Raw genomic sequence first — 57,671 nt, forward strand, 5'->3', positions numbered from 1 at the left:
TCGGCGAGCGCCAACCCCTGGTCGACCTGCAGGGGAACGCCGTCGCCGCCAAGATCTACAACATCGGGGGCACGGGCCTTATTTCCGCGCCCAACGCCGGCGCGAGCGCCGACGACGCCAACCTCCTCAACGACGCCCTCACCAGCCAGAACAACCCGCTCGACGCGTGCATCTTCTTCCAGGACATGCTCAACGGCGACTACGAGGTCACCCTCTACGCCATCACCCCGGCGCAGCCCTCGTCCATCAACCGCGTCAGCGTCGACTTCGCCACCCCCGGCCCTACCTTCATCGGCGGCGCCTGGCCCGGCGCGCACGAAGAGGGCGTCACCTTCGCCCGCTTCCTCGTCACCGTCACCGACGGACGCATGGGCATGCACTCGGGCGTCCCCGGCTCGTCGGTCCTCTCCTCGCTCAACGGCATCCAGATCCGGCGAATCGTCGACTGCCCCGGCGACACGAACGGCGACGCCGTGGTCAACTTCGCCGACCTCAACGCGGTGCTCAGCGCGTTCGGCCAGAGCGGCCCGGGCCTCCCCGGCGACGTGAACGACGACGGCGTCGTGAACTTCGCCGACCTGAACATGGTGCTGGCGAACTTCGGGGCGTCGTGCGACTGAGCGAAGGTCACTGAGCACGGCTCGCCCGATCCCGTCCCATAGACTCTTTCCCCCCGAGGAATCCCGCATGCAGCGCTTATTCCTGTCAGCATTGCTCGGCGGCACAATCTTGTTCACCTCGGGGTTCGCCATCGCGTCGTGGCTTGAGCCACCGTCCGAGCGCCGGTCGTTCGCGCCCCCGCTCGGCGACCAGACGCCGCGGGTGATCACCGCGGACCCCGCGCTCGGCGAAGAAGGCATCGGGATCGGCATGGTCATCAGCGACGGCCTGCTTCTCGCGAGGGCGACGCGGCCCAGCGCATCGCCGTCGAGCTGGATAGCGCTCTTTCGCAGAGTCGAGAATGACTGGGTCCGCATCGGCGAGGTGCACCCTCCGGCGCAGACAACAACCTTCGCGAGTTCCTTCGTGGTGTCGCCGGGGGGACTGCTGGCGCGGAGCCAGTTCGGACAGTCGAACCGCCTGCAGATCTTCGAGCGCGATGGCGACTCATTGACTTTCCTCTCGGTGCTCCCGCTGCCGCCGGTTGCCACCCTGGACTTCGGGCGCGCCGCGGCGGTGTCGGACGATCTCTCGCTCATCGCGATCGGGGATCCTGCGTTCTTCGGCTCGCGGGGGCGCTTGTGCATTTACGAACGAGACGGGAACTCCTTTACCCTCAAGGAAACCATCTCGCATCCTCTGGCGACGCAGCCCGACTCGCGGTTCGGGTGGCCCGTGGCGATCGATGGGGACCGCGTCCTCGTCGGCAGCCGCATCGCGCAGAATGTTCCGCACCCGATCGCTGGAGCGATCCATGTCTACGAGCGGGTCGACGGCGTCTGGACCGAAGTGGGCCAGATCACCTCCCCCGCGGGCCAGGTGACCGCGCTGGATGCGCCGGCGCTCCTGGCGATCGCCGGAGATGACATGGTGGTGTCGTCGCCGGACCAGAACTTCACGACGGTCGGCGCCCCGGAGTTGCGCGGATTCGGGTCGGTGCTCGCGCTCCGCCGGATCAACGGCGAATGGTCGCAGCCACAATTCATCAGGCCCCTCGACCCTCTGCCCAACCCTCAGCAGTTCGGAAACCAGTTCGGGCACGCGATCGCGATCCACGACGATTCGATGTTCATCAAGCATGAATCGATGCAGCCCGGGGTGTCCGCCAGCGTGCTGCGCTACAGACGCGGCGCCGATCGATGGATGCAGGCCGAGCGGCTCGACATCACGGCGCAGAACCCGAGCACCCTTCTCGCGCATCTCGCCGCCGGCGAGAGCGGTCTCGCTGTCAGCGGCTTGCCCGGTTTCGGCCCCGCGATCGTCTGGATGTTCGAAACGCCGGTGGCCCCCGCCTTGCCCTCCGGCTTCGCGCTCGTCTCGCCGCCCGACGGGGCCCTCGCCCCCAGGGGCGCCCAGACCTTCACATGGACGCAGCCCTTCGAGGCCGAAACCGCCGTGCTGAGGATCGCGCGCGACGCCGGATTCACCGATATCGTCGTGTCGCTGCCACTCCACGCGACCGAACTTCACGCCTCGGTGATGACCGCGGGGCTGCCCCCGGGAGAGCGGCTGTTCTGGAGCGTCTTCGCGGGGAACGACCTCGGAGAGACGAGCGCGGGCAACGGTCCCAGATCGTTCGTCACCCTCCCGGCCGGCGACGCCAACGGGGATTGCGCCGTGAACTTCGCCGACCTGAACACCGTGCTCAGCGCCTTCGGCCAGAGCGGCCCGGGCCTCCCCGGCGACGTGAACGACGACGGCGTCGTGAACTTCGCGGACCTGAACATGGTGCTGGCGAACTTCGGGGCGTCGTGCGACTGACTCGTCGCCTCACACCGCCTGCGAAATCGCCCTCGCCAGCGCCGCCGCGTCGTCCTTGTGGAGCGTCCCGGCCTGCCAGTGCAGCGCCAGCCCCTCCCCCTTGGCGGCGCGCTTGCTCCCGTCGTACTTGGGGATGATGTGGAAGTGCACATGGAACACCGCCTGGTGCGCCATCTCGCCGTTGTTCTGCAAGAGGTTGTATTCCTTCGCCCCCGTCGCCCTCATCACGGCGCGGCAGAGGCGGGGCAGCGCCCGACCCAGGGCCGCGGCCGAGTCGTCGCTCAGCGCGTCCATCGTGGCGGCGGGCTCTTTGGGGATCACCAGCGTGTGCCCCTCGCTCAGCGGGCCGATGTCGAGGAACGCGAAGACATGGTCGTCCTCGTAGACCTTGTGACAGGGGACCTCGCCGCGCAGGATCTTGCCGAAAATCGTGTCCGCCATGGCGTGAGAGTGTAGGGAATCGGCGCTCTTTCGGGTCGCCCGCCGGGCGCCGTAGACTCTGGCCGATGCCCCCGCCGCCCCCGGTTCATGCCGAGCCCCCGACCAGAGAGATCCGCGCGCTCCCGGCGCTGGTGGTCAACCAGATCGCCGCGGGCGAGGTCGTCGAGCGCCCCTCGTCGGTGGTGAAGGAACTCCTCGAAAACGCCCTCGACGCCGGCGCGACGCGCATCGTCGTCGAACTCGAGCAGGGAGGCGTCGAACTCGTCCGCGTCGTCGACGACGGCTGCGGCGTGCCCGCCGAGCAGGCCCGGCTCATGCTCGCGCCCCACGCCACCAGCAAGGTCCGCGACATCCACGACCTCGACGCCATCGCCACCATGGGCTTCCGGGGAGAGGCCATCGCCTCTATCTGCTCGGTCTCGCGCATGACGATCAGGAGCCGGCCCGCCGGCAGCGTCGGTGGCTGGTCGATCGACGCGTCGGGCGATCAGATCGGCGAACCCACGCCCTGCTCGGCGCCCTTCGGCACGAGCGTGAGCGTGCGCACGCTGTTCTTCAACACCCCGGCGCGGCGCAAGTTCCTGCGCACCGTCGCGACCGAGCAGACACGCTGCGCCGAGGTCGTGCGCGACGCGGCACTCGCGCACGCGCAGGTCGGCTTCACCCTGCGCATCCTGAGCGAGACCGCCGAGCCCAGGACGGTGTTCGAGTACCCGCCCAACCAGTCGCCGCGCGAGCGCGTGCTCGAGGTGCTGGGACGCGAGCATGATTCGCAACTCCTCGAGATCAGCGCCGACACCTTCGACGACGCGCGCGGCGTCGCGCTGTGGGGCCTCATCGGGCTGCCCTCGATCGCGCGCTCGACCGCGCGCGCCCAGCATGTGTTCGTCAACGGGCGCCCGATCCGCGACCGAACCATCCAGCACGCGCTCGCCGAGGCGTACCGGGGGCTCGTCGAGCCCGGCAAGTACCCGACCGCGGTGCTGCTGCTGGAGATGAGCCCGGCGGGCGTCGATGTGAATGTCCACCCCACCAAGAGCGAAGTGCGCTTCCGCGATTCGTCGCTGGTGCACCAGACGGTGTACCGCGCGTGCCGCGACGCGCTGCGCGCGAAGGATTTGACGCCGGTGTGGGAGTGGAAGAAGCGGGTTGGAGAGGAAAGCGAAGAGCCCTCCCCCTCCCCCCTCCCGGCCCCCGGAGCGGGAGGGGAGCAGTCGCTGGACTCCTCGATCGCTGACGATGCTGCGCCGGTTGCTGCCGGCGCAGAGACGAAGCCGTTCGCGCAGCGTGAACAGATGCCGGCGCCGCGCCCGGTCGACCGCATCCTGCAGGTGCACAACTCGTACCTCGTGACGCAGGACGAGGACGGGCTGATCATCATCGATCAGCACGCGCTGCACGAGCGCGCGATGTTCGAGAAACTCCTCGCGCGCGTGACCGAGAAGGGCTCGCTCGAATCGCAGCGCCTGCTGACGCCGGTGGTCGTCGAGGTCGGCGCGCACCAGATGGGCAAACTCGACGACCTGCAGGGCGTGCTCACGAAACTCGGCGTCGAAGCCAACGCCATCGGGCACGCGTCGGTCGCGATCCAGGCGTTCCCCTCCTTCCTCTTCGAGCGCGGCGTCGAGGCGGGGGAGTTCCTGCTCGACCTCTTCGACAAGGCCGACGCGCGAGGGCTGGCGGCGGGCAAGGAAGAGGCCCTGCACGAGGTGCTCGACATGATGGCGTGCAAGGCCGCGATCAAGGCGGGCGACAAACTCAGCGAGACCGAACTGACCGAGATGCTCTCCCTGCGCGAGCGCGTGGAGCGCTCGAGCAACTGCCCCCACGGGCGCCCGACGACGATCCGCGTGCCGATCCGGGAACTGGAGAAGCGGTTCGGGAGGGGGTGAAATCTCTGGGCACGGCGGCCTGCCCGCTGTATATTGGGCTTCGCCCCGTTCTAGCAGCCGTCGACTTCGAACCGCGGTATGGACCACGCACACGCACGAGACATCGCGACCCGCGCCGAAAAGGTGCGACCGAGCCTCGACGGTTCCGGGGCACTGCGATTGACGACTCTTGTCGGTATCCTGATCGCTCTCACAGTGTTCACGATCTCTGCGGCTCTCCGCCCGTGGTTTCTCGACCGCGGCGTTTCAACACAGAGCCTGGAGATGTATCCCGGGATGTTCGTGGTGCTCGCGGCGGTCGTTGTGTTCACGGTGTTCAACCGCCGCAACCGCAGGCGCCTCCACGAGGCGCGTGAGACGATGCTCTGTCCTCACTGCCGCGCCGTGCTTCGCGAGGACGGGCCCGCGCACTGGCAGGCATGCGATGACACGGCGCGCGTCTGTCAGTCGTGCAAAGAGACGATCACGGACGAGCTATACGCGGCCGCCGCGCTGCCAACGCTCCCAGGCGAACTTTGGCGAAGGGCGGGCCGGAGGCCGGGGTGGATCATCGTGTCCATGATACTGCCGGCGCTCTATTTCGGCTTCTGGATCGCATTTCGGCCGGCGTCGGACTGGCTTGAACGCCGTGGGCACGAAAGCCCGGACGCTCTCCTCTTCCTACTCGTGCTTCCCATCACGGCGGTCGTGATGTCGATCGCCCTGCTGACAACGCTGCGTTTCAAACGAAGCGTCAACCTCGCCGCCGCGCGATGGCTGGATGCTCCCTTCTGCCCGGCGTGTGACACGCCTTTCCCGGAGGGATCGCTCGACTCGCCGATCCTCCGCTGCGAATCGTGCGACACGCGGATGTCGACCGCCGTCGGGACATTTGAATCACTGGCGGCGCGGGCCGTAGTGGGTCCGTCAACGCCTGTCCCTTGGCCGCGGGGCCACTCAACCCAGCCGCGCCCGCCATCGCAGTCTGGTGACAGCCATTCGCGGTAAGACCAGATCCGATCACCGGGAGGGATCCGACCTTGGACCTACAGCACGCACGCAGCATCGCGACTCGCGCGGATTCGATCCGCTCCGCGCTCGACTCGACGGTGATGACGCCCCGTCGCTACGCCATCTTCCTGGTGTACATCGTGGTGTTCTGCGTTGCCTATCAAGCGCTCGCCGGCGTCCTGCGTCACTGGGGCCTTTCCGTCTCGGCCTCGATGTGGGCGGCGATGGTCCCGGCGATCATCTGGGCGTTGTTCACCCGTCGCTGGCTGCGTGCCCGGCGTGCGGCGCAGACGCGCGGCGTCACGGACAAGATGCTCTGCCCGCGCTGCCGCTACATCCTGCGCGAGGACGGGCCGGCGCACTGGCAGACCCGTGACTCGGCGATCCGCGTCTGCCCGGAGTGCGCGAACGCGGTTTCGGAGGATGTCTACGCCGCGGCGACGCTCCCCGCGCTGCGTGCGCGGCTGCGCGTGAAGCACCAGCGATCGCTCCGGGGGATCGTCACGGGCCTGTGGCCGCTTGCGGTGTTCTTCGGAGGCATGCTCGCGCTCGCGCCGCTGGGGCGTTTCCTGGAACGCCTCGGGCTCGCCGGCTCGAACCAGATCTTTGTGTGGGGCATGCTCGTGGTCTTCCTGACCTTCGGCGCCGGGCTGATCTATACCCTGCCGCGCGCCCATCGCTTCCCCGATGCCAGGACGGCGCGGTGGCTCGACGCCCCGTTCTGCGTCGAGTGCGACGCCCCCTTCCCGCCGGACGCCCTCGATTCGCCGATCCTCCGGTGCGCGTCGTGCGACGCAATGCTGTCGACCGCCGTGGCGATCCGGGACTCGAACCTGGCCCGGGCGGACGCCCGCCTCTTCCCGGCGCGCTGATTCTCCTTGGCGCACCGCTCCGTGTTGGTATGCTGACGCTGAGCCGAGGGGGCTGTCGTGGTCAGCCCGGGAGGGATCGACGATGGATATCAGAGAAGCGAGACTCATCGTGGAGCGAGCGGACGCGATGAGCGCGCTCTTCGCGCCGCGCTCCGCTGTTGTGGCCTGGACCTGGCGCTCCGTGGGCGCATCCTTCGGGCTGGCGCTCGTGATGCTCGCGACGGTCATTCTTCTGCTCACGCTTCTGTTCATGCTTCAACCGGGCCCGGTGATGACCGTCGTGATGCTCGCGCTGGTGCTGAGCGTGCCGGTCGCGGCGGCGCTGGGGAATGTGCACTGGGTCCGACGCGTCCGCGAGCGGGAGCGCGTGCTCTACGCGGCGCGCGTGGAGTGCCCCCGCTGCGGGCGCACCCTGCGCAACGACGGGCCTTCGTCCTGGTCGACCTGCGACGCGACGGAGCGCGTCTGCCCCGCGTGCGGCACCTCGGTCACCGACGACGCCTACGCCGCCGCGGTCCTGTTGAAGCCACGCGACACGATCTACCGACGCGCGACGATCAGTCCCCTCGCACTCTCGGTGTACCTGATCCCGCTCGCGATACTGCAAGGCCCGCTGTTCATTTTTTACGGCGCTTTGTCGCCCTCGCTCGCCGATCCGTCGAAAGAGAATGTCGCCGCCATGGAGCGAACGCTCGATTGGCTGCCGATCGTCATCCTGCCAGCGGGGGCGGTGAGCATCGCGATGTTTCTCACGATCCCGCTCCTGCTGAGACATCATGCCCGGCGCACGGCCCGCGCCTGGTTCGACGCGCCGCGCTGCCTGCGATGTCGGTACGCGCTCGGCGCCATCGATCGCGGGGCGTCCCTGCTTCGCTGCCGCTGCTGCGGGGAGCGATACTCCGTGGCGCAGGTCGTCCTCGACGAGGCGGACGAGCGGGCGGGGGTGCGCTGGTCAATGTTCCAGTTGCAGGCGAGGGCGCGGCCGAACTGATCGGCGCGTTTACGCCCGCGCCTTCTCCGTCTCATGCCTCAACTGCCCGCACGCCGCCGCGATGTCGCGTCCGCGTGACTTGCGGATGTGCACATTCACGCCGCGCTGGCGCAGGATCTCCTGGAACTCGTGCACATCGGCGGTGTTGGGGCGTTCGAAGGGCATGCCCTTGACCTCGTTGTAGCGGATGAGGTTCACATTGGCCTGGCCCCCGGCCTCGTTCTTCATGCGCTTGACGAGGGTGACGAGTTGCATCGCGTGCTCGGGCTGGTCGTTCACGCCGCGGAGCAAGGTGTACTCGAGGGTGATCTCGCGCCCGGTCTTTTTGAACCACACCGAGCAGGCGTTGAGCAACTGCTCGATGCTTGTGAAGTTCGCCCAGGGGATAAGTTGGCGGCGGAGCGCGTCGTCGGGCGCGTGGAGCGAGAGCGCGAGGGTGACGGGCAGGTCGAACTCTCGCGCGAGTTTCTCGATCGCCTGGTGGAGCCCGACGGTCGAGATGGTGATCTTGCGCGCCGAGATGCCCAGCCCCCAGGGCGCCGCCATCGTGCGCACGGCGTGCGTGACGGCGGCGAAGTTCGCCAGCGGCTCGCCCATGCCCATGAACACGACATTGGTGATGCGCCCGACATCGGGCAGGCGCGAGAGTCGCCAGACCTGCTCGACGATGCGCCCGGCGGTCAGCGAGCCGTCGAGCCCGGACAGGCCCGACGCGCAGAACTTGCAGCCGACGGGGCAGCCGACCTGACTCGACACGCACGCCGTCTTGCGCGAGGGCGTGGGAATCATCACCGTTTCGGTCTGGCGCTTGGAGTCGGGCACCAGCCCCGGTCGGTACAGCGGCAGCGAGATCCCGGCGCCTGTCTTTTCCCCCTCCCCCCCCGCTCCCTGCTCCCCACTCCCTGCTCCCTCATCCCCATCCTCCCACTGGATCAGCAGCTTCTGCGTCCCATCGGTCGCCAACTGGTGACCGAGCACGGCGCCCGACAGGAAGGTCATCTCCGCCTTGAGGATGTCGCGATCCTTCTTCGAGAGGTTCGTCATCTCATCGGGATCGACGACGCCTTTCTGATAGACCCACTCGAGGATCTGGGCGGCGCGGAACGCGGGCATGCCGTGATCAACGCACCACTGCTTGAGGGTGTCGGGGGTGTGCTGGAAGATGTGGTCGTCGGGGTGGCGCACTGGGGAAGGATATGGAGGAACTGCCCGGTGTTCGCGGGCGTAGCGGACTGCCCCCGGCTCGGGCCGGCTTTGCGCGGTTTTCGTGCGTCGGGGCCCCACGCCCCTTGGCGCGTTCGCTACGCTGTTGTCAGTGCGCCGGGCGGAGTTTCGGCGTGGGAACAGGCGATCGATCTCTCCCAGAAGTTCTGGAGCGTTTCCGTATGGTCCGAGGTGCTTTCCGACTCGCCGCCGGCGCATGCCTGCTGAGCGTCCTGTTCGTCACGATGGCCCTGAGCCCGCTCGCGCGCGCGCAGGGCGCGATTCCCCCGTCGATGCGGGGCGATTCGCCCGTCGCCGCCGGCGGCGGGAACTCCCGCCCGGGCGATCTCGGCGGCGAGCCGGGCGTGGTCCCCATCGACGACGGGGGCGACCCGATCATCGCGCCCCCGCTCGTGCTCGGGTCTTCCACGACGCCCGCCCAGATCGCCGGCGTGGTGCACCATCGCCTGTCGGGCGCGCGCGTGCCCTTCCCGTATGTGCTGCCCGCCGGCACGACCCGTGACACGGCCCGCGAGCTGGGCCTGCTCCAGGGGCCCGGGCAGCCCATCGTGATGATCGGTCTCAACCGGCTCGTCGTCGGGTTCACCGACGACGCCACCACGGCGCAGGCCAGCGACATGCTGCGCCAGCGAGGCGTCTTCGGCACGGTCCGCGCGGTCCCCGGCCTGCGCAGCGTCTTCACGGTCGACACGCCCAGCGCCTACGGCGCGTTCCAGCGCGCCGACGCCCTCGCGAGCGACCCGGCATTCCGATACGTCCACGTCGACACCGTCGCGCAGCGCGCCCTCGCCGGCGTTGCGCCCGAGCTCACCGTTTCTCGCAACGGCATGCCCTTCGCGCCCGGCGCGACCATCAACTTCGGCGCCACCGACATCGGCACGCCCATCGATGTGCAGTTCACCGCGACCAACACCGGCGGGTCCGATCTCATCGTCGGAGGGCCCCTCCTCCCCAACGGATTCACGCTCGTCAGCCCCCTGCCGGTCACCATCGCGCCCGCCGCGAGCGCGAACTTCACCATCCGCCTCGAAGCCACGAGCGCCGGCTTCTTCACAGGCGACGCCGACATTCTCACCAACACGCCGGTGAACCCCTTCAGCTTCACCGTCGAGGGCACGGTGAACGCCCCCGTCGGCCCCGCCGCCCTGCGCGTCACGCTCGACGGCAGCGTCGTGAACAACTCCGGCACCGTCAACTTCGGCGTCACCACCCAGGGAAGCCCGATCACGAAGACCTTCACGCTCTTCAACACCGGCGGCGACCCCCTCACCGTCGGCACGGTCAGCGTCCCGGCCGGCTTCAACGTCACCCAGCAGCCCACCTCCCCGGTCGCCGGCGGCACGGGCACCACCTTCACCGTGGTTCTCCCGGCAACCACCGACGGCGCGTTCACCGGCGCCCTCACCTTCCTCACCAACGACAACACCAACAACCCCTTCGCCATCACGATCTCCGGCGTCGTCAACACCAGCAGCGGCGACGGCATCGACGACCCGCTCTTCCCCAACCAGTGGCACCTCGCCAACACCGGACAGGGCAACGGCACCGAGCTCGTCGACGTCGGCGTCGAACCCGCGTGGGAGATCACTCTGGGCAACGGGGTCATCGTCGCGCTCATGGACGACGGCACCCAGCCCGGACACCCCGACTACGCCCAGAACTTCCGCTCCTGCGACAACTGCATCAACTTCTTCGACTTTGATCTCTCCCTCAACCGAGGTCGCGGCAGCCACGGCACCGCCGTCGCGGGGCTCATCGCCGCCGTCGCCAACTCCCTGGGCGGACGCGGCGTCGCCCCCGAAGCGCTGATCATCCCGACCTCCTTCTATCAGCTCAACGGCAACGCCATGGCCGCCTCCGAGGTCGCCGCCAACTGGGCCGCCACCGCCACCGCGGACGCCGCCATCCACTCCAACTCCTGGGGCTATGTGCCCTCCACCTATCTCACCGACGTCGAACGCGACGCGATCGTCGACCTCACCGCCAACTCGCGCGGCGGGCGCGGCATGCTCTTCCTCTTCGCCACCGCCAACGGGGGCGTGCCCACGCTCTACGGCAGCGCGCTCGCCAGCATGGCCGAGACCGTCGGCGTCGGCGGCATGAACAACCGCGGCCAGCGCGCCCGCTTCGGCCCCGTCGCCGGCGCGAACTACGGCTTCGCCACCGACGTCGTCGGCCCCACCAACGGCGGCAGCCTGGGCATCACCACCACCGACGTCACCGCCGAGGGCGGCTACAACCCCGCCCCCTCCGACAACGGTGGCGACTTCACCGCCAGCTTCGGCGGAACCTCCGCCGCGACACCCATCGTCGCCGGCGTCGCGGCCCTCGCCGTCGCCGAGAACTCGGCCCTGCACGCCGATCAGGTCCGGCGCATCCTCCAGCACACCGCGAACCAGAACATCACGCGCACCGCGCTCTTCACCTTCGAGAACACCGGCTTCGGCGGTGCCTCGGGCTTCAGCGAGTCCTTCGGCTACGGGCTCGTCAACGCCGAGACCGCCGTCCTCGCCGCCCAGCGCGCGCTCGCCCAGAGCAACCTCACCTGGCCGGCGCCCGTCCCCACGATGACCGTCGCCCAGGGCGCCAACTCGACCACCGTCTCGTGGACCAACCCCCCCAGCGGCCCCAAGGGCGAGTTCTCCGGCACGCTCCTCGTGCGCTCCACGACCTCGTCCCTCTGGCGACCGGTCGACGGCGTGCAGTACGCCGCCGGCCAGATCCCGGCGTTCGGCGTCGAGATCCTCGCCGTCGGCTCGGGGACCTCGTTCGTCGACGACGAGGTCTCTCGCGCGAACAACGCCGTCTACTCCCTCTTCACCTTCAACGCGCAGCGCCGATACTCCTTCGGCGTGACGCGCCGCGTCGTGCGCATCGAACCCGTCTCGGTCTTCTTCGATGACTTCGAGAGCGTCCGTGGCTGGCAGTTCACCGGCGACTGGGAGCGCGGCGTCCCCGAGGAAGACTTCCTCTTCCTCGAGTTCCTCGACGGCGACTCCTTCCCGGTCGAGGTCATCCTCGCCACCCCGCCTCGCGTCCGCGGGTTCAACCGCGCACGCAGCGGCGAGAATGTCTTCGCGACCAACCTCATCGGCAACTACGCCAACGACACCGCCCACCACCTCTACTCGCCGGTCTTCGACCTGCGCAACACCAATTCCCAGTCTGTCTCCATGACCTTCTGGGAACTCCTCGAGATCGAGTCGGTCTTCAACGACCGCATCATCATCGAGATCGTCACGCCCAACATCAACGACCCCGTCGTCATCCGCACCCTGCGCAACGAGGTCCCGCCCAACAGCTACGAGTGGACGCCACGCTTCTACGACCTCACCCCCCAGCTCGGCACGCAGTTCCGGGTGCGGTTCACACTCCAGTCCGACATCGCCCCCGTCGGCAGACCCGGCTCGTTCCAGGGCTGGTTCCTCGAAGACTTCCGCATCGGCGCCACCGGCGGCACCATCCCCCCCATCGGCGGCGATTCGCGCATCCCCGGCCTCGTCCGGCTCCCGCCCCCCGGCGGCTTCGTCTTCGGCATGACCACCGTCCCTGTCTCGGCCTCCCCCGACATCAACGCCGACGGGAAGTACGACATGCAGGACGTGTCTGAGGTCCTCAAGCGTTACGGCGCCACCAAGTCAGACCGCCACTTCCTCGAGGCCGCCGACCTCAACGACGACGGCGTCATCGATCTTCAGGACCTTGTCCTCGTCTTCGCCGTCGCCAACGACCCGAGCTCCTACACGCCCATCGAGCGCCCGCTCGACGCGCCCGCCGACTACGACCCCACGCGACCGGGCCCCCGCCGCGGCGCATGGCTCCACGAGCTCCTGAACCGCTAAGCGCCAAGGTCGGCGCGCACGCCCGGCCCCGCGACAACCCGCACAACCGTTCCAGACGGCGGAGCCACCCGGCTCCGCCGCTTTCATGTCCGCGCGTCGTCCCGGGATGAGGCCGATAGCACCCCCGGCTCGAGGAGACACGCGATGAGCACTTCAGACAAGACATTCACCCAGGTCAAAGACATCCTGCGCAAGCTCGACCGCTCGATCGACGAGGCGCGAGAGAAGCGACTCTCCCACGACGAGCCGGTGAGCGCGAGCGCCGCGATCGGCGCCGCCCGACCGGGTCGCGACAGCGAAACACTGTCCCCGCCGCCGAACCGCGCCGAACCCACCAGAAGCTCCAACCCTGCCGGGGGCGGCGGCTCCGGAGGATCAGCAGGAGCGTCCGGAGGGGCCGGGGGCTGGATGTCACGCTGACAGGCGAGCCGGGGCGCCGGGGGCATCGGGGGCGCCGGGGGCGCCGGGGGCGTCGATCGCGCCCTTGACCCGTTGCCGCGCCGGAGAATCGGGCTACTATCCGGCAATCCTTGGGGATTGGTGTAACGGTAGCACGACTGACTCTGGCTCAGTTAGTCTAGGTTCAAATCCTAGATCCCCAGTTTCTGACACACCCGGAAGGGTCCCGAATCCGCTTTGCCGCCCGCCATCGTCGCGGGCGGTTTTTTGTTGGTTTCAACCATTTTCCGGCCGTCGCGGCAAATTCGGTAAAAATCCCTAATCGCGTTGCCGGATCGCCCACGAGTCTGCGCTCCTCACAGTAGGGAATGGCGGTCCGACCCCCGATGCTCGGCCCGATCGTGCCCGGGTTCACGCCCGGGCGGACTGACGCCTTTACCGCACCGCGTCCATGACGCGGGCGGGAGCGGCGGCGGCGTCTTTCGCGATTCACGCGCGGGGCGCTCCAGCAGATGGGTCAACGCCGGGGGAGAGGGATCGACCGTGTTCATGCAACGCCCAGGGCTCGCGAGCAGCCCGGACACGACGAAAGACGAAATGACGCCGGCCGAGTGGTCGGTCTGCTGGCAGGCCTTCACCAACGACGCGTCGTGCGCCGTGACCGTGATCGACGCTCAGGGCGTCGTTCACTACATGAATCAGTTCGGGCGCGACCTGATCGGCCTCAAGGCGCTTGACACGATCGAGGGCCGCAATCTCTCCGAGTTCATCCCGGGCCCCATCCACGACGCGCGCATGGCGCTGGTCTCGCGCGTGCTGCAGAACGGCAGCAGCATCGCCGTCCTGGGCGCGATCGCCGGGCTCTTCCGCCGAACGGTCTACCGCGCGCTCGACAACACGAAGGGGCACGAGCGCGTCCTCACCGTGTGCGTCCCGCTCTGCCAGCCCGTCGGGCTCGCCGACCTCGTCGGCCCGGAGCAGGTCTACTGCGAGATGTGTCTCGACCTCGGCGCGCTCTCCACCCTCACCGAACGCGAACTCCAGGTCCTCCGACTCATCGGGCTGGGCCTCTCCACCCACGAGATCGCCGAGCGCCTCCACCGCTCGAAGAAGACCATCGAGTGGCACCGCGTCTCGCTCGGCTCCAAGCTCAGCGCGACCAACCGCGTCGAACTCGCTCGCATGGCCATGCGCGCCGGCCTCACTTGGTTCGACGAGGAAGCCATCACGCACATCTGGCGCCGAGCGACCAAGTCCAACGGCAACCACCGGGCGGACCCCCACGACGACCGCTAAACCCCGGCGCCCCCCGGCCCCCCCCCGGCCCCGCCCGACGCACGGCACGCACGGGCGAACTCACCTGATCCGATTCGGCGCCCGCTCCCCGGCGAGCGCCGCTTTCACATTCCCGCTCACCATCTCCGTCATCAACTCCCGGTGCTTCCGCGACGCGCTCCCGATGTGCGGCGTCATCACCACATTCTTCAGCGCCTTCAACGCCTCCCCCGGGCGCGGCTCGAACTCATACACATCCAGGCCCGCGCCGAAGATCCAACCCTCTTGTAACGCACGCGCCAGCGCCGCCTCCTCGATCACCGGCCCTCGCGCGGTGTTCACGATCACCGCGTTCTTCTTCATCAGCCGCAGCCGGCGCTCATCGATCAGATGCCGCGTCTCCTTCGTCAGCGGCGTGTGCACGCTCACGAAATCCGCACGCCTGAGCCCCTCATCAAGGTCCACCCGCTCCGCGCCCAGGGGCGCGAGTTCGAACTCCACGTGGCGCGAGCGCGACACATACAGCGTGCGCATGCCCCAGCCGATGCCGCGCAGCGCCGTCGCGTAGCCGATCCGCCCCGCCCCCACGATCAGCAGCGTCTGCCCCGTCAGGTGCACGCCCAGGAAGTCGCTCATGCCGAGATACCCGTTCTTCGGGTACTCCTCGCTCCTCGCGTAGTCGTCCGCTTCCTTCAGGCGCCTCGCCGCCGCGAGCATCAGCAGGAACGCGATGTCCGCCGTGCCCTCGGTCACCGCGTCGGGCGTGTTGCACACGACTATCCCGCGGCGCTCGCATTCGTCCAGATCGATGTTGTCGAAGCCAACCGCGAAGTTGCAGACAACCTTCAGCTGATCGCCGGCCGCGTCGAGCGCCGCCGCGTCGATCGGGTCGTGGAACATGCTCACGAGCGCGTCGGGCGCGTGCTCGCGCAGGAACGCGTGCAGCGCGCCGGGCTCGCGCAGGCCCTCGTCGGGGCCGACCACGATCCGCGCGCCGGGGATCACCATCTCGCCCGGGTAGGGCCTCGTCACGACCACGGTCTTCATGTGTGATTCATCTCCAACGCGCCGGCCGCCGTGGGTCGGTGCAGCGACAGCGCGAGACGCTCGTCGATCGCGTGGCGCACCGACAGGGCCTCTCGCGCATCCATCCCCGGACGCCGACGCAGCGTCGACGCCGTCACATTGTCATCCACGCTCGGGGGCACGATCGGCGCGTCGCTCCCCAGCCAGATCAGCTCAGACGGGTCGCGTCCGCGCCGGCGCGCCGAATCGGCGATCTCTCCCAGCGGCAGCAGCCGATCGATCCGGTGCGGCAGATACCGGCGCAGCGCCTCGATATCCGGCAACAGGTGGCAGGGCTGGGGCGAGCACACCACATTCATCGCCGCGAAACGCTCGACATCCGCCTCATCCACGAACTCGCAATGCTCGACGCGCGCCATACGCCACGGCTCGTCTCGCCCGACGCGGAGCATCGACGGGTCCGCCTCCGCCAGCGCGTCCAGCCCCTCACGCACCGCGGCGTCGCCGATCGCGTGCATCGCGATGCCCAGCCCTCGCGCGTCGCAGAAGCGGATCGCGCCGACGATCTGCGCGCGGGACATCATCGCCACGCCGCGCGGGTGCTCGGGGATCGGCTCGCGGAACTCGTGCAGCATCCACGCCGTGCGGCTGTTGATCGTGCCATCCAGAAACAACTTCCCGCCCGCGACGCGCACGCGCCGCGCGTCCCACCGTGCGCTCGCCTCGATCATCGCGGCGAGTCGTTCGGGCAGCGCGTAGAGCCACACCGTCATCGCGCGCGCGTTCTCGTCGCCCCGCTCGACCAGCGCCGAGACCGCGTCGCCCAGCCACGGCTCGGCGAGCATGTCGTGCACCTCGACGAACCCGCGCGCGCGAAAGTCCGCCAGCGCGAGCGCCACCTGCCCCACGCGCGCCTCGAACGACGGTTTCGGGACCGCCTCCCACACCGGCCTGCACGCGTTCTCGAGCAGCACGCCGGTCGGCTCGCCCTCCGTGTCGCGCTCGATCACGCCCCCCGGGGGCGCCGGCGTCTCGCGCGTGATCCCCGCCAACGCCAGGGCGCGCTCGCTCGCGCTCAGCGAGTGATGGTCGAAACTCCGCACCACGCAGGGCCTGCCCCCGGACGCGTCATGCAGCTCATGCTTCGTGGGCCAGCGCCGCTCGCGCCAGCCCTCGAGCCTCGCGCACACGCACTCGACCCACTCGCCCTGCCGCTTCGTCGACGACGCCGCCGCGACGCGCCGAAGGCACTCCTCCAGCGACTCGCAGTCCGACAGATTCACGCACGACAGTTCGTACCCGTGCGCGTGGATGTGCACATGCGCGTCGCGGTACATCACGCGTCACCCCTCGCCAGCAGCGCGTCGATCTCGCGCTCGGCGCTCTCGCGATCGTGCGCCTCGTTCCCGAACGCCGCCAGCGTCACGCCCAGTTTGTGCCGGATCAGCAGCCCCGACGGGTTCGCCTCCACCGCGATCGCCCCGGTCAGGTCCGAACCCGTCGCGATCAGGCACGCCCGCGCCAGTCTCGCACGATCCGAGTTCGCGCGCTTCACCAGCTTCGGCTCCGACTCGTGCAACGCGCTGAACGATCGAAGCGCGTCGTCGTCCAGCACCTCTCGGCCCAGGCGAGCGCTCTCGGCGTCGAACGCCACCCAGGTCGCGTCGCCGCGCGGCGGCTCAAGATGCAGCATCAGCCAACGGTCGCGCAACTCTTCTTTCGGCGTCTCGAACCGTTCACGCAGGTCTGTCTCTTCCGGATCAACGACGCGCGGCGAGAGCAGCACCTGCAACGCCGTCTCGCTCTCGTCGGGCAGGAACAGCACGAAGTGCGTCGCGCCGTCGGCGCTGAACTCGGCCCCGGCGCTCAGCAGCGTCGTGGGCAGCGGGACCGCCACCACGCCCGTGCGAGGGCACACCGCGAACCCCGTCTTGTGCGGGATCTCGCCGCACATCAGCACGCCGCGACGGTTCGACCGCCACGCGAGCAGCGCCGGGCTGGTGGCTTCGCGCGCGTCCATCTCACTCGCCCTCGTGCGCAATCGGCGCGGGGATATCCGCCTTCGGATCCGCGCGCGGGAACAGCGCCTCGCCCTTGACGATCGGCGTCCCGGGCGACAGCACGCCCCAGCGCGCCAACTCGTCGAACGGCTTCGCGCCCGGCTCGAACCCCATGCGCGACCACATCTCGCCGATCTTGTCGGGCATCGCCGCGAACAGCCCCAGCGACGCGACGCGCAGCGCCTCGACGCAGTGATAGAGGATCGCGCCGAGTTCATCGCGGCGCGCCTCGTCCTTCGCGACCTTGAACGGCTCGGTCGCGTTGATGTACCCGTCGACCTTCCTCGCCAGCCCCATCGACGAGTTCAGCGCATCCCCCAGCCGGTGCTGCGCGAAGAAGTGTTTCGTCTGCTCGACATGCTCGCGCGCCAGCGCCGGCCAGTCGTGCCCGGCGTGGCTCGTCACGCCCTTCGCGTCGGGGACCTTCCCGTCGAAGTACTTCGCGATCATGTTGCTCACGCGCGAGAACGCGTTGCCGATGCCGTTGGCCAGGTCCGCGTTGTAGACCTCGACGAACCGCGCGTGCGCGAAGTCCGAATCCGTCGCGCCCAGCGGGCCCTGCGTCGCCAGGAACCAGCGCAGCGCGTCGCGCGAGTACGCGGCGCAGTACCCCCGGATCGTCGGCAGGTCGAGGAAGTTCCCCAGCGACTTGCTCATCTTCCGACCCTCGCGGATCCAGTACGAGTGCGCCAGCACCGTCTCGGGCAGCGGCTCGCGCAGCGCCATCAGCATCGAGGGCCAGATCACCGCGTGGAACCACACGATGTCCTTGGCCATCAGGTGCGTCGCCGGGGCGTTGCCGCCCTCCATCTCGCTCCAGAACTCGCGCCGGTCCTCCGTATCAACCGCGCTCAGATAGTTGAACAGCGCGTCGATCCACACATAGACCCGGTGCCCCGCGTCGCCGGGCATGCGGATGCCCCACACCTCGCCCGTCGGGTCCTCGACGGCCCGCGTGATCGGCACGTCCTGCAGACCCTCGCGGATGCGCCCCAGGATCTCGTTCCGGCGCGCGTCGGGCTGGATGAACCCCGGGTTCCGCTCGATGTGCTCGCGCAGCCGATCCCCGTACGCGCTCAACTTAAAGAAGTAGTTCTGCTCGCGCCGCTTCACCAGTTCGCGACCCGTCACCGGGCTCTTGTACCCGTGCTCGCGCGCCGTCGACTCGGTGACGTACTCCTCCTGCGACGCGTCCCACCACCCCTCGTAGTGCCCGAGGAACACGTCCCCCGTCGCCTGGAGCCGACCGATGTACTCCACCACCTTCTCGGTGTGGCGCTTCTCCGTCGTGCGGATGAAGTCGTCGTTCGAGAACCCCATCTCGTGGAACGCCGCCTTGAACGCCGCGGCGTTGCGGTCCGCCCACTGCAGGGGCGTCACGCCGTGCGCCTTCGCCGAGTCCACCACCTTGTCGGCGTGCTCGTCGGTCCCGGTCAGGAAGAAGACATCATCCCCGCACAGGCGCCGGTACCGGGCCAATACATCGCCCAGCAGCGTGGTGTAGACATGCCCGATGTGGGGCCGGTCGTTCACGTAGTAAATCGGGGTGGTGATGTAGCACGGCGGGCGTCGGTTGGGCATCGCCGGCGATTGTAGGGACCGCCATCCCCCTCCACGCCCTCTCCCGACGCCCCAACCCCGCCAAAACACAACCAGCGGCGCATCACTGGGACGCGCCGCCGGCTCTCGTGGGGGGCTTTGGACGAGGCCGGTCTCCCGACCTCGCGATGCGCAACGCGCCCGCCACCCCCGTCTATTCCCAGGGCGGGAAGTTTTCGGAACTTTCCTTTGCACTCCCCCCGCTTCCGAGGTACACCTTGAGGGATCAGTCGCGGCCTTTCCCCCCGCGACGCCACTCAAGGGGCTGCTCATGCGCCATCCCGCACTGCTTGTCGCTCTCGCCGGCATCGTTGCCTCGCCGTCGTTCGCCCAGCCCCTCGCGCCCGCCGGGTCGATCGCCGACGCCGCGGTCCCCCTCGCCGAACGCGCGCAGACTCAGGGCGCCGCCTCGCTCCGGGGCGCCGTGTTTCCCCCCGGGTCGATCATCACGATGCGAGACGAACTGGAGAACTTCCCTGTGGGCGTGTCGCTCGGGGGCCTTGGGGTCGACGCCGCCCCGACCTCCTTCACCGGGCCCGACGGGTTCGACTGGGGGCTCAACACCCTGCGAGGGCAGACCAGTATCAATTTCGTCCAGGTCGTCGATCTCTCCGGCTCACCGACCGGCGGCAACGCGACTCGGGCAATCCGTCTGCGCACCGCCGCGGCGCAGGCGCCCTACAGCTTCTTCCTCGGCGCGAATATCCGATGGGCCTCTTCGCTGATCCCCACCGCCGGTGCGAACGCGCGCGTATCGGCCGATCACTTCGTCAGCACGATCGCCGAACGCTACACCTACGAGCCGCGCTCGGTGCTGACCGGGTTCATCATCCATCGCGTCATGTGGGGCGGGGAATGCATCGAGATCTTTCCGGGCGACTGCGCGGCTGTCGGGCTGCCGATCGGGCCTCTCACCGTGCTGAGTGTGCTTGCGTGGAACCCGCTGATCGGTCAGCAGGAACTCGTCCCTACGCGGTACTGCGTCACGCGCGACGGCGTCCCCATCCCGGGATGCACGCCGCCATCGGGCGCCCAGGTCGGCGACGCCGTCAGCACGCCCGTCGGCTCGTGGTTCCGCCTCATCACCGAGACGACGGCGGACCACCGCTTCACGATCGCGATCGACGCGCTCGACGGCGGAGGCGAAGTCCTGATCTATGAAGACGCCCTCGTCCAGTCGAATCTTCTCGACTCGATCGCGTGGAACTCCTCGTTCGGCGCGAGCAACGCGATCATGCTCCTCGACACCATCGAGGCGTCGGGCCCGCCGCTGCAACCCCCGGTCCCCCCGGCGCTCGAATGCCCGTACCTCGACGATCTCGAGTGGCTCGACAACTTCCCGGTCATCCAGCAGCAGCAGGACAGGTGGACGGCCGCCCCGACTTCGGGCCTGCTCGTCGTGCCGGACGACGCCCAGGGCGGGGTGCTCCTCCAGACGAATACCGTCTTCCCCAACAACCAGCACCGGCGCGAGTTCGCCACGGAATTGCCCCGCGAGCACGCCACCCTCGCCAACGACCTCGTCGTCTCCTTCGACGCGCGCTTCGACGGGAACGCCGTCCGCGCCTTCGCGCTCCTCGACGGCGACCAGACCATCGCCCGCCTCTTCCGCGGCCACGAAGACCGAACCACCCCCGGCGCCCCCGTGTACACGCCCTCGCTCTTCGTGCAGACCAACCGCTGGTTCAACCCCGTCGACGACTCGCCAGCAGACCCCGACGCCGTCAACCCCGTGGTCGGCGTCGATATCGAAGACACCGGCGTGATCGTGCCGCAGAACGGGCAGTACCACACGATCACGCTGCGCCTCGCCGCCAGCGGCGCGCTGCGCGTGTATGTGAACGACGCGCTCGCCTACGCCGGCCCCGCCGCCTTCGGCCCGTCGTTCGACGCCCTCGCCTTCGAATCCGAGAACAACGCGTCGTCCCCCGGCTCCGAGCTGCGTATCGACGATGTCCGCATGGCCTGCGACGCGCCCTCCTGCGCGACCGACTTCGACTTCGACGGCATGACCGGCTTCGCCGACCTGAACGCCGCCCTCGGGAACTTCGGCGTCGTGCAGTTCGTGCCCGGCTTCCTCCCCGGAGACGCCAACGGCGACAGCACGGTCGACTTCGCCGACCTCAACGCGATCCTGGCCGCGTTCGGGACATCCTGCGACTGAATCACGACCGTATACCAAGGGGCTCCCATGCGGACATTCATTCTTGCGCTGACCGCGCTTCCGCTCTGCACACTGTGCGCGTCTGCGCAGCCGCTCGTGCGCCAGTCGCTGACGGATCTGCGAGTGCCGATCGAATCTCCCGGCGCGTCGCCCAGGCAGAACGGGCCGTTCCCGCCGGGATCCATCATCACGATGCGCGACGAGCTCGAGAACTTCCCCGTCGATGTGTCCATCGGCGGCATGGGAGTCAGCGCGGCGCCGACATCGTTCACGGGACCGGACGGCTTCGGCTGGGGTTTGAACACCGTCCGAGGTCAAGGCAATGTCGCCTTCGCGCGCGTCGTCGATCTCACAGGCGCACCGATCGGCGGCAACGCGACACAGGCGATCCGGCTCACCACCGCCGCGGCGCAGGCGCCGGGCGGGTTCTTCACCGGCGCGAACCTGAGCTGGGGCTCCCCGATCGAGCCCGTCGCGGGCGCCAACGCCCGCGCATCGAGCGAACTCTATATTAGCACGATCGCTGAGCAGTACACCTTCGAAACCGCCGCGGCATTCACCGGGTTCATCACCAGTCGAGCGATCTGGGGCGGCACATGCGTCGAGGTGCAACCCGGTGACTGCACCGATCAAGGACTCCCGAATGGTCCGCTGACAACTATCTACCTGCTCAGCCCGGAGTTCATCGGGCTGTTCTCGCCGGCGAGGTACTGCCGGGACTTCCAAGGCTTCACCATCCCGGGCTGCACGCCGCCAGCCGGGTCGGTGATCGGCGGACTGGTCCCGCCGCCGATCGGCGTGTGGTCACGCTGGATCCTTGAGACCTCCGCCGATCTGCGCGTGACCTATCTGCTCGACCTCCTCGACGGCAACGGCGAGGTCATCATCCATCGCGGCTACCCGCTCGTGGGGCTGGCGATCGACCGGGTCGGTTTCAACAGCGCCTACGAGTCTCAGGGCGCCTTCCTGCTGGCGGACAACATCGAGGCATCCGGGCCGCTCCGTATGATCCCAAAGCCGCCCGCGCTCGACTGCCCGTATCTCGATGACCTCAACTGGATGAACGCCGGCCCGTTGCGCGGTCAGTCGACTCGCTGGTTCGACGCGCTCTCCTCCGCCGCGACCGTGTTCGAACGCTCGCCCGGCGATCAAGCCATCCGCCAGATCAACAATGTCTCATCCGACAACAAGCACCGCGTCGAGATGACGAGCACGCTGCCCAACTCGTACGCGCTGCCCGGTGATCCGTGGACCTTCTGCGTCGATGTCGCCACCACGGGACAGACCGTGCGCGCGATCACGCTCGACTCCGAAGCGACAAATTACATCTTCGGGGGCGTCACGGCGCGCGTCTTCCTCGGACGCGCCGACCTGAGCGTGCCGAACAACCCGGCCTTTGACCCGACCGTGTATGTCCAGGTCGACCCGTGGTACGACCCCATCGACGACCCGTTCACGACGACCCCCTACGACAACGCGCCCACGCCCGGGGTCGAGATCGTCTCCACCGGCTATCAGTGGGTCGCCGACGACGCCATGCGCACTCTCTGCTTCACAATCGAGAACGATCGTTCGATGACGATCTCCGTTGAAGGCGTCGAGATCTATTCCGGCGTCGCCTTCGCCAACGCCGCACAAATCGTGCGGTTCGAGTCGGAGAACAACTCCTTCGGCTGGAACTCACGCATGGAGCTCGACAACCTCTCGTACGCGTGCCTGCCTCTGCCCGTGGTCACGCTGCCGGACCTCACCTCCCCCATCTTTGACGACTTCGCGTGGGGCGTCGCCAACGTCCCCCCTTCCCGTCACATCGACGACCCGATCGGCAGCCCGCTCGCGTCAACACGGTTCACGAGCGCCAACGGCGTCGTGACGGACGGCCAAGGTGGCGTTGTCATGGCCAATGTCTTCCGCGACACCGTGCATTTCGTCCCGCCGCTCCCCCCGGGCGCGAGCGACGCAAATCTGTTCGCGCAGTTCTCGGCGCGGACCCCCTCGCTGCCCGGCGGGTCCGGCTCGGGGTGGACCGTCGTCGCCGAGTTCGAATCGTCCGAGTGGGGTGTCACCTCGCGCGGGTGGTCGCCTCTGCAGACGCGACCGGGGGGCGGGTTCTCGCCGATCGGCTATCTCTGGCACCTCGCGCCCAACGACACCTTCTACCTCTTCGGTCGACAGGAAGGCGCCACGCAGCCCGGCGCGCAGCAGTTCGTGGTGATCCAGGGCCCCACGCGAGCCGCGCTCGGGCTCGTCGCCGGCGAGCCGTACGCCGCGCGCGTGCAATACGACCCCGACGCCGACCGCCTCGACTGGTTCGTGAACGATCAGCCCGTCGGCTCGACCTTCCCGCTGCTCGACACCAGCCCGATCACCCAAGTGGTCTATGCGGCACGAAACCTCGACGCGTTCGTCGTGTGGAGCGGCGACGACGAAACCGCGCCGACTGACCCGCCCTCAACCCTCACCCTCCGATCGATGCGCGTGTTCGCCGGCGACGCGCCCTGCCCCGGCGACACGAACTCCGACGGCGTGGTGAACTTCATCGACCTCAACGCCGTGCTCTCGACCTACGGCCAGGCCGGCGCCGATCTTCCCGCAGACATCAACGCCGACGGCGTCGTGAACTTCGCCGACCTCAACGCGATCCTCGCGGCGTTCGGGACATCCTGCGACTGAGCCCGGCGGCGCGCCTCACGCCCTGCTGCTGGCGATCGCCTTGCGCAGGGGCTGGAGGATCAGCGGCAGGATCTTCTCGTCGGTCAGCGCCTCGGCGCGCTCGGTCAGCGCCGCGAACCAGGCGGGCAGGTCGTCGACGCTCTTGAGCGGGGCGCGACGGCGCAGCGTCAGGAAGACGGTGATCGGCTCGTCGTCGCTTTCCTCGGCGTCGTCGTCGAAGGAAGACGATGCGTCGAACTCGATTGTGTCGTCGTCGCTCAGGCGGTCGAAGGACCCCATCGACTCGCGCGCGGCGTGGGGGCCGGCCTTGGTCTTCAGCTCGAGGAACGCCTCGGTGTCGAGCGCGCGCCCGAAGGCAAGGCCCAGCACGGGCTGGATGTCGATGGGCTCGGCGCCCTCGATCTCGGCGAAGCGCGCGAGCGGGCTGTCGCCCAGCAGCGCCTCGGCCACGATGCGGTTGTGGTTGCCCGCCGCCTCCAGCTCGAAAGCGAAGACGACTTCCAGTTGCTCGACATCCAGGGGGTTGATGCCCAAGTAGAAGGGCGAGGTCTCGAGCACGAGCCGGTGCAGCGCGTACGCCCCGGCGCCCCCGGTGAGGGAGCGCGGGTTGACGGCGCCCGAGCGGACGGAGCGCCGGCGCAGGGCGACCCACTCCTCGGCCTCGACGCCGGCCGAGCCCCCGGCGCCCGGGAGGGCGCGCGATTCGAGGGCGACCTCCCCGTCGTAGCGCTTGAAGCGTTCGAGGGCGGGGCGCTGCTTGCGAAGGCGTTCAAAGAAGGACAGGACCGGCTCGCGCTGGGCGGGCAGGTTCATGGTCGTGGTGAGTTTCTGGGTGATCGTGAAGCCCGAACACAGGGCGCCGTAGGAGGTGGCCATGGGGCGAAACCTCGAGAAGTGGGGCTGCCCGGGTTCGGGAGATGGTCGGAGGCGTCTCCCGAGCCGCGTGGCCCGCCCGTCGTACGGAAAGACTCTACGCGGCGTTCGGAGAGCCGGTCGACGACCGAGAAGGGGAATCGTCCGGACCGGGAAAACAGCCGTAGAGATGACGAAAACTCGGGAATTATCGGACTCTCAAGGCAACATTCACCACGGAGGGCGCGGAGGGGTTGGGGTTCGGAGAGGGCCCCCCCCCAGCGAGCGGCAGGGGGGAAGATCGCACTTACTCCCCACTCCCCACTCCCCACTCCCTGCTCCCTGCTCCCTTCCGCCCACGCCTTCCCCCCGAATCCGCACCCCCTTCCACCCGAACCAATACCATCATGACGATGGCACGCGTTCGCGAATCTCGCGCCCGGCGCGCTCGGTGGGGGTTCACCCTCATCGAGCTGCTCGTGGTCGTCAGCATCGTCGCGCTGCTGATCGGCATCCTTGCGCCCACGCTGACCAGGGCCCGAAACAGCGCCCAGCGCACCAAGTGCCTCTCCAACCTCCGCGGCATCGGGCTTGGCGTCGAGGTCGCGCGCAACAACACGCCACGCTTCGAGCTGCCCTACGCCCTGCCCCTCGACGACAGCAGCGTCTACGGCGCCGACCCGCGCCCGCCGGAAGAGCTCAACCCCGACGGCATCATGGCGACCTTCGGGCCCATGCTCGATTCGCTCGAGGTCTTCCTCTGCCCAAGCGACCGCTCGATCCCGCCCGAGCTGCGCCTCGCCGGGCTCTCGCCCATCGGGCGTCACAGCAGCTACGAGTACTGGGCGGGCACGCTGATGGTCGCGCGCGAGATCTTCCGCGACGATCGCGACCCGCGCGGCGCCGTCACCAAGTTCTACGAGTTCAACCCCAACTACCCCGTCTTCGCCGACTCGGCCGCCCGCCACGAGGGCGGGCCGGAGTACGACCAGAACGCCCTGTACTTCGGCGACTGGCGCGCCGACTGGCTGATCCTGAACCCGCGCGACAGCGTGCGCAACTGACGCGCCGAGGAAGGAACGCCGCGATATGCCGAACCACGAACACCACCATGTCAGCGACCCGACGACGAAGGGCTCCCTGCTCGAGGGACTCGACGCGCCGGTCGGCGCACGCGCGCGCTCGGCACGACCCTCGTTCCGCGATCGCTTCGACATCGACCTGCGCGAGCTGCTGCCGGCGATCAGGGGCGCGATGGAGAAGCACCGCGCGCTGGCGGCGGCGACGGGCGTCACGATCGCGCTGCTGGGCGCAGGGGGCGGGGCGGCGCTGGCGTGGAGCGCGTTCAGGCCGATCCGCGTGCCCGACGCCGCCAACGACCCGCTCGCGAACGTGCTGGGCTTCGCGCTGCTGGACAAGGACTTCCGCAAGCTGCCGGTGAAGGAGCGTCTGGAGATCGTGCTGCAGCTGGCGGAGCGTCTGCGCACGATGAGCGCCGGCGACAGCGTGCTGGTGGCCGCCTTCGCCGCCGGGATCGCGGGCGAGGCGCGCAAGCAGCTCGAAGAGAACATGCGCACGCTGGGCATCGACCTGATGACGGACTACGCGAACAAGTACGCGCAGGTCGACGGCGCGAAGCGCGAGGAGTTCCTGGACGAGACGGCGCTGGAGTGGTCGCGCCTGCTCGAGCAGCTGACCGGTCAGGAGCGCGACGTCGACGACGCGACGCGCCTGCAGGAGATGCAGACGCAGGCCCAGCGCGACGCCGAGCAGGGGCGGCGTCGTGACGGCCCGCTGCGCTCGGACAACGTGGCCGACTTCTTCTCGTCGATGCAGGCCGACATCAACGCCGACGCGAACCCCAACCAGCGCGCCCAGACCGCCAAGTTCATGCGAGACATGACGCGCCACCTGCGAGGGCGCGACATCCGGACGAACCAGCCGGTGAAGAAGTAAGCGGGAGAGATTCACCGCAGAGGGCGCAGAGGACGCAGAGAGGGAGGGGGTGTGGGAGCGTCCTCTTTCTGGCGCTCCGGCTCGTGCCTTGTGCCTCGTGCCCCGTGCCTTCCCCTTCCACCCCCTTGACCTTGCCAGTACAATCCAAGTCCGCCAGGGCGAGGGTGTTCCCCGCCCCGGCGACATCCTGACCACCTCGGGCCGCGACGCGGCATCGACGCGCCGCGGGTCCCGTTCCGCCCGAAGGGAGACGCGTCGCATGGCCTACTCCACGAACGACATCCGCAACATTGCTCTGGCGGGGCACGCCTGGGCGGGCAAGACCACGCTCGTCGAGCGACTGCTCCACCACAAGGGCCTGACCGGGCGCATGGGGATGGTCGAAGAGGGCAACACCGTCTGCGACTTCGAGGACGAAGAGAAGCACCACAAGCACACGCTCTCGCCCGCCGTCGTCCATCTCGAACACGAGGGGCGCCAGATCAACCTGATCGACACGCCGGGCTACCCCGACCTCGCCGGCGTCGCGATGTCCTGCTTCCCGGCGGTCGAGACCGTCGCGATCGTGATCGACGCGTCGGTGGGCATCCAGATGAACACGCGCAGGATGATGCGCTTCGCCAAGGAGCGACGACTGCCCACGATGCTCATCATCAACAAGATCGACCACGAGGGCGTGAACCTGATCGAGCTGCGCGACCACATCGCCGATGTCTTCGGCCCCGAGTGCGTGCCCGTGAACAAGCCGTGCAAGAAGGGCACGGACGTCGTCGACCTGCTCGAGACCAAGACCGGCGAGACCGACCTGGGCACGGTCGCCGAATCGCGCACGAAGCTGCTCGACCAGATCGCCGAGGTCGACGACACGCTCGCGGAAAAGTACCTCGAAGACCCCGACTCCATCACCCCCGAGGAGTGGCACGACGCGCTCATCAAGGCGCTGCGCGAGTCGCACCTCATCCCGGTCGTCTATTGCTCCGCGAAAACCGGCGTCGGCGTCGACGACCTCCTCCATATCTTCGCCAATGTCTGCCCCAGCCCCCTCGAGGGCAACCCGCGACCCTTCCTCAAGACCGAAGACGACGGCGAGGAAACCCCCTTCCGCGCCACGCAGAACCCCGAGGACCACGTCCTCGCGCACGTCTTCCGCATCGCGACCGACCCCTTCGTCGGCAAGGTCGCGTATTTCCGCGTCCATCAGGGCGTCATCAAGCACGGCGACCAGTTGCTCGTCGACCGCTCCACCAAGAAGGTCCGGCTCGCGCACATCCACCGACCCATGGGCAAGGACCTCAAGGAGATCGACCGCGCGATCCCGGGCGACATCGCCTGCGTCACCAAGATCGACGAGATCCACTACGGCAGCGTGCTCCACGACCACCCGGAAGAAGCCGGCGTCCACCTCAAGCCCCTCGACCTGCCGCGACCCATGCAGGGCCTCGCGCTGGTCGCCAAGTCACGCAGCGACGAGACCAAGATCGGCGGCGCCCTCCAGAAACTCGTCGAGAGCGACCCGAGTTTCGTCGTCGAGCGCGTCGAGGCCACCGGCGAGACCGTCGCGCGAGGCATGGGCGAGCTGCACCTGCGCATCATGCTCGAGAAACTCAAGAACCGCTTCGGCGTCGAGGTCGACACCCACACGCCCAAGGTCGCGTACAAGGAAACCATCCTCGCCAAGGCCGAGGGCCACCACCGGCACAAGAAGCAGACCGGCGGCGCCGGCCAGTTCGGCGAGGTCTTCCTGCGCGTCGAGCCCATCCAGGGGGGCGAGCAGGAATTCGAGTTCGTCGACGACACCTTCGGGGGAAGCGTGCCCAGGCAGTTCCTCCCGGCGATCGAGAAGGGCGTGCGCATGGTGCTCAACACCGGCGCGTTCGCCGGGTACCCGCTCACGCGCGTGCGCGTCAGCGTCTACGACGGCAAGCACCACCCCGTCGACAGCAAGGAGGTCGCGTTCGTGACCGCCGGCAAGCGGGCGTTCATCGACGCCGTCGCCAAGGCCAAGCCCGCGCTGCTCGAGCCCTTCGTCGACATGGAGGTCGTCGCCCCGGCCGAGCGCATGGGCGACATCACCAGCGACCTGATCGGCAAGCGAGGGCGCGTGATGAGCACCGACATGGGCCAGGGCGGCATGTGCATCATCAAGGCGACCGCGCCCCTGTCAGAACTCGACAACTACGCCGGACGCCTCAAGAGCATGACCGGCGGCGTGGGCTCGTTCGTGATGGAATACAGCCACGACGAGGTGGCGCCCCCGAACGTGCAGGCGCATGTGGTGGCGCAGTTTAAGGGGCATGGGGAGGAGGATTGAGAACGGAGTCCGCCGAATCCGCACCCAGCGACGAAGAAACGGCGCGCCCACCAGCGGAGGCCATGCTCATTCGGCGCACGAAGTCATCGCCTGCGTCGACCGCACGCGCGAGGACGCTTCGCCGAGAATCGTCGGCGCCAGAACGGGTTCTCTGGCGATGGCTGCGTGGCCGTCGCCTCGGTGGCTTCAAGTTCAGGCGCCAGCAGCCGCTCGGCGGCTACACCCTCGACTTCTTCTGCCGCGAGGCCATGCTCTGCGTGGAGCTCGACGGTGTGCATCACGCGGGGGAGACCAACCGGTTGCGAGACAGCGTTCGTGATGCCAAGCTCGCAGAATTGGGAGTTCGGACGCTTCGCTTCACGGCGTCCTCGCTGGCGAAAGAAAGAGACGCCGTCCTCGCGACCATCCTCCGCGAGGCCCGACCCCGCGCCACAGCGACCGCCGACGACGCCCCCCCTTCTCCCGCAGGGAGAAGGTGTCTGGCGCAGCCAGACGGATGAGGGCTACCGGTTCTTATCCTTTCCTACACCGCCTCGTTCCGAGGCAGGTGCACGCATCGAAGCGCGTTCACGCGTCGTCCCTGCGAGGCTTTGGAGCACGGGAGGACGGGTAGCCCTCACCAGCGTCGCTGCGCTCCGCGACCTCTCCCTGAGGAGAGGTGGGAGGAGTGAAGCCAGACGGATGAGGGCTACCGGTTCTTGTCTTTCCCTACCGCGCCTCATCCCGAATGAGGCGAATTGCAGGACAGGTCTACACGCGAAACACCCCGCCCACTCACCCCCCCACGCACCGCTCCAGCGCCGCCATCCGGACCGCGACTCCCGCCGCGACCTGGTTAAGGATCACGCTGCGGGTGGGGTCGTCGGCGACGTCGGGGGCGAGTTCGACGCCGCGGTTGACGGGGCCGGGGTGCATGACGATCGCGCCGCGTTTGAGTTTGGTGGCGCGCGCCGTGGTGAGCTGGTAGCCGCGCGCGTAATCGCGGGCCGAGGCGATGGTGGCGCTGCGCTCGAACTGGATGCGCAGGGTCTGGACCGCGTCGACCGTCGGCAGGACCGCGTCGAGGTCGTGGGCCACCTCGACGCCCATGCCCTTGAGCGACGCGGGCGCGAACGCCGGGGGCCCGACGCACACCACGCTCGCGCCCAGCGCCGTGAAGGCGGCGATGTCGGAGCGCGCGACGCGTGAGTTGAGGACATCGCCCAGGATCGCGACGCGCAGGCCGGAGAGATCGAAGTCGGCGTCGCGCCCGCGTGCGCGCGCCAGAGCAAGCGCGTCGAGCAGGCCCTGGGTGGGGTGTTCGTGGCGCCCGTCGCCGGCGTTGAGGACGGCGCAGCGCACGGCGCGGGCGACGGTGTCGCACGCGCCGGAATGCTCGTGGCGGATGACCAGCGCGTGGGCGCCCATCGCCTCGACGACGCGCGCCGTGTCGAGGAGGGTCTCGCCCTTCTTCAGCGACGACGAGCCGGCGGCCAGATCGAGCACCTCGGCGCCCAGGCGGCGGGCGGCGAGGGTGAAACTCATGCGCGTGCGCGTCGAGTCCTCGAAGAAAAGGTTGGCGACGACGACGCCTCGCAGCGAGGAGAGCCACGCGCCGTCGGGGGTTCCGGATTCGATGGCTTCGAGGTGGTCCCGGGCGCGGCTCAGGAGGGCGCGCATCTCGGGCAGCGGCATGGCGCGGAGTCGGAGGAGGCAGGAGCCGCGCGTGCCGTGGGGTCGGGCGAGGGTGGTGGTCATCCGACGGTGATCGTAGAGGCCCCGGGGTTCAGCTGCGCACCCTCCGGCCCGCGTGCCCTGTGCCCCGTGCCTCGTGCCTGCTCTCAGCCCTTCTTGGCGTAGTAGTCGATGTTGATCTGGACGTACTTTCGCCACTCGTCGGGGAGGTCTTCCTCGGGATAGATGGCGCGGACCGGGCACTCGTCGACGCACAGGCCGCAGTCGATGCAGGTGTCGGGGTCGATGTAGAGCTGGTCGGCCTTCTGGAAGTCGGCCTCGTCCTTGGTGGGGTGGATGCAGTCGACGGGGCAGACCTGGGTGCAGGACACGTCCTTGGTGCCGATGCAGGGCTCAGCGATCACATGGGGCATGGGTGCGACTCGACCTCGCGAGGGGAGCGGGCAATGGGAGCCCGGGGGTGGTCCGGGGACCTTCCGGGGGGGAGGGGATGATATCGGGCCGCGCGAGCGGCAGGATGCAACGCGCAAAAAACGAAGCGGGGCCGTCTCGCGATGAGCCGGCCCCGCTGTGTTTCGTGTGGCGCTGTGAGTTGGCCGACGCGTCCTGTGGTCCGCGTCGGGTCCCGGGCGTTGACCCGGGCGCCGAGGGGGATGCCTTCCGACCCAAAGTCGGAGGCGCCCGGCGATCACATCATGGGGTTGGCAGGGGCAGCGGCGGCGCTGGCCTTCTTGCGGGTCGCCTTGCGGCGGGCCTTCTTCTTGGTGGCCTTCTTCTTGCCAGCCTTCTTGGCGGTGCGCTTCTTGGTGGCCTTCTTCTTGGAGGCCTTCTTCTTCGATGCCTTCTTGCGACCGGTCTTCTTGGCGGCTTTCTTGCGAGTCGCCTTCTTCTTGGCACGCTTCTTCTTAGCCATTGCAGAGTCTCCTCTTCAGTGTCGGAGCTGAGGATGTGTCGGACGACGCACAGCGCCACTGGGGCGTCCGACCGACTGTCACATCGTACAACGGGTATCGGCCTCGTGCGCACGCAACCTTCAGGAATCGTTCAAGAGGATCCGCCGGGCGGGCCGAACGCGCCGCCCCGACCGTGCCCTACACTCGCGCCGCGGCCCGCGCCGCGACGCCATACACCCCGCCTCACCGAGCGAGGAGAGACCCGTGCCCGACATCGTCGTGAAGCAACTCCCCTGCGGCATGCCGCTGATCTGCGAACGCATGGAAGGCGTCAAATCCCTCGGGCTTTCGTGGCTTCTGCCCTTCGGCTCCGCCCATGACCCGCAGGCGCGCCTGGGCATGTCGGCGATGCTGTCGCAGCTGCTGTTCCGCGGCGCCGGCGCCCTCGACTCGCGGGCGCAGGCCGACGCGCTCGACCGTCTGGGCGTCGGTCGCTCCTGCGAGACGCAGACCTTCCGGCTGGCGCTCTCCGCGACGATGCTGGGCTCCAACCTCGCCGGCGCGCTGCCCCTGCTGGTGGACGCCGTGCGCCGCCCGGCGATCGACGAGGCCTCGTTCGACGCCGTCAAGGACCTGTGCCTCCAGGCGCTGGAGGGCCTCGACGACGACCCCCAGACCAAGGTCATGCTCAACCTGCGCGCCGCCCACGCGCCCAGCCCCATCAACCGCTCGGGCATGGGCACGGTCGAGGGCCTCGAAGCCATCTCGCGCGACGAGTTGCGCGACGCGTGGGGCGCGACCGCCCGGCCGGGCGGCGCGGTCCTCGCTCTCGCGGGCGATGTCGACCCGGACGCCGCCTTCGATCTCCTGTCGACGCTCCTCGATGGCTGGGCCGGCGCGACGCCAGACCCCGACGCGCGCGGCGAGCCAATGCGCGGGTACACCCACGAGACCCTCGAGACGGCGCAGGTCCACATCGCCCTCGCCCACGACGCGCCGGCCGAGAGCGACCGGAACGCCACCCTCGAGCGCGTCGTCGCGTCCGTGCTCTCCGGGGGCATGTCCGGGCGCCTCTTCACCGAGGTGCGCGAGAAGCGATCGCTCTGCTACAGCGTGAGCGCCAGCTACGGGACCGACCGCACCTTCGGGCGCGTCGCGGCCTATGTGGGCACCACCCCCGAACGCGCCCAGGAGGCGCTCGACGTCCTGTGGGGCGAACTGACGCGCATCAGCAAGGGCATCGACCAGAGCGAGCTCGACCGCGCGATCGTGGGCATGCAGTCCACCCTCGTGATGAGCGGCGAGTCCTCCTCGGCACGCGCGTCGGCCATCGCGCAGGACTTCCGCAAGATCGGGCGCCCGCGCACGCTCGACGAACGCATCGACGAGATCGGTCGCGTCACGCTCAAGGGCGTGAACGACTACCTCTCGACACGGCGCCTGGGCGTCTGCACGGTCGCGACAATCGGGCCCAAGGCGCTCGACGCCCCCAAGGGAATTGCGGGCTGAGTCGGAGCGCCGCGTCCGCCGGGGCTTTCCCGTGAAAAAAGTTTGGCGACACCGGCGTGATCCGGTACGGTGGGGGTTCGCGTCTCTGGGGGAGAAAGGAACCCCCGATGCGCCGAACACTCTCCATCGCACTCGCCACCGCGCTCGCCGCGTCCCTCGGGGGCGCCGGCTGGGCACAGAGCTTTGTCCGACCCTTCGGCAGTTGGCTGCCGCCCGGGGGCGTGCCCACGCAGGACTTGCGATTCAGTTTCGTGCCCGACGGCGTCGAAGTGCCGGAGACTATCGCGTACTTCCCGCAGTTCCCGACCACGGTCGTCGTGCCCGGCCCCAACGAGTTGGTGGGGAGGATGAACACGGTGTTCGCCGACAGCGGCGGCTTGTCGGAGTTCTCGCAGCGATTCCAGGCAATCGCCGGCGCGTGGACCGATGAGACGGCCCTTGATCTCCGACTGGTCGCCAACCAGAGCGGGGTGGACGACGGTGAGGCGCTCGGGTCGCCCGGGTCGACCCGTCGGGGGGACATCCGCGTCGTCGCGCGCCCGTTCGTGTCGGGCCAGCAGAGCCGCCCGTTCTTCGTCGTTGCCGCCAACGAGGGCGCGGACGCCTACTCGGGCGAGATCATCCTGAACACGCTGGTGTACCCCTGGAATCTCCAACCCGGACAGCCCTTCGACCCGGCCGCGCGGGACTACTGGACCAGGGTGTACCTCCAGAACGCGATCGGCCAGGCCATCGGCGTGAACCCTCACTGCACGACCGTCTTCGACACGATGATGCGCGGCCTTGACCTCAGCGCGATCAACGACCCCGTGATCGACACACCCGCGCACACCGACATCCTCGCGCTGCAGTTCATGTACGGCGACGCGTTCGAGGGCAACGACACGCCCGCGACCGCGACGCAGCTGGTCACGCTGCAGAGCGGCGTCGTCTCGGCCCCCTGCGTCGCGCGGACCGCGGGCGGCGAGGCGCGGTCGCGATGCAGCGTCCGCAACGAGAGCGACCTCGACTACTTCCAGGTCACGGTGGCCGCGCCGGGCACGCTCAGCGCGACCGTCACGGCGGTCGGGCTGCGGTTCAACTACGGGAGTACCTGCGATACCTCGTCGGGGAGTCGCAGAGACGCGCGCACGCGCAACGCGGCGACGCTCTCGGTTCGGATACTCGGCCCGGCGCCGGCGACGACCGAGATCGCGAGCGGCGTGCCCGTGCCCGGCGCCGACGGCACGCTGGCCATCGCGGCCGCCACGGTGGGGCCGGGGTCGTACTACGTCGTCGTGAGCGCGTCGGACTTCGAGCCGGGCGTGACGAACCTCGTCCCCACGCCGCAGATGTACTCGCTGAGCGTGCTCGCGACCGACGCGGCAAGCGCCGGGGATTGCCCGGGCGACACGAACGGCGACGGGGCGATCAACTTCGCCGATCTGAACACCGTGCTGAGCAACTTCGGCACGGCGTGCCCGTGACCACGCGGCGCCGGCGAGGGAACACTGGCGACGCCGCTGGCGTTTGATCCGCGTGAATCGCCGCGGATCGAACCCACGCCAGAAGTTTCCATGCACGCCCCTCGCCAACCCCGCCTCGTGGCCGCCCTCGCGATCTGCGCGAGCGCCGTGTTCTTTCTTGGGATGCTCGCCGGCTCGCGTGAGCCCGCCGCCCATGCGCAGACTCGCGTCGAGCCCGCCTCGCCCACGCGACTGGCCATCGTCTGGACCAGCGGCGACCCGGATGTGGCGCACCGGATGGCGCTCATGTACTCCCACGCCGCCAAACGCGCCGGCTGGTACCACGAGGTCACGCTGATCGTCTGGGGGCCCTCGCAGCGTCTGCTCGTGGGCGACAAGGACCTGCAGGCCAAGGTCGAGGCCATGCGCAAGGACGGCGTGGTCGTCCGCGCCTGCATCGCCTGCGCGAACTCCTACGGCATCGCGGACAACCTGCGCGCGCTCGGCCTGCCGGTTGAACCCATGGGGCAACCCCTCAGCGAGATGCTCCAGAGCGACGGGTGGGATGTGCTGACCTTCTGAGCAGCCCTCGGTCACAGTCGAGCCAGGCCCGCCCCCGGTATGCTGCTGCCTGTATGTCGGACCGGCTCACTGACGCATGCCCGCTGATCGAGACCGCCGCGAACTGCCCTCACCACGCGTCGTGCGCCGGCGGGCTGAGGAAGGGGCGTGATCATGGATAGGCGTGAGTGGCTGAAGCTCGCGTCGCTCGCGGCGCTGTTTCTCGGCATCTACCTGCTGCCCATCGGGGCCCCCGCGGTCGAGGCGGCTGTGGGTGAGGGGCTGCGCCTGACGCGCTGGTACGCGCGCGAGCATGTCATCCTCTGCCTGCTACCCGCGTTTCTGATCGCCGGCGCGATCGCCGCGTTCGTCGACAAGGCCGCGGTGCTGAGGTATCTGGGCCCGAAGGCCAGGAAGCCGGCGGCGTACGGGGTCGGCGCGACCTCGGGCTGCGTCCTGGCGGTGTGCTCGTGCACGGTGCTGCCGCTCTTCGCTGGGATCTATCGGATGGGCGCCGGGATCGGCCCCGCGATGACCTTCCTGTACGCCGGTCCGGCGATCAACGTGCTCGCGGTGATCCTGACCGCGAGGGTTCTCGGCTTGGAGCTCGGGCTCGCTCGAGCGATCGGCGCCGTCGTGTTCAGCGTCGTGATAGGCCTCACGATGGCGGCCATCTTCGAGCGCCGCGGTAAGGCGAACGGGACGCCGCCCCCGGAGTTCGTCGAGCCCGACGCGGGCGAGGCGCGCCCGCTGCACCAGCTCGCGCTGCTCTTTGGCCTGATGATCGCTGTGCTGATCTTCGCGAACTGGGGCGCCTCGCCCGACGCCGCCGGGTTCTGGCACGGGGTCTACGAGAACAAATGGGTGCTGACGACCGGCGCCGCGGTCCCGATGGGAGCGGTTCTCTGGCGCTGGTTCGGCTTCCCGCTGCTCGGGCTCATCGGCGCCGGCTGGCTCGTCGGGGCGGTCGCGTTCTTGTTTCAGAATGAGCCGAGCGTCCCGTTCGCGTCAGGGGTGGTGGCGCTGTGTCTGATGATGCCGCGCGCGGGCGATCAGGGGCGTGAGTGGTGGGCGCAGACCTGGGGGTACGCCAAGCTGATCACGCCGCTGCTCATCGGTGGGGTGTTCCTCGCGGGCGTGCTGCTCGGCACGCCCGAGGCGCGCGGGCTTATCCCGCCCGAATGGGTCGAGCGGGCGGTCGGGGGCAACAGCTTCGGCGCGACGCTTGGCGCTTCGGTCGTCGGCGCGTTCATGTACTTCGCTACGCTCACCGAGGTGCCGATTCTGGAAGGGCTCCTCGGCTCTGGCATGGGCAAGGGGCCCGCGCTCGCCCTGCTCCTCGCCGGGCCCGCGCTCTCGCTGCCCAACATGCTCGTCATCCGCGGCGTCGTCGGACTCAAGAAAGCCGCGGTGTATGTCACCGTGGTCATCGTGGGCTCGACTCTCGCCGGCCTGGTGTTCGGCAACCTGTTCTGATCGCTCGAAGGGAGTCCGTCATGGCCGCTACGAAAATCGAGATCCTGGGAACCGGCTGCGCGAAGTGCAAAGCGCTCGAGAAGTCCGCGCGCGAGGCGGTCGCCAATCTGGGCATCGACGCCGAGATCGCCAAGATCGAGAAAATGGACGACATCATCGCGCGCGGGGTCATGATGACGCCGGCGCTCGCGATCGACGGCAAGGTGAGGTCGAGCGGACGCGTGCTGTCTGCGTCGGAGGTCGAGAAACTGCTGACGTGATCGGCCGGGGCGCCGCTACCGCCCCGCCGCGAAGAAGGTGCGCAGCGAGTCGTGGATGTCGGGCTTGCTGTTCACGCGGCTGGTGACCAGGCGCGAGTCGAGGTCGCCCCGCCCGTCGGCGGTGGCGCCGGTGGGGTTCTTCGCTTCCTTCTTGTCCGTCGCGCAGCCGGGGAAGGCCTCGTGCAGGACATTGATGAAGTTCCCGCTGCCGTAGGCGCTGGCGACCTGGCAGTAGCCGAACATGTTGCTCTGCGGCAGCAGCGACTCTTGCAGGAGTTTCACGCAGAGGCGGTTGTCGGACTCGGACGAGTTGTCGCCGTCGGAGAAGTGGAAGAGGTAGATGTTCCAGTCGCCCGGGTCGTAGTGGTCGGCGAGCAGTTTCTGCGCGACCTGCAGGGCCGACGAGATGCGCGTGCCGCCGTCTTCGCGCACGCTGAAGAAGGTCGCGCGGTCGACCTCTTTCGCCTGCACATCGTGGACGATGTAGCGGCTCTCGATCCCGTCGTAGTTGCGGCGCAGCCAGGTGTCGATCCAGAACGCCTCGAGGCGCACGAGTTCCTTCTGCTCGTCGCCCATCGAGCCGGAGACATCCATCGTGTAGACGATGACCGCGTTGCTCTGGGGCGCCTTGATCTCGCGCCACGAGCGGTAGCGCCGGTCCTCGCGGATGGGGATGATGATGGGGTTGTCGGGGTCGTAATCGCCCATCGCGAGCTGGCGTTTGAGCGCCTCGCGGTAGGTGCGCTTGAAGTGGCGCAGCGACTCGGGCCCGGTCTGGCGCACGCCGGAGTACTTGTCCTTGATGGTCGTGATGTTGTGCGCGCCCTTGGGCTCGATGCGAGGGAGTTTGAGTTCCTCAGCGAGGATGTCGGCGAGTTCTTCGAGGGAGACATCGACCTCGAGCAGGTGCTTGCCGGCCTGGTCGCCGCCGGTGTTCTTGTTGCCCGATCCGTTCTGGCCCGAGTCCCCGTCGCCCTCGCCGTCGCCCGCGCCGACGCCGGGCGAGTTGTCGCCGTAGCGGAAGGTGGGGATGTCGATGTCGTGGACGGGGATGGAGACGAAGCGTTTGCCCTCTTTGCCGATGAGCTCGCCCCGGGTGAGGAACCGGCGCAGGTCCTTGCGGATCTTCCCCTTGACGATCTGTCGGAATCGCTGATGGTCCTGCTCGATGCGTGCGACCATGGGGCGCGGCTCCGTGCGCGAGGAACGGTCGTGTCTCCACCCTTCTTTTCGTCCGTTGGACGCGTGCGGGTCAGGGTGTGTTCGGTTTTTCGGACGCTCCGGTGGTGGAAGATCTACACTGCGCCGCGATGGCTAAGGGCGAACTGTTCAACCAGAAAGAGATGCGCCGGCTCTGGGGGGTCAGCGCGATGGGCATGGAGCTGGCCGGCGCGATCGCGATCCTGGCCCTGCTGGGGTGGGCCGCCGACCGGCAACTGGGCAGCGAGCCCTGGCTGCTGTTCGTGGGGATCGTCATCGGGACGGTGGGTGGCGGGGTCAACTTCATCCGTCGGGCCCGGGCGATGACGCGCGTGAACAGCGCCAACGGGGGGTGGGACCGCCCGCGCACCCGCCCGGGCGGCGCGCCCATGCCCCCGAAGGGGCCCGAGGCGTACGAGAAGATGCTCGAGGAAGAGAAGGCCCGGGCCGCGCGGCGGGCGGCCGGAGCCGGGGAGGATCACCCGTGACCGACGCGTACGGCCCGCCCATCGCACCCCCTCCGAAGGGGGCCCAGACGCCGGTCTCCCTGCCCACGGCCAAGCTGGTCGCGCTGACGCTCGGGCTGTCAGCGCTGGTGGGCGTCGGGCTCTGGGGGGTGTCGGCGTTCATCCGTCCCGGCGCAGGGGTCGGGGCGGCCACCGGGGCCGGGGCCGGCCTGCTCGGGACCCTGATCGGGACGCTCGCGGTGCAGCCCTGGAAACCCCGCCCGGTGGCGCGCTGGGGGTTCATTCTTCTGGGCGCGCAAGCGCTCTCGATGCTGGGGGTGACGATCGCGGCGATAGGGCTATACTCCGCCTCCCGTCCCGACCCGGCGGGCCTTTTGGTGGGCGCCGTGATGACCTTCCTGTGCGTGAACATCGCGCAGGCGAGCGTCGCCGGCGCCCGTCTCAAGGCCGCGCTCGCCGGCTGAACGACGAGGAGGAAGAGTCCAGGATCCTCGCGGCCGCGCCATGGTGGGCGTGGCGCCCGCCCGTCCCCTTTCTTTCGTCCCCGCTCCGGGTTGAGACCCTCCCCTGCTGTCTCGCCCGACGCTCCCGCCGCTCTTGCTCTCGAAGCCACCCATGACGACGACCACACTCGCCGCCGATCCGCTGGGCCATGTGCTCGACAAGACCCTGTTCGACACCGGGACCTTCCTCGGCGCGATGACGATGCACACCGTCACGCTCTTCCTGGCCGCCCTTCTGACGATCTGGGCGATGACGAAGGCCGCCAAGGCGATCGCGACGGGCCCCGAGACGATGGGCAACGACCGCTACCTGGCGCGCGGGCCCTTCGGGCAGTTGATCGAGGTCATCGCGTTCTACATGCGCGACACCGTGATCATGCCGCAGCTGGGCGAGAAGCAGGGACGCCGGCTGACCCCCTTCCTGCTCACCCTGTTCTTCTTCATCCTGTTCAACAACATGCTCGGGCTGGTCCCGATCCTCGACCTCCAGCACCTCATCGGCGGGCTGGGTTGGGGCGATTCGCACTTCGCCGTCGTGGGCGGGACGGCGACCGGTCGCCTCGCCGTGACCGGCGGGCTCGCGACCATCGCGTTCATCGTGTGGCAGATCAACGGCATCCGCGAGTCCGGCCTCAAGGGCTGGGCGGCCCACTTCATGGGCGGCGCGCCGTGGTACATCGCCCCGATCATGGTGCCGGTCGAGCTGATGGGCATGTTCGTCAAGCCCTTCGCGCTGGCCCTGCGTCTGTTCGCGAACATGACCGCCGGCCACGTGCTCCTCGCGGTGCTGCTGGGCTTCACCGCCGCCGCCCCGGCTGCGCTGGGCTGGGCGATGGGCTCTCCGGTGATGATCCTCGCGCTGCTGGGCGGCGTGGCGATCTTCTTCCTCGAGATCTTCGTCGGCTTCCTGCAGGCCTTCATCTTCATGTTCCTGACGACGCTCTTCATCGCGCAGCTGTCGCACCACCACCACGACGAGCACGAGCACGAGCACGACGACCACCACGCGCACGCCCCTGCCGCGGCGCACTGATCAAACGCTTCACCCGCGCCTCGCCTGACCGCGAGTCGCGATTCCCGAGCGGGTGAGTCGCCCGCTCGGCCAAGGATTGCCAACACTCCCCGCCGACACCCGGCGGTGAGCACACCGAGTTCGGCGCCCGACCTTGTCGAGGGCGCGAGGAAAGCACGGAGTTCGACACGCCATGAAGATCGCCACCCTCGTCAAGTACACCGTCGCCGCCGGCGTCGCCGTCGCGTTCGCCTCCTCCCCCGCCCTCGCGCAGGCCGGGACCGAGACCGTCGTCACCATCCCCAACTGGGGCAAGGGCGTCGGCGCGGGTCTCGCCGCGGGTCTCGCGGTCATCGGCGGCGGCCTGGGCATCGGCAAGATCGGCTCCTCCGCCGTCGAGTCGATCGCTCGCCAGCCCGAGGCCTCCGGCACCATCGGCACCAACATGATCATCGCGGCCGCGCTCGTCGAAGGCGCGACCCTGTTCGCGGTCCTGGGCGGCTTCCTCGCCCTGCTCGCGGCGTGATCCGATCCACAAACCCTCGCGTTCCGGCGCGAGGGCCCGCGCGCATCGTCGCACGATCCGCACGAGCCCTCGCGCCCCAGGCGCTCCTCCCGCTTCACCCCCGCGTCGGCGACCGCCCGACGCCGTCTTGAGAGCACGCCATGAAGCCCACTTCTCGTGTCCTCGCCGCCGCCCTCGGCCTCCCGGCACTCGTCTCCCCCGCGCTCGCGGCGGCGGAGGAGGGCGCGAGCCCGATGTCCTTCGAGCTGATCCAGTATTTCGCCACGCTGGTCACCTTCGCGATCGTGCTCGCGATCCTCGGCAAGGTCGTGTGGCCCAAGATCCTGGGCGCCCTCGAGGACCGCCAGAACAAGATCCGCGCCGAGATCCAGGCCGCCGAGGACGCGCGCAAGCAGGCCGCCGCAGCCCTCGAGCGCTACGAGAAGTCGCTCGCCGAGGCCCGCGCCGAGGCCCAGCAGCTGATCGAGAAGACCAAGGCCGAGCAGTCGACCCTCGCCGCCGACCTGCGTGCGCGGGCCGACGCCGAGCTGACGATCCTGCGCGAGCGCGCCCAGCGCGACATCGAGGCCGCCAAGAAGCAGGCGGTCAGCGAGATCTACACCCAGGCCGCGGTCCTCGCGACCGACCTGGCCGCCAAGATCCTCAAGCGAGAGCTCTCCGCCGCCGACCAGCGCCGCATGATCGACGAGTCGATCGGCCAGCTCGAAGCGTCGCGCAACTGATCGCGTCTGTCCCGACATCGCCCCACGCGGAACACGACCCATGCCCCTGCACGAAGGACAGCCCGACGCCGTCGCCCGCCTCTACGCCGCGAGTCTCTTCGAGGTCGCCGAGGCCAAGGGCGGCCAGACGAACATCGAGAACCTCGGGGCCCAGCTGGGCGACATCGTCGAGCTCGCGCGCGCCGACGCGCGTTTCGCCGAGTTCCTCTCGTCCAAGATCCTCGCCGTCAAAGACCGGCGCGCCTCCATCAAGAAGATGTTCGAGGGCAAGGCCGACCCGATCATCGTCAACCTGATGCTCGTGCTCAACGACAAGGAGCGCCTCGGGCATTTGGGCGTGATCGCCCGCGCCTACGACGAGATCGTCCAGGCGCGCTTCGGGCGCGTCGAGGTCGATGTCATCACCGTCCACCCGGTCGACGACGACCAGATGGAATCCCTGAAGAACAAGCTGCAGGCCAAGCTGGGCAAGGAGCCCGTCCTGCACCGCTACCACGACCCCTCGATGATCGGCGGGCTCAAGCTGCGCGTGGGCGACCAGCTCTACGACGCGAGCGTCCAGACCCGCCTCCGGCGCCTGCGCGAGCGCCTCTCCACGCAGGGCGCCGCCGCCATGAAGGCGCAGATCGGGCGCCTGATCGAGGACAACAGCTGAACGCCATGCGCACGACCACGCTCATCCCGTCGCTCGTCACGCTCGCCGCGATGCTCGGCTGCGCCGCGTCGAGCGTCGCGCAGGACAGCCCGCGCGGCGGGCTGGTCGTTCGCGCCGAGTCGGCCGAGCCGATGATCGTGGTCAGCGCCACCGGCATGGTCGAGGTCGCCCCCGACGAGGCGCGTGTGCTCGTGAGCGTCGTCACCGAGGCGAAGACCGCCGAGGAAGCGGTCCGCGAGAACAACCGTCGCACCGGCGCCGTCGTCGACGCGCTGAACCGCGTCGGGCTGGGCGACAGGGCGGTGACCACCGCCGGGTTCCAGGTCTCGCCCCGCTACAACTTCGACCCCAAGACGGGGCGCCAGCTGGGCATCCTGGGCTACACGGTCACGAACACCGTCGAGGTGAAGACCGGGCGGCTCGAGCTGACCGGCAAGGCGATCGAGGAAGCGATCAACGCCGGGGCGAACCAGATCCTCTCGCTGCAGTTCGGGCTCAAGGACTCCTCCGAGGCGCGGATGGGCGCCGTCGCCGACGCCGTCACCAAGGCCCGCGCCGACGCGCGCACCGTGGCGATGGTCTCGAACCTCGAGCTCGGCGCGCCGCGGCGGGTCACCGTCGAACGCGACTTCGCGCGACCCTTCCTCGCCAAGGACATGGTCGCGATGCGCGCCGCCTCGATGGAGATGGACGGCGCCGGCCAGCCCCCCGTCAACCCAGGACTCATCACCGTCACCGCCAACGTGACCATCGAATACTCGTTCACGACACGCTGACTCGGACACCCACCGCTTCCCGCGTCGCGACGCGACCACGGGCGGCTTCATAGCACCAGGGCCACTCAGGACAGACCCATGAAGATCAGAACCGACGAGATCACCAGCATCATCAAGCAGGAGATCGAGCAGTACTCCACGGAGCTCGAAGTCTCCGAGGTCGGACGCGTCGTTTCCATCGGCGACGGCATCGCGCAGATCTACGGCCTGTCCAACGCGATGGCCGGCGAGCTCCTCGAGTTCCAGACCTCCGAAGGCGCCGTCATGGGCCAGGTCTTCAACATCGAGCTCGACACCATCGGCGCGGTCGTCTACGGCGACTACCTGAACATCAAGGAAGGCGACACCGTCCGCTCGACGGGCCGCCTCCTCGACGTCCCCGTCGGCGAGGAGATGCTCGGGCGCGTCATCGACCCCCTGGGCCAGGCCATCGACGGCGGCCCCGAGATCCGCACCGCCCAGCGCCGCAAGGTCGACATCATCGCCCCCGGCATCGCCGACCGTCAGCCCGTGCACGAGCCCCTGCAGACCGGCATCAAGGCCATCGACGCCATGATCCCCATCGGTCGCGGCCAGCGCGAGCTCATCATCGGCGACCGCAAGACCGGCAAGACCGCCGTCGCGATCGACACCATCGTCAACCAGAAGCGCTACTGGGGCACCCCCGAAGCCGTCGTGTGCATCTACGTCGCGGTCGGCCAGAAGGAGTCCACCGTCGCCGCCGTCGTCGAGGCCCTCAAGGCCAACGGCGCGATGGAGTACACGGTGGTCGTCTCCGCCGGCGCGTCCGACCCGGCCCCGATGCAGTACATCGCGCCCTACACCGGCACGACCATCGGCGAGTACTTCATGTGGCAGGGCAAGGAGGGCAAGACCCCCAAGCACGCCCTCGTGATCTACGACGACCTTTCGAAGCAGGCCGTCGCGTACCGCCAGCTCTCTCTCCTCCTGCGCCGCCCCCCGGGCCGCGAGGCGTACCCCGGCGACGTGTTCTATCTGCACTCCCGCCTCCTCGAGCGCGCCACCAAGCTCTCCAAGGAGAACGGCGCCGGCTCGCTCACCGCGCTGCCCATCATCGAGACGCAGGAAGGCGACGTGTCGGCCTACATCCCGACCAACGTCATCTCCATCACCGACGGCCAGATCTACCTCGAGCCCGAGCTCTTCTTCGCCGGTCAGCGCCCCGCCATCAACGCCGGCATCTCGGTCTCCCGAGTCGGCGGCAGCGCGCAGATCAAGGCCATGAAGAAGATCGCCGGCTCCCTCCGACTCGACCTCGCGTCGTTCCGCGAGCTCGAGGCCTTCGCCCAGCTCGGCACCGAGCTCGACAAGGCCACCCAGCGCCAGCTCGATCGCGGGCGTCGCATGGTCGAGCTCCTCAAGCAGCCCCAGTACCAGCCGATGGACGTGACCGACCAGGTCATCTCGATCTACGCCGGCACCAAGGGCTACCTCGACGACGTGCCGGTGCCCCAGGTCGGTGAGTTCGAGAAGGGCATGCTCGCCTACTTCCACGCCGACGCGATCGCGATCCGCAACGCCATCGCCGAGAAGAAGGAACTGAACGACCAGATCGAGACCGATCTGAAGAACGCGCTCACGACCTACAAGAACAGCTGGAAGAGCAAGCAGAAGAAGTAAGCGATCTTCGAGCGAGACGAGCACGAAACAGCCCCGCGACCAACGCGGGGTTTTTTCTTTCCGGAAGGTGTCGGTGCGAGGCCCGGGGCGACGGACTGACTCCCGAGAGGCGCTCGTCGAGCGTCGAGAACGGACCACTCTCAGAAAGACCCAGCATGTTCGCACCCCCCATCCGTTCGTGCCTGACCGCCGCCCTGCTGCTGTCCGCCGCAGCGGAGACGCTCGCACAGCACTCCTCCGCCTTCACCTACCAGGGGAGCCTGCTGTATCAAGGCCAACCCTACACGGGCGACGCGGATTTCCGCTTCGGGCTCTGGGTCAGCGAGTCGGGCGGCGCGGAGCCGCTCGCGCACGTGTTCCAGGACGGCGTCATCGTTGAGGACGGCCTTTTCACCGAGACCCTCGACTTCGGCGCGTGGCCGCTGACGGGCGACCGATGGCTCGAGATCCGAGTACGCACGCCCGCGTGGGACGGCGTGGGCGAGGAGCCATCGTTCACGACGCTGCCGCAGCGTCAACGCATCTCGGCGTCGCCGTACTCCGTGCAGACCCGCGGGATCGTCGTGAACGAGGCGGGCAATCGAGTCGGTCTGGGAACCGCGCAGCCGCTCGCGCCGATGCACATCGTGTCGCCGGAAGGAATCCTGCTCGGCGTTAATTCATCGAGCGGTGGGCACACGACGCTCTCGATCGGACTGAGCGGCGCGACCAACGGCTTTGCGCGCTTCCGTGCGACCCGCTCCAGCGGCAGCGAGTGGGGCAACATCGTCCTCAACGACGCCGGGGGCAATGTCGGGATCGGAACCGCCAGCCCACAGGCCAGACTCCATGTGCAGGGCGACTCGCTCGTCACCGGCAAGGTCCGTGCGAACGGCGGGATCGAGTTCCCCGCGGGCGGGGGCATCAGCAACATGTTCGCGGCCGGGCCGTTCACGCTGGACCTCGGCCTGATCCCCGCCGGAGGGCTCGTCGGCGCGGCGTTCGCGGTCCCCGGCGTGCAGCGCAGCGACTTCGTCATCGCGACGAACAACCCGAATGTGTTCAATCTCTACATCACCGGCGCAGAGGTTCAGGCGCCGGGCTTCGTGACGGTGTACTTCCGCAGCATCAGCGGCCTGGCGATCGACCCCGCTCCCATCGAGCTGTCGTTCCTCGTCATCCGTCGCTGAATCCTGCATCAACCGGCCCGCCATAGTCTGGAGAAGCCCATGCGATCCCGCGCTTCTGTCATCGCGCTCTTGCTCGCCTCTGCCATACTTACCCATGGCGCAGCGTCACGCGCCTCGTCCGACTACTCCATCGACTGGTTCGTGATCGGCGCCGGAGGGGGCGTCTCGACCGCCGACGCGTACACGCTGCGTGGGGTGATCGGTCAGCCGCTCGCCCACGCGCCCACAACCTCGGGCCAGTACACCATCACCGGCGGGTTCCTCGCGATCCCGCCGGCGCCTCCCCTCCCGCCCTGCCCCGGCGACACCAACGCCGACGGGGTCGTCAACTTCGCCGACCTGAACGCCGTCCTCAGCGCGTTCGGGCAGACTGGCCAGGGCATCCCGGGCGATGTGAACAACGACGGCACGGTGAACTTCGCCGACCTCAATCTCGTCCTGAGCGTCTTCGGCGCCGCGTGCCCCTGAGAGACCCCGGTTTGACGCGATCCTCATCGGGTTTTTCTTGTGTCCGGGGCCGGAGCGCGGTATGGGTGGGGAGGAGGTCCCTGCCATGCCCCGACACGGTTTCGCCGTCGCTTCGTTTGCGATCTGTTTGACGACCGGCGCCCACGCGCAGCGCATCCTCCCCGAGATCCTCGAGGGGCGCTACACGATCACGCTCGAACAGGTCGCGTCCGGGCTCTCGGGCCCGGCGTTCCCCGGTGGGCCGACGCAGTTCGCGCCCACGGCGCTGCGCGAGTTCCCCGACGGGTCGGGGCGGCTCGCGATCGCCACGCTGGGCGGCGTGGTCAGGATCGTCGACGCGAACGGCGCGCTGCTCGAGACTCCCCTGCTCGACACCACGACCGGCAACCCGCTCGCCGACCTCTCGCGCCCGGGCAACTACGGCATGACCGGGTTCACCTTTCACCCCGGGTTCGCCGACCCGCAGAGCCCCGGCTTCCGCGCGCTCTACACGGTCACCACCGAGATCGCCGGCGCCGGCGCCCCGGATTTCACCACCAACCCCACCGGCGAGAGCCACCAGGACGCGCTCGCGGAATGGCGCGTGCGCGCCGACGACCCCAACAGCGTCGACCCCGCCTCCCGGCGCGTGCTGATGCGCGTGCGCCAGCCCAGGCAGGACCACAATCTCAACGACCTCGCCTTCGGGCCCGATGGCATGCTGTTCATCGCGTCGGGCGACGGCGGCAACACGATCGCCAGCTCGTCGAACGGACAAAACGCCTCGTCGATCTTCGGCGCGATCCTGCGCATCGATGTCGACCGTCTCCCCGGCAACGCGCTCAGCGCCAACGCCCAGTACGCGATCCCCTCCGACAACCCCTTCGCGCAGTCGGCAGGGAACGAAGCGAAAGAGATCTACGCCTTCGGCTTCCGCAACCCGTTCCGCATCTCGTTCGACAGCGCCACCGGCGACCTGTTCGCCGGGAGCGTGGGCCAGCGCAGCGTCGAGTCCGTGTACCGCGTCGTCGCCGGGGCCAACCACGGCTGGAACCTGAAGGAAGGGAGCTTCCTCTACGACCCGGCGATCAACTTCTCCGGGCCGCCGAACTCGGTGCTGCCCGACCTGCCTGGAAAGGACGGCCTGACGCTCGCGCAGCGCCTGGGACTGATCGACCCCATCGCCGAGTACGACCACGTCGAGGGCCTGTCCGTCACGGGCGGGTATGTCGCGCGCGGCGACTCGGCGTCGCGCCTCAACGGGCGCTATCTCTTCGGCGACTTCATCAACGGGCGCCTGTTCTCGATCCGCGCGCCCGAGGGCGGCGTGATCACCCGTCTGCGCATCGACCCCGCCGGCGCTGCCCCCCCGGCGCGCCTGTATTCCTTCGCGCAGGACGAATCGGGCGGGATCTACATCCTCGGGGGCAACGCGAGCGGCGCCAGCGCGTTCGTCCTCAAGATCGTCGGCGCGAGCGCCGACCAGTGCCCGGGCGACGCCAACGGCGACGACATCGTCAACTTCGCCGATCTGAACACGGTCCTCAGCGCGTTCGGCGCGACGGGCCCGGGAATCCCCGGGGATCTGAACGGAGACGGGACAGTGAATTTCAGCGATCTCAACCTCGTGCTGAGCGCGTTCGGGACCGGCTGCGAGTAACGGCCTGAAGCGCCGACAGATGACCGGAAACTGCTTCCATTCTCCGGGCCATCGCGGTATATTGATGCCGTGCGCAGGCCGCGCATTGAGGAGAGAATTGTCATGAATACCCGCTTCGCCCTGCCTGTCGTCGCGCTCGCGTGCTGCTCGATGTCGAACGCGCAGGTTGTTAACGCGCCGTTCGATCAGTTCTACAGCGCTGTGGACCTCGGAACGATCCCGGGTGTTCCCGGGCCATACGGCGGGCTCGTCATCAGCGCCGACGACCCGAACGTCCTTCTCATCGGCGGCTCGGCCAACCAGGCGGGCGCCGCGATCTATCGCGTTCGGCTCCTTCGCTCCTGCGGCAGGATCGTGGGCTTCGACGGCGACGCCGAGTTCTTCGCCAGCGCGCCCAACATCGACGGCGGGCTCGCCTATGGGCCCGACGGCGTGCTCTTCTTCACGCGCTACTCGATGAACGGGCTCGGTCAGCTCCTGCCGGGCAGCGCGGCGCCCGACCGCCTCATCGACCTGAACGCCTTCGGCGTCCCGTCGTCCGTCGGCGCTGTGAACTTCATCCCGCCGGGCTTCCCGAACGCCGGCGCGTGTCGGTTGCTGACTTTCAACAACGGCGCGTGGAGCGGCGTCGAGCTCGCCCCTGCCGGCGACGGGACCTTCCTCGTCACGAGCGGGCAGGTTCGCGTGCCCTCCGTCGCGACGGGCCCCGAGGGATTCGTCTACATCCGCGCCGGCTCGCCCGAGTTCCCCACGCAGACACTCCTCGTCAGCGAGTTCAGCGCCGGTCGCGTGAGCGCCTACGAGATCGACGCCAACGCCGACCCAATTGTCGCGACGCGGCGCACCTTCCTGTCGGGCCTGAATGGCGCGGAGGGCGCCGCGATCGATCCGGCGACCAACGACTTCCTGTTCTCGACCTTCGGAGGCGGGAACCGCGTCGTCGTCGTGCGCGGGTTCAACCGGCCCTGCCCGGGCGATGTGACCGGCGACGGCGTCGTCAACTTCGCTGACCTCAACACCGTGCTCACCAACTTCGGACAGTCGGGCGACCCCATCGCGGGCGACACCAACAGCGACTGCCTCGTGAACTTCGCCGATCTCAACGTGGTCCTGTCGGCGTTCGGGCAGACCTGCGACTGAGGGTTCCATCCATTCATCGCCGTCCGGAGAGCTGGTCGCGTCATCGCACCAAGTTTTGTCATTTTTCCTTGTTCCCACGGCTGAGAGACGGTATGGTGGGGCCGCTGCGGAATTCATCGCGGCCATTCCAAAGGAGCACACCATGAGCATGAAGCATCTTTCCGGCATTGGCGTCGTCGCCGGCCTCTTTCTATCGCATTCTGCACTCGCCAGTGGGTCCAGCAGCACATTCTCCGCGGGATATGCGCACGCTGCAGCGATCTCGCAGTCTGATCTGGCGTTCGCGTGGGGGTATGGTGATGAAGGGCAACTGGGGCTGCCTCCCGGGGTGGCGGTTCGTGTTGCCGCCAGCGGCAACGCCACGGCATGGCTGCTGTCAGATGGCAGCGTGGTTGCGTACGGAGCGATTGATGATCAGGGCGAGCCGCCCACCCAGACGAACTTCATCGATGTCGTCACCAACGGACGTGCGGCGGTCGCGCTGCGCAGCGACGGAACACTCCGGCAATGGGGCCGTTTCTTCGATTTCTTTCCCCCTGCGGGCACATACACCAAGGTGGCCGGGGCAGGCTCGAACTTCTACGCGATCCGCACCGACGGCTCCCTTGCGGCCTGGGGCTTCAACTTCGGCGGCGAGTTGGATGTTCCTCCCGGCAACGATTACATCGCGCTGAGCAACCTGCCCGCCGCGATCCGGGCCGACGGTTCGATCGTGACGTGGCGCCCCGCGCTGGAGCCCTTTGTCCCAGAAGGCCCTGGCTTCCACAGCTTCGGCGCCTCGGGAGGCTTTGTCGTCGCGCTGCGTCGTAACGGTGTGATCTATGCAGAAGGTGAGACGAAGTTCGATGGCCCCGTGCAGGGGCCTTTGGGCAACGACTTTGTTGCGGTGACCTACGGCGGAGAAGCCGCCTTCGCGATTCGCGCGAACGGCGAACTCGTCGCCTTCGGCTCGGGCGCCGCGGACGAGATGGTGATCCCGACGGGGCTCCTGGTCAAGATCCCGGATGATGCGCTCGTGCCCTGCACGGGCGACGCGACCGGGGACTTCGCCGTCGACTTCGCCGACCTGAACGCGGCGCTCACGAGCTTCGGACTCAAGGGCGCCCCCGGCTTCGTCGGGGCGGATGTCACCGGCGATGGCGATGTCGACTTCGCCGACATCAACCTCATGCTCAGTGAGTTCGGCAAGTTCTGTCAGTAATCCGATCCGCCGCCGAATCCGTCCCGGAATGACCCGACCCGTGGCGAGGGCTATCCTCGCCCCACATGGCCGCTGCGCGCCGCTGGTATCCCGGCTACACCGTCGCCGGCGTCTCGACGCTCGCGTTCATCGCGACGGCGCCCGGGCAGACCTTCATCATCTCGCAGTTCAACACCCCGCTGCGCGACGCGTTTGGGATCGGCGAACTGACGCTGAATGTCGCGTACACCGTCGCGACGGTGCTCGCCTCGCTGCCTCTCGTGCTCGTGGGCTCGATGACCGACCGGCTCGGTCCGCGCAGGGCCCTCGCGCTCGTGGCGCTCCTGTTCGGTCTGTCCTGCGCGGCGATGGGGCTGGCGTCCGGGGCGATCTCGGTGTTCGTCGGGTTCTTCCTGCTGCGATTCCTCGGACAGGGCGCGCTGTCGCTCGTGAGCCAGCACGCGCTCGCGATGTGGTTCCACCGGCGTCTTGGCGCGATCCACGGCGTCAAGCAGGTGGTCATCTTCGGGGTGTGGGTCCCGTTCCCGTTCCTGGCGTCGTGGCTCATCGAGCAGGCCGGGTGGCGCCTGGCGTTCGTCGTGCTCGGCGCGCTGGTGTGTGCGACGGTCATACCGCTGTCTCTGTGGCTCGTGCGCGACCGGCCCGAAGACCTCGGCCTGCGCATCGATAACGACCCGGCGCCGGACGGATCCGGCGCAACCAACGCGCATGAGCCGGGCTTCACGCTGCGCCAGGCCAGGCGCACGCGCGCGTTCTGGATCATCGCCGCGGCCTTCTTCGTGTCGCCCCTGATCGGCACGGCGTTCCTGTTCGATATCCAGCCGATCCTCGCGCAGCGCGGGATGACGCCGACGCACGCCGCCGCCGCCGTCAGCGTGTGGACGCTCTCGATGAGCGCCATGGCGCTGCCTTCGGGGTTCCTGACCGATCGCCTCCGTCCCGCGGCGCTGATGTCCGCCGGGATGGGGCTGATCGCGCTGAGCGCCGTCGCGCTGTGGGCGGCGAGCGCGCCGTGGGGCGCGTCGCTCGCCCTCGGGCTGTTCGGCGTCGGGCAGTCGCTGGTCGCGACGAGCGGGAACGCGGCGATCGCGCGCTCGTACGGGCGCGCGCACCACGGGGCGATCCGCGCCTCGGTCGCGCGCCTCGCGGTGATCGGGACCGGGCTCGGCTCGACCTTCACCGGCCTGAGCGCCGCCCTGACCGGGGGGTACGCGCTCGCGATGATCCTCTTCGTCGCGATGGCCGTTCCCGTCTCGATCGCGTGCGCCACGCTTGCCGCCCCTGCTCCGCCGCCCCCGAGCGACGATCCGGGGTGATCCTGAGCCCGAGAACCATGGCCGATTCCCCGGACCGGAAAGGTCTGTACAATCCCCCACTTCATGTCCCCATCGGCGGATAGTCAGGGTCAGCGCTTTGAGTCCGCCTTCGCGGGGGTGCGTGTCGTCGTCACCGGCGGCGCGGGGTTCATCGGCTCGCACCTGGTCGACGCGCTCCTCGATGTCGGCGCGACGGTCACTGTCGTCGACGACCTCTCCACCGGCGACGCCGACCGGCTCTTCGCGCGCCTCGACGATGCGCCGGACCGGCTCCGCTTCATCCACGGCAGCATCCTCGACCGCGACGCCCTCGACGACGCGATGGAGCGCGCCGCGATCGTCTATCACCTTGCCGCCATGTCGTCGGCGCCCGAGTCGCTCGCCGACCCCGAGCGCTGCTTCGCCGTCAACGCGCGAGGGACCATCGAGAGCATCCAGGCGGCGCGCATCGCCAAGGCGCAACGCATCATCCTCGCGAGCACCGCCGCCGTCTACGGGCTCACGCCCAGGACCCCCTCGCGCGAGGACGCGCCGATCGAGCCCGCCTCTCCCTACGGCGCCAGCAAGGCCGCCGGCGAAGCGGTCATCCGCGCCTGGCCCGCCGCCTACGCAGACATCGACACGCTCAGTCTGCGCCTGTTCAATGTCTACGGCCCGCGCCAGCGCCTCCGGGGTGGCGACGAGGGCGCCGTCGTCAGCGCGTTCCTCCACGCCGTCGAACGGGGCGAAACGCCCATCGTCTACGGCGACGGCGAGCAGACCCGCGACTTCGTCTTCGTCCGCGATGTCGTCCGCGCGTTCCTCCTCGCCGGCGCGCGACCCGAGCCCTTCGGGGGCGTCGCGATCAATGTCGGCACGAGCGGCACGACCACCGTCAATCAGCTCCTCGCCGCCTGCGCCAAGGCGTGCGGCAAGCCGGGCGTCGAGCCCATGCGCGCGCCCGGGCGCGCCGGAGACCCGCGCGTGTCGCGCGCCGATGTCTCCCTCGCCGACAGCGCCCTCGGCTTCCATGCCGCCACCCCGCTCGACGAGGGGCTCGCCGAGACCGTCGAGTGGCTGCGCTCCGTCCGCGCCGACCCGGACCCCTCCAGCCCCCCCGGCAGCCCGGACACCCCGGGCAATCCCGACGACGCCGGGCACCCCCACGCCAGGCCGCGAGCCCCCGAGGTCCGCGTGCGCCACGGCGGGGCGACCCACCAAGGGCGACGCCCGGGCAGGTGATCGCGCCGGCCCCGGCGCACGCTGTTAGCATCGGGCGATGATCGAAACCTTCGAGCGCCTCCGCCTCTACGCGCTGTTCGTGAGCGTGCCCTACGCGCTCCTGTGGTCGCACGCCCTGGTCGACGACGCGCCGGGCGCCGCCTCGGCCCTCTTCGTCGCCACCCACGCGCTGGGCGTGCTGCTCCTCCTGCTCTGCGCCGATCGCGCCGACGAGCAGCGCACCGGCCGGCGCACGCTCGCCCTGTGGCGGTTCCCCCTGGGCGAGCGCGACCACGCCAACTCCGTCGCCCTGCCCGTCCTCGCGCTCCTGACGCTCGTCTCGGGCGTCGCTCTGATCATCGCGGCCCCGGCGCTGGGGTTCGCGTCGGTGTTCGTCCTCGCGATCGGGCTCTGGCAGGCGACGCGCGACACCCGACGCAAACTCGTCATGGTCGAGCTCCTCGCCCCGCTGGGCGTGCTCATCCTGCCCATGCTCCTGCTCAGCGTCTTCGGCCCCGCCTCCGATCCCATCGACCCGGCGGCCCGCGCCGTCGCGATCGGCGCGACGCTCCTGGGCGCAACGCTCCTCGGGCTCACGCTGCTCATGTGCCAACTGCGCGACCTGCCCACCGACGCGCTCACCGGCGTGCGCACCACCGCGACCAACCTCGGACGCCGGGGCGCGACGCGCCTCGCCTGGGTGTGGATCGTCGCCGCCGTCATGCTCAGCGCGATGGGCGCGTCCTGGGGATGGTGGGGATGGGTCGTCAGCGCCAGCGTCGCGCTCGCCGGGCTCGCCAGCGGGCCCGCCTTCGCGCGCGGCGCCTGGGAACGCGCCGTCATCGTCTGGACGCTCGCCCTTTGGATCGCCGGGCTCGCGTTCCTCGCCCAAGCCATCTCCTGGTGACGACGCCCCCCTACTCCCCCAGCACGCTCAGGTACTGCCCGTACCTGAATACCCGGTCGCGCTGACGCCCCGTCACCTCTTCCAGCAGACCGATCCGCTCGAAGTCCGCGGCCAGCGCGTTCGCCGTCGGGATCGTCACCTCCAGCAACTCCGCGATCTTCTTCACCGTCACCACCGGGCTGCGCGCGAGCGCGTCCACCAGGCGCAGCGCGCTGGGCTTGCCGGGCAGTTCTCGCTCGACCAGCGCGCGATGCGCTTCCAGCAGACTCGGGATCTTCTCGGCGGCGGCGCACGCGTCGGTCGCCACCTCGCGCACGCCGCGAAGGAAGAACGCCAGCCACCCCTCCCAGTCGCCCCGTTCGCGGATCGCCGTCAGTTTCGCGTAATAGTCCGGCTTGTGCGCCGTCAGGAACGCCGAGAGGTACAGCAGCGGCGCGCGCATCGCGCCCTCGCGCACCAGCATCAGCGTCACCAGCAGGCGCCCCAGCCGCCCGTTGCCGTCGAGGAACGGGTGGATCGTCTCGAACTGCGCGTGCGCCACGCCGGCGCGCACCAGCGTGGGCAAGCCGCCCGTCCCGGTCGAATCCACGCGGATGAACTGGAACAGGTCGTCCAGGTGCGCGCCGACCGTCTCGGGCGCCGGCGGCACGAAGATCGCGTCCCCCACGCCAGAGCGCGAGGGAGACCCGCCCTGCGCCGCGATCCAGTTCTGCGTCTCGCGCACGCGCCCACCCCCGGAGTAGCCCCCGGAGCAGCCCCCGGAGCGCCCCCCCGAGCCCAGCAAAGTCGCGTGCGCATCGGTGATCATGCCCAGCGAGATGCGCTCGCCGGCGCGAACGCGGCGAAGGCACTCGTTCATCGCGCGCAGGTACGAGAACACCTCGCCCACATCCTCGAGCAGCGCCTCGTCGTCGCGCGACAGGTCGTCGGCGCGCACCGTGGCGCCCGCCTCGAACCGCAGCACATCGTCCAGCGTCGCCTGCGTCCCCTCGATGCGGCTCGACAGCACCGCCTCCTTCCGGATGAACAGCGCGACGAACAGGTCCACCGAGGGCACGAACCGCGACAGCCCGTCCAGACGCCCCACCGCCAGGTTGGCCGCCGACAGCGCCGGCTCCAGCCGCCCCAGGTCCAGCCCGACCGGCGGCAACCCCACCGGCTCAAAGGTGCGATAACCCCCTGCGCTCACGGGCGATAGGGCCCCGGCGCGCGGGTGCGCCCGGCGCTCCGCGTTTCCCTCCCCCCCGCCAGCGATGTCCAGATCGAGGTCGTCCATGGCGTTACTTTAAATCCATCGGCTCCATTTAACCAACCCATCCGCAGACTTAAGCCGGGCGGTTGCAATGGTTTGCATTTTGTTAGCATTGGGGGAAGAGATTTCACCGCGGAGGCCGCGGAGGACGCGGAGAGGGAAGAGAGGAGACGGGGGTGGCGCGGTACGGGCGCCGCCCGTGCCACGGCAGAACCGGGATGAACCGACAATCACTTTGGCTGGGCCCCCAAAATGACTCGCGACCGCGGACGCGAGGACTAGCAATGCAAAGAATCTGAATGCCGTCGCAATGATCGCCTACACATCCTCGTACTGCGACCCAACCGATCGACGAAAGATTTCTTCATTATAGCCGATTTCACGAAGTAGCAACATCTCGACGAGCTGCTGGCTCGCATCGTGAATGTGCAGAAGATCGATGCCAGAAATCGCCGAAGGATCCACATGCTTTGATGGCTCCGCATGGACCAGCGCATTCCGAAGATCCACCAACAGACCCACTACATCCCTGTTCTTCTCTGCGAGCTGCCTAACAGAAGATTGCACCGTACCACTAAACATACTTGCGGGGCATGCAGAGATGCCGTGCCGCAGCAATGCGACGCGGATTTTGTCTGCGGCCGGCAGCTTCTTGTAGCCCTCAGGCGAAAGGGGCAAAGGCCCAGACCGAGCTGCACCCCATGCAACCGCCTCAAGTGCAATTTGTCCCAAGACAATAGATGTTGGCTTGAACGAAGAAATGGGGCTGGCCTGACAATACCATGGTATAATTGATTTTAGTCTATCAAGCACAGCCTGGTCGCTGGCCGCAGCCAGAAAGCTCTGGATATACTTTCGAAAATTCTCTGCACTGATGCCGCGAGACCATCCAGGCCCAGGCTGCGATGCATCATACATCGGCGCATAGTACCGCGTGCCACAGAAGGTCCATTCACGATCGAATTTCTCGATTAGAAATGGAGCTACAAGGCCTCCACGGAGAAACGAGAATGCAAGATGCACAAGATGAATACCCCGATCGATATCGGAACCGCTCAAGGGAGCGCCGTCATCGCGCCGGAACATGAGCGGCATCGGACTAGCTCCGCCAGACTTCATCGCCGCGTCTTCCTTGATCCACCGATCTCGGTCCGGCACAGAGAACGCCAACGAGTTACACGAGCCCAGTTGTTGTCCAGCCAAATCTCGTGAGAATCGAACTGCCATGGTGCCTGGAAGCCCCGGAAGGCAACACAATACCCGGTCGCTGTTGTCGCTGATCTCGGACTCAATATACGAACATGGCGTAAGTATCGCGCATTGCCGAGCTTGGTCAGCACTGGGGTTCTGGTACTTTGTGGTGGTGATTATTACGGGCCATCGTTTGCCGGCGCGCGAAAACGCGATTTCATTCTTACCGGCAAGAGCTGCCCTGATGATCTCAATGGGCTTCTGATAGTAGAAAAATATTCGCGGATGTAGGTCGTGTATTGTGTCAAACGCAATCTCAGCGTCACCCTCAGCGGGCTCGTCCCCACAATAGAGCAGGAGCTTTCCTGCCCACACATAAGCCATATCGCTCCTGCGCTCCGGGCCCCTCATCTCTCCAAATCGACCGTGTGAGACCACGCATTCCGCTCCGGCAAGGGTATGACTTCCGGCTAACTATACCGAAGGTTTGGGGATTTGTGGGTCTGACCAGAGTCCCTCACCCCACCCCGCCTACCCTCCCCCCCATGGAAGCCGGAATCGTCGGATTGCCCAATGTCGGCAAGAGCACCCTCTTCAACGCCCTCACCTCTGCCGGGGCGTTGGCGGCCAACTATCCCTTCGCCACCATCGAGCCCAACATCGGCGTCGTGGCCGTGCCCGATCCCCGGCTCAAGACCATCCGCGACCATATCCAGAGCGAGAAGATCATCCCGACCTCGATGCGCATCGTCGACATCGCCGGGATCGTCCGCGGCGCCAGCAAGGGCGAGGGGCTGGGCAACAAGTTCCTCTCCCACATCCGAGAGGTCGACGCCGTCCTCCATGTCGTCCGCTGCTTCGAGAAGGCGTCGGGCGCCGGGGCGGACGACATCACCCATGTCGACGGCACGGTCGACCCGATCCGCGACATCGAGACGATCGAGACCGAACTGATTCTGGCGGACCTCGAGACCATCGAGACCGCGCTGCCCAAGGCCGAGCGCGCGGCGCGCAGCCGCGACCCCGAGGCGATGGCGCGCCACGAGACGCTGAAGAAACTCATGGAGCCCCTCGCGAAGGGCAAGTCGGCCCTGCAGGCGCTCGCGAACGACGCCGAGGGGCTCGCGTCGGCCCGCGCGCTGGGCATGCTCAGCGCCAAGCGCGTGCTCTATGTGATGAATGTGAGCGAGGACGACCTGCACGGGCGCGGCCCGCTCGCGATGAAGGTGCGTGAGCGCGCCGAGAGCGAGGGCATGGAGGCGGTCCCTGTCTGCGCGAAGATCGAGAGCGAACTCGCGGAACTGGACGAGGCGGACAAGATGGAGATGCTGCAGTCGATCGGGCTCGAGGAGCCGGCGCTGCACTCGGTCACGCGTGCCGCGTACCACCTGCTGGGCTTGCAGTCCTTCTACACCGCTGGCCCGAAGGAGATCCGCGCCTGGACGATCAGGCAGGGCGCGACGGCGCCCGAGGCCGCGGGCGTGATCCACACCGACTTCCAGAAGGGCTTCATCCGCGCCGAGATCTATTCGGTCGACGACCTGGTGGAGTTCAAGAACGAGAAGGCGATCCGCGAGAAGGGGCGCATGCGGATCGAGGGCAAGTCCTATGTCATGCGCGACAAGGATGTGTGCCACTTCCTCTTCAATGTGTGAGAAGAGAGTTCACCGCGGAGGGCGCAGAGGTCGCGGAGGGGGAGAGAGGGTGGAGACTTTCCCGCCACCACACGGGCGCGGCGCTGCGAAGCGCATCACCGCCCCGGATAGTCCGCCACATTCAGCCCCAGCGTGATGTCGCGCGTGACGACCCAGCGTCCCTCGTCGTCGCGCCGCGGTGTGACGACGCCAGGCCCGCCACGCTGGGGTTGTCTGCGCGTCTGG

At 68.5% G+C, this 57,671-nt stretch carries 51 protein-coding genes and 1 tRNA gene (2 of these 52 cut by a window edge); 38 read left to right on the top strand and 14 right to left on the bottom strand.

Features of this window, described 5'->3' with window-relative positions; all coding sequences use genetic code 11:
- Positions 1-620, top strand: the 3' portion of a protein-coding gene (locus tag KF684_13020) for a hypothetical protein (GenBank protein MBX3353848.1). The gene continues 166 nt to the left of window position 1, outside the view; 620 of the gene's 786 nt are visible here — the last part of the coding sequence; its start codon lies beyond the left edge, outside the window; the stop codon is at positions 618-620.
- Positions 621-687: 67 nt separating this feature from the next.
- Positions 688-2,421, top strand: coding sequence for a hypothetical protein (locus KF684_13025; GenBank protein ID MBX3353849.1), 1,734 nt, complete (start codon positions 688-690; stop codon positions 2,419-2,421).
- Positions 2,422-2,430: 9 nt separating this feature from the next.
- Here KF684_13025 and KF684_13030 read toward each other — a convergent pair whose 3' ends face one another.
- On the bottom strand, positions 2,431-2,862 hold the full coding sequence (locus KF684_13030) for an HIT family protein (GenBank protein MBX3353850.1): 432 nt from the start codon (positions 2,860-2,862) through the stop codon (positions 2,431-2,433).
- 65 nt (positions 2,863-2,927) lie between these two features.
- On the opposite strand from KF684_13030, the gene mutL reads away from it, so the two are divergent.
- From mutL to KF684_13050, 4 genes are all read left to right on the top strand, one after another.
- The gene (gene mutL, locus KF684_13035; GenBank protein MBX3353851.1) at positions 2,928-4,754 is read left to right on the top strand and encodes a DNA mismatch repair endonuclease MutL; all 1,827 of its coding nucleotides are present in this window, start codon (positions 2,928-2,930) and stop codon (positions 4,752-4,754) included.
- Between the two features lie 78 nt (positions 4,755-4,832).
- Positions 4,833-5,741: a hypothetical protein gene (locus tag KF684_13040; protein MBX3353852.1), complete on the top strand. Its 909-nt coding sequence runs from the start codon at positions 4,833-4,835 to the stop codon at positions 5,739-5,741.
- 32 nt (positions 5,742-5,773) lie between these two features.
- On the top strand, positions 5,774-6,616 hold the full coding sequence (locus KF684_13045; GenBank protein ID MBX3353853.1) for a hypothetical protein: 843 nt from the start codon (positions 5,774-5,776) through the stop codon (positions 6,614-6,616).
- Between the two features lie 82 nt (positions 6,617-6,698).
- Positions 6,699-7,607, top strand: coding sequence for a hypothetical protein (locus KF684_13050; GenBank protein ID MBX3353854.1), 909 nt, complete (start codon positions 6,699-6,701; stop codon positions 7,605-7,607).
- 9 nt (positions 7,608-7,616) lie between these two features.
- Here the strand turns inward: KF684_13050 and rlmN are convergent, their stop codons facing one another.
- A complete protein-coding gene (rlmN, locus tag KF684_13055) occupies positions 7,617-8,792 on the bottom strand; it encodes a 23S rRNA (adenine(2503)-C(2))-methyltransferase RlmN (protein MBX3353855.1) in 1,176 nt (391 codons plus the stop codon).
- 200 nt (positions 8,793-8,992) lie between these two features.
- On the opposite strand from rlmN, the gene KF684_13060 reads away from it, so the two are divergent.
- From KF684_13060 to KF684_13075, 4 genes are all read left to right on the top strand, one after another.
- Entirely contained in the window at positions 8,993-12,673 is a 3,681-nt protein-coding gene (locus KF684_13060; GenBank protein ID MBX3353856.1) for a S8 family serine peptidase, read from the top strand.
- Between the two features lie 144 nt (positions 12,674-12,817).
- Positions 12,818-13,093 (top strand): hypothetical protein, encoded by a 276-nt coding sequence (locus tag KF684_13065; GenBank protein ID MBX3353857.1) that lies wholly within the window; start codon positions 12,818-12,820, stop codon positions 13,091-13,093.
- Positions 13,094-13,204: 111 nt separating this feature from the next.
- Positions 13,205-13,275 (top strand) — tRNA-Gln (locus KF684_13070).
- A gap of 346 nt (positions 13,276-13,621) precedes the next feature.
- Positions 13,622-14,368, top strand: coding sequence for a PAS domain-containing protein (locus KF684_13075; protein ID MBX3353858.1), 747 nt, complete (start codon positions 13,622-13,624; stop codon positions 14,366-14,368).
- 60 nt (positions 14,369-14,428) lie between these two features.
- Here the strand turns inward: KF684_13075 and KF684_13080 are convergent, their stop codons facing one another.
- Genes KF684_13080 through metG form a run of 4 tightly spaced genes read right to left on the bottom strand, consistent with a single transcriptional unit; the run spans position 14,429 to position 19,014 of the window.
- A complete protein-coding gene (locus KF684_13080) occupies positions 14,429-15,394 on the bottom strand; it encodes a D-glycerate dehydrogenase (GenBank protein MBX3353859.1) in 966 nt (321 codons plus the stop codon).
- Entirely contained in the window at positions 15,391-16,713 is a 1,323-nt protein-coding gene (locus tag KF684_13085) for an amidohydrolase family protein (GenBank protein ID MBX3353860.1), read from the bottom strand. The genes KF684_13080 and KF684_13085 overlap by 4 nt, the downstream gene beginning before the upstream one ends.
- Entirely contained in the window at positions 16,710-17,393 is a 684-nt protein-coding gene (locus KF684_13090) for a hypothetical protein (protein MBX3353861.1), read from the bottom strand. The genes KF684_13085 and KF684_13090 overlap by 4 nt, the downstream gene beginning before the upstream one ends.
- Position 17,394: 1 nt before the next feature.
- A complete protein-coding gene (metG, locus tag KF684_13095; GenBank protein ID MBX3353862.1) occupies positions 17,395-19,014 on the bottom strand; it encodes a methionine--tRNA ligase in 1,620 nt (539 codons plus the stop codon).
- Between the two features lie 289 nt (positions 19,015-19,303).
- On the opposite strand from metG, the gene KF684_13100 reads away from it, so the two are divergent.
- Positions 19,304-21,196, top strand: a complete 1,893-nt coding sequence (locus KF684_13100; GenBank protein MBX3353863.1) for a hypothetical protein — start codon at positions 19,304-19,306, stop codon at positions 21,194-21,196.
- Between the two features lie 27 nt (positions 21,197-21,223).
- Positions 21,224-23,869: a hypothetical protein gene (locus KF684_13105; GenBank protein MBX3353864.1), complete on the top strand. Its 2,646-nt coding sequence runs from the start codon at positions 21,224-21,226 to the stop codon at positions 23,867-23,869.
- Between the two features lie 15 nt (positions 23,870-23,884).
- On the opposite strand, the gene KF684_13110 is transcribed toward KF684_13105, so the two are convergent.
- Positions 23,885-24,745, bottom strand: a complete 861-nt coding sequence (locus tag KF684_13110; protein MBX3353865.1) for a hypothetical protein — start codon at positions 24,743-24,745, stop codon at positions 23,885-23,887.
- 389 nt (positions 24,746-25,134) lie between these two features.
- Here KF684_13110 and KF684_13115 point away from each other — a divergent pair, with 389 nt between their 5' ends.
- The 4 genes from KF684_13115 to KF684_13130 all read left to right on the top strand — a co-directional run bounded on the left by KF684_13115 (position 25,135) and on the right by KF684_13130 (position 29,488).
- Positions 25,135-25,785, top strand: a complete 651-nt coding sequence (locus KF684_13115; protein MBX3353866.1) for a type II secretion system protein — start codon at positions 25,135-25,137, stop codon at positions 25,783-25,785.
- 25 nt (positions 25,786-25,810) lie between these two features.
- Positions 25,811-26,677 carry a hypothetical protein gene (locus KF684_13120; protein MBX3353867.1) on the top strand — a complete coding sequence of 289 codons (867 nt, stop codon included), beginning with the start codon at positions 25,811-25,813 and terminating at the stop codon, positions 26,675-26,677.
- A 259-nt stretch (positions 26,678-26,936) separates the two neighbouring features.
- Positions 26,937-28,988 carry an elongation factor G gene (locus KF684_13125; protein MBX3353868.1) on the top strand — a complete coding sequence of 684 codons (2,052 nt, stop codon included), beginning with the start codon at positions 26,937-26,939 and terminating at the stop codon, positions 28,986-28,988.
- Between the two features lie 62 nt (positions 28,989-29,050).
- Positions 29,051-29,488 (top strand): DUF559 domain-containing protein, encoded by a 438-nt coding sequence (locus KF684_13130; GenBank protein ID MBX3353869.1) that lies wholly within the window; start codon positions 29,051-29,053, stop codon positions 29,486-29,488.
- A gap of 274 nt (positions 29,489-29,762) precedes the next feature.
- Here KF684_13130 and KF684_13135 read toward each other — a convergent pair whose 3' ends face one another.
- The 3 genes from KF684_13135 to KF684_13145 form a co-directional block, all read right to left on the bottom strand.
- Positions 29,763-30,725, bottom strand: a complete 963-nt coding sequence (locus KF684_13135; GenBank protein MBX3353870.1) for an aspartate carbamoyltransferase catalytic subunit — start codon at positions 30,723-30,725, stop codon at positions 29,763-29,765.
- 83 nt (positions 30,726-30,808) lie between these two features.
- Positions 30,809-31,075 (bottom strand): 4Fe-4S binding protein, encoded by a 267-nt coding sequence (locus tag KF684_13140; protein MBX3353871.1) that lies wholly within the window; start codon positions 31,073-31,075, stop codon positions 30,809-30,811.
- Positions 31,076-31,350: 275 nt separating this feature from the next.
- Positions 31,351-31,575 carry a hypothetical protein gene (locus tag KF684_13145; protein MBX3353872.1) on the bottom strand — a complete coding sequence of 75 codons (225 nt, stop codon included), beginning with the start codon at positions 31,573-31,575 and terminating at the stop codon, positions 31,351-31,353.
- Between the two features lie 244 nt (positions 31,576-31,819).
- Between KF684_13145 and KF684_13150 the strand changes: the two genes are divergently transcribed.
- The 5 genes from KF684_13150 to KF684_13170 all read left to right on the top strand — a co-directional run bounded on the left by KF684_13150 (position 31,820) and on the right by KF684_13170 (position 36,806).
- Positions 31,820-33,064, top strand: coding sequence for an insulinase family protein (locus KF684_13150; GenBank protein MBX3353873.1), 1,245 nt, complete (start codon positions 31,820-31,822; stop codon positions 33,062-33,064).
- Between the two features lie 107 nt (positions 33,065-33,171).
- Positions 33,172-34,530, top strand: coding sequence for a hypothetical protein (locus tag KF684_13155; protein MBX3353874.1), 1,359 nt, complete (start codon positions 33,172-33,174; stop codon positions 34,528-34,530).
- A 90-nt stretch (positions 34,531-34,620) separates the two neighbouring features.
- Positions 34,621-35,091, top strand: coding sequence for a DsrE family protein (locus KF684_13160; protein ID MBX3353875.1), 471 nt, complete (start codon positions 34,621-34,623; stop codon positions 35,089-35,091).
- A gap of 153 nt (positions 35,092-35,244) precedes the next feature.
- The gene (locus KF684_13165) at positions 35,245-36,546 is read left to right on the top strand and encodes a permease (protein MBX3353876.1); all 1,302 of its coding nucleotides are present in this window, start codon (positions 35,245-35,247) and stop codon (positions 36,544-36,546) included.
- A 20-nt stretch (positions 36,547-36,566) separates the two neighbouring features.
- Positions 36,567-36,806, top strand: a complete 240-nt coding sequence (locus KF684_13170) for a TM0996/MTH895 family glutaredoxin-like protein (protein MBX3353877.1) — start codon at positions 36,567-36,569, stop codon at positions 36,804-36,806.
- Between the two features lie 15 nt (positions 36,807-36,821).
- On the opposite strand, the gene KF684_13175 is transcribed toward KF684_13170, so the two are convergent.
- Positions 36,822-37,988: a DUF444 family protein gene (locus tag KF684_13175; GenBank protein ID MBX3353878.1), complete on the bottom strand. Its 1,167-nt coding sequence runs from the start codon at positions 37,986-37,988 to the stop codon at positions 36,822-36,824.
- A gap of 128 nt (positions 37,989-38,116) precedes the next feature.
- On the opposite strand from KF684_13175, the gene KF684_13180 reads away from it, so the two are divergent.
- The 16 genes from KF684_13180 (at position 38,117) to KF684_13255 (ending at position 53,348) form a co-directional block, all read left to right on the top strand.
- Positions 38,117-38,494, top strand: a complete 378-nt coding sequence (locus KF684_13180; protein ID MBX3353879.1) for an AtpZ/AtpI family protein — start codon at positions 38,117-38,119, stop codon at positions 38,492-38,494.
- Complete coding sequence (locus KF684_13185; protein ID MBX3353880.1) at positions 38,491-38,937, top strand: hypothetical protein; 447 nt, start codon at positions 38,491-38,493, stop codon at positions 38,935-38,937. The genes KF684_13180 and KF684_13185 overlap by 4 nt, the downstream gene beginning before the upstream one ends.
- A 151-nt stretch (positions 38,938-39,088) precedes the next feature.
- The gene (atpB, locus tag KF684_13190; protein ID MBX3353881.1) at positions 39,089-40,009 is read left to right on the top strand and encodes a F0F1 ATP synthase subunit A; all 921 of its coding nucleotides are present in this window, start codon (positions 39,089-39,091) and stop codon (positions 40,007-40,009) included.
- 172 nt (positions 40,010-40,181) lie between these two features.
- Positions 40,182-40,514, top strand: a complete 333-nt coding sequence (gene atpE / locus KF684_13195; protein MBX3353882.1) for an ATP synthase F0 subunit C — start codon at positions 40,182-40,184, stop codon at positions 40,512-40,514.
- A gap of 140 nt (positions 40,515-40,654) precedes the next feature.
- Positions 40,655-41,236, top strand: coding sequence for a F0F1 ATP synthase subunit B (gene atpF, locus KF684_13200; GenBank protein ID MBX3353883.1), 582 nt, complete (start codon positions 40,655-40,657; stop codon positions 41,234-41,236).
- Positions 41,237-41,276: 40 nt separating this feature from the next.
- Positions 41,277-41,891 carry an ATP synthase F1 subunit delta gene (gene atpH, locus KF684_13205; GenBank protein ID MBX3353884.1) on the top strand — a complete coding sequence of 205 codons (615 nt, stop codon included), beginning with the start codon at positions 41,277-41,279 and terminating at the stop codon, positions 41,889-41,891.
- Positions 41,892-41,896: 5 nt separating this feature from the next.
- The gene (locus KF684_13210; protein MBX3353885.1) at positions 41,897-42,667 is read left to right on the top strand and encodes an SIMPL domain-containing protein; all 771 of its coding nucleotides are present in this window, start codon (positions 41,897-41,899) and stop codon (positions 42,665-42,667) included.
- Between the two features lie 78 nt (positions 42,668-42,745).
- A complete protein-coding gene (atpA, locus tag KF684_13215; GenBank protein MBX3353886.1) occupies positions 42,746-44,308 on the top strand; it encodes a F0F1 ATP synthase subunit alpha in 1,563 nt (520 codons plus the stop codon).
- A 155-nt stretch (positions 44,309-44,463) separates the two neighbouring features.
- Positions 44,464-45,477, top strand: coding sequence for a hypothetical protein (locus KF684_13220; protein ID MBX3353887.1), 1,014 nt, complete (start codon positions 44,464-44,466; stop codon positions 45,475-45,477).
- Between the two features lie 39 nt (positions 45,478-45,516).
- Positions 45,517-45,945 (top strand): hypothetical protein, encoded by a 429-nt coding sequence (locus KF684_13225; GenBank protein MBX3353888.1) that lies wholly within the window; start codon positions 45,517-45,519, stop codon positions 45,943-45,945.
- Between the two features lie 85 nt (positions 45,946-46,030).
- A complete protein-coding gene (locus KF684_13230; protein MBX3353889.1) occupies positions 46,031-47,584 on the top strand; it encodes a PQQ-dependent sugar dehydrogenase in 1,554 nt (517 codons plus the stop codon).
- Positions 47,585-47,686: 102 nt separating this feature from the next.
- On the top strand, positions 47,687-48,724 hold the full coding sequence (locus KF684_13235) for a hypothetical protein (protein ID MBX3353890.1): 1,038 nt from the start codon (positions 47,687-47,689) through the stop codon (positions 48,722-48,724).
- Between the two features lie 142 nt (positions 48,725-48,866).
- On the top strand, positions 48,867-49,925 hold the full coding sequence (locus KF684_13240; protein MBX3353891.1) for a hypothetical protein: 1,059 nt from the start codon (positions 48,867-48,869) through the stop codon (positions 49,923-49,925).
- Between the two features lie 65 nt (positions 49,926-49,990).
- A complete protein-coding gene (locus KF684_13245) occupies positions 49,991-51,241 on the top strand; it encodes an MFS transporter (GenBank protein ID MBX3353892.1) in 1,251 nt (416 codons plus the stop codon).
- A 63-nt stretch (positions 51,242-51,304) separates the two neighbouring features.
- Entirely contained in the window at positions 51,305-52,462 is a 1,158-nt protein-coding gene (locus KF684_13250) for an SDR family NAD(P)-dependent oxidoreductase (protein MBX3353893.1), read from the top strand.
- Positions 52,463-52,499: 37 nt separating this feature from the next.
- On the top strand, positions 52,500-53,348 hold the full coding sequence (locus tag KF684_13255; GenBank protein ID MBX3353894.1) for a hypothetical protein: 849 nt from the start codon (positions 52,500-52,502) through the stop codon (positions 53,346-53,348).
- A 10-nt stretch (positions 53,349-53,358) separates the two neighbouring features.
- Here KF684_13255 and KF684_13260 read toward each other — a convergent pair whose 3' ends face one another.
- Together KF684_13260 and KF684_13265 are read right to left on the bottom strand one after the other, a co-directional pair.
- On the bottom strand, positions 53,359-54,624 hold the full coding sequence (locus KF684_13260; protein MBX3353895.1) for a Fic family protein: 1,266 nt from the start codon (positions 54,622-54,624) through the stop codon (positions 53,359-53,361).
- 294 nt (positions 54,625-54,918) lie between these two features.
- Entirely contained in the window at positions 54,919-55,695 is a 777-nt protein-coding gene (locus tag KF684_13265; protein MBX3353896.1) for a hypothetical protein, read from the bottom strand.
- A 641-nt stretch (positions 55,696-56,336) separates the two neighbouring features.
- On the opposite strand from KF684_13265, the gene ychF reads away from it, so the two are divergent.
- Positions 56,337-57,446 carry a redox-regulated ATPase YchF gene (gene ychF / locus KF684_13270; protein MBX3353897.1) on the top strand — a complete coding sequence of 370 codons (1,110 nt, stop codon included), beginning with the start codon at positions 56,337-56,339 and terminating at the stop codon, positions 57,444-57,446.
- 95 nt (positions 57,447-57,541) lie between these two features.
- Here ychF and KF684_13275 read toward each other — a convergent pair whose 3' ends face one another.
- On the bottom strand, positions 57,542-57,671 hold the final stretch of the coding sequence (locus KF684_13275) for a hypothetical protein (GenBank protein MBX3353898.1). It continues 512 nt past the right edge of the window; 130 of the gene's 642 nt are visible here — the last part of the coding sequence; its start codon lies off the right edge, out of view — the gene reads right to left on this strand; the stop codon is at positions 57,542-57,544.

The organism is Phycisphaeraceae bacterium, assembly GCA_019636675.1.
Classification (GTDB): Bacteria; Planctomycetota; Phycisphaerae; order Phycisphaerales; family UBA1924; genus JAHBXC01.

Excerpts from the sequence above, each read along its gene's own strand:
- KF684_13025 (MBX3353849.1), top strand. The coding sequence starts at position 688 with ATGCAGCGCTTATTCCTGTCAGCATTGCTCGGCGGCACAATCTTGTTC.
- KF684_13030 (MBX3353850.1), bottom strand. The coding sequence starts at position 2,862 with ATGGCGGACACGATTTTCGGCAAGATCCTGCGCGGCGAGGTCCCCTGT.
- mutL (MBX3353851.1), top strand. The coding sequence starts at position 2,928 with ATGCCCCCGCCGCCCCCGGTTCATGCCGAGCCCCCGACCAGAGAGATC.
- KF684_13040 (MBX3353852.1), top strand. The coding sequence starts at position 4,833 with ATGGACCACGCACACGCACGAGACATCGCGACCCGCGCCGAAAAGGTG.
- KF684_13050 (MBX3353854.1), top strand. The coding sequence starts at position 6,699 with ATGGATATCAGAGAAGCGAGACTCATCGTGGAGCGAGCGGACGCGATG.
- KF684_13060 (MBX3353856.1), top strand. The coding sequence starts at position 8,993 with ATGGTCCGAGGTGCTTTCCGACTCGCCGCCGGCGCATGCCTGCTGAGC.
- KF684_13065 (MBX3353857.1), top strand. The coding sequence starts at position 12,818 with ATGAGCACTTCAGACAAGACATTCACCCAGGTCAAAGACATCCTGCGC.
- KF684_13075 (MBX3353858.1), top strand. The coding sequence starts at position 13,622 with ATGCAACGCCCAGGGCTCGCGAGCAGCCCGGACACGACGAAAGACGAA.
- KF684_13080 (MBX3353859.1), bottom strand. The coding sequence starts at position 15,394 with ATGAAGACCGTGGTCGTGACGAGGCCCTACCCGGGCGAGATGGTGATC.
- KF684_13090 (MBX3353861.1), bottom strand. The coding sequence starts at position 17,393 with ATGGACGCGCGCGAAGCCACCAGCCCGGCGCTGCTCGCGTGGCGGTCG.
- metG (MBX3353862.1), bottom strand. The coding sequence starts at position 19,014 with ATGCCCAACCGACGCCCGCCGTGCTACATCACCACCCCGATTTACTAC.
- KF684_13100 (MBX3353863.1), top strand. The coding sequence starts at position 19,304 with ATGCGCCATCCCGCACTGCTTGTCGCTCTCGCCGGCATCGTTGCCTCG.
- KF684_13105 (MBX3353864.1), top strand. The coding sequence starts at position 21,224 with ATGCGGACATTCATTCTTGCGCTGACCGCGCTTCCGCTCTGCACACTG.
- KF684_13110 (MBX3353865.1), bottom strand. The coding sequence starts at position 24,745 with ATGGCCACCTCCTACGGCGCCCTGTGTTCGGGCTTCACGATCACCCAG.
- KF684_13115 (MBX3353866.1), top strand. The coding sequence starts at position 25,135 with ATGGCACGCGTTCGCGAATCTCGCGCCCGGCGCGCTCGGTGGGGGTTC.
- KF684_13120 (MBX3353867.1), top strand. The coding sequence starts at position 25,811 with ATGCCGAACCACGAACACCACCATGTCAGCGACCCGACGACGAAGGGC.
- KF684_13125 (MBX3353868.1), top strand. The coding sequence starts at position 26,937 with ATGGCCTACTCCACGAACGACATCCGCAACATTGCTCTGGCGGGGCAC.
- KF684_13130 (MBX3353869.1), top strand. The coding sequence starts at position 29,051 with ATGCTCATTCGGCGCACGAAGTCATCGCCTGCGTCGACCGCACGCGCG.
- KF684_13135 (MBX3353870.1), bottom strand. The coding sequence starts at position 30,725 with ATGACCACCACCCTCGCCCGACCCCACGGCACGCGCGGCTCCTGCCTC.
- KF684_13140 (MBX3353871.1), bottom strand. The coding sequence starts at position 31,075 with ATGCCCCATGTGATCGCTGAGCCCTGCATCGGCACCAAGGACGTGTCC.
- KF684_13145 (MBX3353872.1), bottom strand. The coding sequence starts at position 31,575 with ATGGCTAAGAAGAAGCGTGCCAAGAAGAAGGCGACTCGCAAGAAAGCC.
- KF684_13155 (MBX3353874.1), top strand. The coding sequence starts at position 33,172 with ATGCGCCGAACACTCTCCATCGCACTCGCCACCGCGCTCGCCGCGTCC.
- KF684_13160 (MBX3353875.1), top strand. The coding sequence starts at position 34,621 with ATGCACGCCCCTCGCCAACCCCGCCTCGTGGCCGCCCTCGCGATCTGC.
- KF684_13165 (MBX3353876.1), top strand. The coding sequence starts at position 35,245 with ATGGATAGGCGTGAGTGGCTGAAGCTCGCGTCGCTCGCGGCGCTGTTT.
- KF684_13170 (MBX3353877.1), top strand. The coding sequence starts at position 36,567 with ATGGCCGCTACGAAAATCGAGATCCTGGGAACCGGCTGCGCGAAGTGC.
- KF684_13175 (MBX3353878.1), bottom strand. The coding sequence starts at position 37,988 with ATGGTCGCACGCATCGAGCAGGACCATCAGCGATTCCGACAGATCGTC.
- KF684_13180 (MBX3353879.1), top strand. The coding sequence starts at position 38,117 with ATGGCTAAGGGCGAACTGTTCAACCAGAAAGAGATGCGCCGGCTCTGG.
- atpB (MBX3353881.1), top strand. The coding sequence starts at position 39,089 with ATGACGACGACCACACTCGCCGCCGATCCGCTGGGCCATGTGCTCGAC.
- atpE (MBX3353882.1), top strand. The coding sequence starts at position 40,182 with ATGAAGATCGCCACCCTCGTCAAGTACACCGTCGCCGCCGGCGTCGCC.
- atpF (MBX3353883.1), top strand. The coding sequence starts at position 40,655 with ATGAAGCCCACTTCTCGTGTCCTCGCCGCCGCCCTCGGCCTCCCGGCA.
- atpH (MBX3353884.1), top strand. The coding sequence starts at position 41,277 with ATGCCCCTGCACGAAGGACAGCCCGACGCCGTCGCCCGCCTCTACGCC.
- KF684_13210 (MBX3353885.1), top strand. The coding sequence starts at position 41,897 with ATGCGCACGACCACGCTCATCCCGTCGCTCGTCACGCTCGCCGCGATG.
- atpA (MBX3353886.1), top strand. The coding sequence starts at position 42,746 with ATGAAGATCAGAACCGACGAGATCACCAGCATCATCAAGCAGGAGATC.
- KF684_13220 (MBX3353887.1), top strand. The coding sequence starts at position 44,464 with ATGTTCGCACCCCCCATCCGTTCGTGCCTGACCGCCGCCCTGCTGCTG.
- KF684_13225 (MBX3353888.1), top strand. The coding sequence starts at position 45,517 with ATGCGATCCCGCGCTTCTGTCATCGCGCTCTTGCTCGCCTCTGCCATA.
- KF684_13230 (MBX3353889.1), top strand. The coding sequence starts at position 46,031 with ATGCCCCGACACGGTTTCGCCGTCGCTTCGTTTGCGATCTGTTTGACG.
- KF684_13235 (MBX3353890.1), top strand. The coding sequence starts at position 47,687 with ATGAATACCCGCTTCGCCCTGCCTGTCGTCGCGCTCGCGTGCTGCTCG.
- KF684_13240 (MBX3353891.1), top strand. The coding sequence starts at position 48,867 with ATGAGCATGAAGCATCTTTCCGGCATTGGCGTCGTCGCCGGCCTCTTT.
- KF684_13245 (MBX3353892.1), top strand. The coding sequence starts at position 49,991 with ATGGCCGCTGCGCGCCGCTGGTATCCCGGCTACACCGTCGCCGGCGTC.
- KF684_13250 (MBX3353893.1), top strand. The coding sequence starts at position 51,305 with ATGTCCCCATCGGCGGATAGTCAGGGTCAGCGCTTTGAGTCCGCCTTC.
- KF684_13255 (MBX3353894.1), top strand. The coding sequence starts at position 52,500 with ATGATCGAAACCTTCGAGCGCCTCCGCCTCTACGCGCTGTTCGTGAGC.
- KF684_13260 (MBX3353895.1), bottom strand. The coding sequence starts at position 54,624 with ATGGACGACCTCGATCTGGACATCGCTGGCGGGGGGGAGGGAAACGCG.
- KF684_13265 (MBX3353896.1), bottom strand. The coding sequence starts at position 55,695 with ATGCCGCTCATGTTCCGGCGCGATGACGGCGCTCCCTTGAGCGGTTCC.
- ychF (MBX3353897.1), top strand. The coding sequence starts at position 56,337 with ATGGAAGCCGGAATCGTCGGATTGCCCAATGTCGGCAAGAGCACCCTC.